The organism is Candidatus Villigracilis saccharophilus (genome assembly GCF_016711665.1).
Genome location: NZ_JADJSO010000014.1, coordinates 1 through 56324 on the forward strand (window position 1 = coordinate 1; position 56324 = coordinate 56324).

Genomic DNA, 56324 nt, shown 5'->3' on the forward strand with positions numbered 1-56324 from the left:
GAACCCGCCCAAGCTGAACTGCCGAACGCGGATGGTCAGACTCCTCGCATCCGAAACCGATTCACCATCCTTCAAGTTGACCAGCGTTTGGTACGTATCCTTCCAAACCTGGTTCTGATCGTTCTTCGAATACTGGATCACGACATTATAGGAATTCTTGAGATCGTAGACCCGTTCCAAAGGGTCTGTCCCATAGGGATAAACCTTGTCCGAGCCCACTTCAACGCGCAGGGTTTGGTCGGAAATATATTCCTCGGGGCCGAACCAACTGGATGGGAATTGAAAACCGAATCCGAACGCGCTGTTGGTGTAGGATTTCTCTGCGGGCACTTCGGTCATGGGGATCTGTGTCGCTTCGGTCGCAACTGGAAGCGGGGTCACCGTCAATTGGGGAGCGCAGGCGCTGACAGCAAAAATGAACATAACCAGGAATAGGGATAAAGTATTTTTCATTTTCTAGTCTCCATTACAGGCAATGACGCAGACGGGCAGATAAAAGTTCCAGATTCCATAAAAAAGCTGGCAGGCTAATAAAAAGAGGCGGTGTGAATTGCCTTCTGTTTTTGATACAATCAAATCACATCACTCTCGTATCCTACGCAGAGTGAAAAGGAGTAGATCGAATGCCCGAAAATCTGAGCGAAGAAATTGTCAAAGAAGGGGCGCAAAATGTCACGCAAAAAGATATCCAAAAAGTAATTACCAAGTCTGAAGAGATACAAAGGAAATTCAGCGCCAAAGGTCCGCTGGCGCGCTTTATCGAAGACGGCAAATTGCTGATCGCCATCGTTAAGGATTACTGGGCTGGGGCGTATCGTCAGATCCCTTATGGTGTGATCGCCTCAAGTGTCTTCACACTGATCTATGTGCTTAATCCATTCGATATGGTTCCTGACGTGCTGCCGCTGATCGGTCAACTGGATGATGTGGCGGTGATGGGCGCGTGTTTGATCCTGATCGAACAGGATCTGCACAAATATAAGGATTGGAAGGTAGGGCAGGGATAGAAACAAAACACGGAGGCTGATATCTGACTGTGTCAGTGTCCATAGGGGTATTCCAGGACCGCCTGATGAGTCTTGTTTTTTTAACTACTTGGAACGCGAATTTTGAGGGAGTACTTCGCGCCTTTTGTTTTTCACCTAATTTGAGTCGATTTTTCCTGGTCTTGGAAAAGCCATGAAGTCTGGAATCCACTTTCTATCGTGGATTAATTTTGCTGTATAATCTTGACTTGTCGGGAGGCAGAGGAGAGCTACCTGTTAATTCCCCTTACCTCCATCATTACACATTTTCTCTAAGGAGGAGAAACGTGAAAAAAAATATATCTGTTCTACTTTCGCTGGTAGTGCTGGCAGGCATTTTGCTTGCGGCCTGCGGCGGCGGTGCGGCCACCGAAGCGCCCGCAGCCACTGAAGCCCCTGCTGCTACCGAAGCACCCGCAGCCACCGAAGCGCCTGCGGCTACTGAAGCGCCTGTTGCGAATCAGGCTGTTGTCACCGACACCAGCTATTCCGCAACCGATTGTGAATACGGCGGCGAATTCAAGTCCATCGAAGCGGTGGACGAATTGACCGTCAAGATCACACTCTGTGTGCCTGACCCCGCTTTCCCATCCAAGATCGCCTTCACATCCTTTGCCATTCAACCTTCTGAATATCTCGAAGCCTCTGGCGGCAATGGCGACTTGCTTGAGAAGCCCGTCGGCACCGGCCCCTACATCGTTGATTCCTGGGTCCGCGGCGACCAATTGGTGCTCAAGAAGAACCCCAACTATTGGGGCGAGAATGTCGGCGCTGAAACCCTGGTCTTCAAGTGGAGCACCGAGTCAGCCCAACGCTTGCTCGAACTGCAGTCCGGTACTGTTGACGGTATCGACAATGTTGGTCCCGATGATTTCGCCACTGTTGAAGGTGATTCCAACCTGGCTCTTTTCAACCGCCCGGCCCTCAACATCATGTACATCGGCTTTAACAACAACCCCAAGGTTGACGGCTTCGATAATGCCGCCAATCCTTTGGCCAACGAAAAAGTCCGCCAGGCCATTGCCATGGGCATCGACCGCCAGCGCATCGTGGATAATTTCTACCCCGCTGGTTCCGAAGTTGCCTCTCACTTCACCCCCTGCTCCATCCCGAACGGCTGCGTAGGCGATGAATGGTACGCTTTTGATGCCACCGCTGCCAAGGCGCTTTTGGCCGAAGCCGGTTACCCGGATGGTTTCGAAACCGTCTTGAACTACCGCGACGTTGTCCGCGGGTACCTGCCCGATCCCAACGTTGTGGCTCAGGATCTTCAGGCTCAGTTGAAAGAGAACCTGAACATCACCCTCAACATCGAAGTCATGGAATCCGGCGCTTTCCTCGCTGCGGCGGATGCCGGCCAGTTACAAGGCCTGCACATGCTGGGCTGGGGCGCTGACTATCCTGACCAGACCAACTTCCTTGGTTACCACTTCGGCGCCGGCGCTTCTCAGCAATTCGGCGATAAGTTCGATGACATCACCGAAGCTTTGACCCAGGGCGCTCAGCTCGCTTCCGATTCTGAACGCGAACCTTTCTACACCGCCGCCAACAATGCCATCCGCACTCACGTGCCGATGATCCCTGTGGCTCATGGTGGTTCCGCTCTTGCCTTCAAGGCTTCCGTTGAAGGCGCCTTTGCCAGCCCGCTTGGCAACGAAGAGTTCTCGGTCATGTCCAACGGCACCGATACCTTCGTCTGGATGCAGAATGCTGAACCGATCTCCCTGTATTGTGCAGATGAGACCGACGGCGAATCACTGCGCGCTTGCGAACAGGTGACCCAGTCCCTCCTCGCTTACGAAACCGGCGGAACAGCTGTTGAGCCTTCCCTCGCCGAGTCCTATGAAGTCAGCGCTGACCTGACCGAGTGGACCTTCAAACTGCGCCCTGGCGTCAAGTTCTCTGACGGTACCGATCTGGATGCGAAAGATGTGATTTCATCACTTTCCATTCAATGGGATGCTGCCAACCCGCTCCACACCGGCAACACCGGCGCGTTCTCCTATTGGAGCGGCCTCTTCGGCTCCTTCCTGAACGCTCCTCCGGCTCAGTAATTTCAATCCCGCACAACCTATTAGACCCCCGTCAAGAGTCATCTTGGCGGGGGTTCTCCCTAAACCGATATGACCACTTATATCATCCGACGACTCTTTCTCAGCATTCCGGTTTTATTTGGTATTTTATTCGCCACTTTCGCGCTGGCGCGCTTGATCCCCGGGGATCCCTGCCGCGCCATGTTGGGGGAGAAAGCCACCAAAGTGGTCTGTGATGAATTTAACCATCGTCATGGGCTGGACAAACCCATCATCGTTCAATTCGGGGTGTATGTTGGAGAGATCGCTCAGGGTGATTTCGGAACTTCATTCCGATACTCCAAACCCATCACTGAATTGTTGAAGGAACGCCTGCCCATCACGGTTGAGTTAAGTTTTGCGGCTCTGATGGTCAGTATTTTTATCGGTATTCCTTTGGGCGTGATCTCCGCGGTCCGCCATAACTCATGGGTGGATGTGGTCACCATGATGTGGGCCAACGTGGGTGTGTCCATGCCCGTGTTTTGGCTTGGATTAATGCTGGCGTATGTTTTTGCGCTCGCCTTAAAAGATACGCCTTTTCAATTGCCGCCTTCCGGCCGCCTGAGCGCCGGGATCACAACAGTTCCATTTTTTGAAACCTGGGGGATGCAGGTCAAGGAAGATACCTTCTCTTTTACGATCGTTGACTTCCTTGCTCGAATGAACATCCTGAACTCCGTGCTGACAGCCGACTGGGCATTATTTAAAGACGCACTTATTCATCTTATCCTTCCCGCTTTTGCCCTGAGCACCATTCCGATGGCGTTGATCGCCCGTATGACGCGCTCTGCCATGCTCGAAGTGCTTGGTCAGGATTACATCCGCACTGCGCGCGCCAAAGGCATGGGACGGCGTTCCGTGATTTTGAAGCACGCATTTCGAAATGCCTTGCTGCCTCTTGCTACTGTGATCGGTCTGTCCTTGGGCGGTTTGCTGGGCGGCGCGGTTCTGACCGAAACTGTTTTCAATTTATCCGGCGTCGGCCGCATCCTTTATGACGGCATCACGGCCCGCGATTATGGCATTGTGCAAGGGTTCACGGTTGTCATCGCGATGTTCTTTGTTTTATTAAACCTCATCGTGGATGTTTCCTATGCCTACCTCGATCCCCGTATCCGCTTGAACTAGGAATTGATCATGACAATCGCTGCAACCCCTGTAAAACTGGATTCCGAAGCCCTCACGCTGAAATCGACAAGCCTGTGGCAGATCACATGGCATCGGCTGTTTCGGCGCAAGTCATCCATTGTCGGCATGATCATCCTGGCTATTCTTGTGACCATTGCCCTGACCGCGCAGTGGATCGCCCCCTATAGCCCCACACTTTCCATGTTGGATACAAAACCGCCGCAGGATATCCAGAAGCGGTCTTCCCCCTGCATTTATCTTTTGGGATGTCCGCAAGAACAGCCGCAGCACATCATGGGCACCGACGGAAATATGCGCGATGAATTCAGCCGCATGTTATATGGCGCGCGCCTGAGTTTGATGATCGGTCTCTCCACTGTAAGTTTTGCCATCATTATTGGCACCATCCTTGGCGCGCTGGCCGGTTATTTTGGCGGCTGGATCGATAACCTCATCATGCGTGTGATGGACGTCCTGTTGGCATTTCCTTCGCTGTTGCTTGCGATTGCCATTGTGACGGTTCTTGGCCCCGGCCTGATCAATGCTCTGCTCGCGATCGGCATTGTCTCCATCCCGGCCTATGCGCGTGTAATGCGTGCCTCAGTGTTGTCTGTCCGTGAAATGGACTTTGTTTCAGCCACCCGCTCGCTTGGCGGCAATACGTATGAGATCCTTTTCAAGTGTATTCTGCCGAACGCGCTGACTCCGCTGATCGTGCAGGGAACGCTGGGCATAGCCTCCGCTATTTTGGATGCGGCCGCGCTGTCTTTCCTTGGATTGGGCGCGCAGCCCCCCACGCCTGAATGGGGCTCCATGCTTGGCGCCGAACGGAACCAGGTCTTCACGGCCCCGCATCTTGTGTTCTATCCCGGGCTGGCTATCATGCTCACCGTGCTTTCGTTCAATTTGATCGGCGACGGCTTGCGCGATGCGCTTGACCCGCGCTTGGTGCATGTAAGTTCATAACCTATTTTCTTGTTAAATCAAAAACGCGACCGCAGCATAGGTCGCGTTTTTGATTTTTGTGATTTCGTCATAAAACCTTAAAGAATATTCCCCAGACCGCCAGCGCCCCGAAGACAAGAATGACCAGCCCGGCTCCTAATGCGATCTCGGGGAATTCCCGCGTATCCTGCAAACGGAAATCTGGAGAGATGCCGGTAACCTCCCAGCGCGGACTGGCGAACCATGCGAACATGGCGCCGCCCAACAGGCCGCCCACATGCCCCCAATTATCAATGCCGGGTGAAAGCCCGATGAACAGGTTGATGGCGATGATCACCCCGGCGTTGCTGATCGCCTGCCGGGCCTGACCGCCGAATAACTTACGGTTGTGATAAAAGAATGCGACTTCGGCCGCAATCAGTCCGAACACCGCCGTGGATGCGCCCACTGAATATCCGTTTTCACCGGTCAAAAGGAAAGAGAATACATTGCCGCTGAATCCCGCCAGAAAATATAACAGCGCGAATCTGGCGTGTCCGAAATGCCGTTCCAATAATGTGCCGATCGAAAAAAGCGCATACATGTTAAAGAAAATATGCGGTATCGACCCGTGCAGGAATACCGGTGTGATAAAGCGCCAGATTTCCCCCGCGCGAATGACCGAGTTGAATCTCGCGCCATACACTTCGAGCCAGTCAATTTGATTGGCGGCATATCCCAGCACCGCCACGCTTAATAATTGCAAAACATAAACAAACACCGTGACCGCGATGAGCGTGTACGTAACAGTTGGCGCGATGGTTGGCAGGGCCACGCGCACTGATTGGGCAGCAGGAGCAGGCTCAGTGTGATAGGGTGAAGCGGGGAGTTCGTTCATCCAAGATCAACCTTGCGATGCTTAACGCGCAAATGTTCCGATTCAATGATGCCGCGCACTTTGTTGACGGTGTCGTCCAAATGGAAATCCTGGTTGACGATCACATAATCAAATGCTTCGATGCGCTGTAATTCCTTGCGCGCGGTCGCGATCCGCAGGGACAGCGAATCGGCGGTTTCAGTTTTGCGTTCGCGCAGACGGCGTTCCAATTCATCCTCGCCCTCGCAGGTGATGAAGATCAGCAAAGCCTCTGGCGCAACCTTGCGCACCGACTCTGCGCCCTGCACATCCACGCGCATAATAACATCCATCCCGCTGGCGAAAGCCTCGCGCACGCCCTGTTTGGGGATGCCTTTGTAATCGCCGTAGACGATCGCGTACTCAAGCAGTTCGTTATGCTCGATCATGTGGGCGAATTCATCATCTGAAACGAACAGGTAATCCCTGCCGTGCACCTCGCTCTCGCGTTTTTCACGCGTTGTGGCGGTTACCACGAAATGGAATGGCAGGCCGCGCTCCATCATGCGTTGGACGACTGAATCCTTACCGACGCCGGAGGGGCCGGAGATCACGATCAGGAGCGGCTCAGGTTTGCGAAGTTCGAATGTATTGGTCATGGGGGTATTGTACCAAAGAGACACGCTCTTCATTGCGCCTTTCAGAAGTCATATCCATCCGCAGATTCAAAGATTGCGTCCCCCTGCTGTTTGCGAATAGGTTTTCGTACAAATTTTTTCATGAAGCGGTAAAATTAGCTCATGCCGACCTATGACTTTATCTGTAATCATTGTGAAAAACGCTTTGAAGTCTTCATGACCTTCAGCGAATATGGAAAGAAACCTGTGCATTGTGTGCATTGTGAAAGCGGGAATGTTCGCCGCCGCATGACAAAAGTGCGCATTGCGCGCTCTGAGGAAAGCCGCATGGAATCTGTCGCCAGTGATTTCTCTGGTTTTGAGGGCATCGAGGATGATCCCAAAGCGCTTGGGCAGATGATGCGCAAGATGGGCAGTGAAATGGGAGAGGATTTGCCCCCGGAATTCGATGATGTGGTCGATCGATTGGAAGCCGGGCAAAGCCCGGATGAGATCGAATCAGCCCTGCCTGATCTTGGCGCTGACAGTACAGGTGATGAATAATTCCTCTTGATAAAAAATCACCCTGAAGCTAATTCTTCAGGGTGATTTTTTATTTATGACTTTTCATTACTGCTGTGTGGAGATTACTTCTCTTTTGCTCCGTCGTCTATCCATTGCGTGACCAGGTCAAGGTCATTTGCAGAAAGGTTGAAGAAGTGCTTTTCACTTTGGATCTTGATCAACAGGCTTGCGGCGGAATCATTCGGGACGATCACAGCGCCGCTCTTGCTGCCTTTCATCAGATCGGCGTAGGTGGTGACATTCAACCCACCGGAAGCTGCGTCACCGTGACAGGCTCCGCATTTTGCTTTGAAGAGTTCACCAATGGCGCCGTCATAGCCTGAGCCTCCCGCGGTAGGAGATGCTGCCGGAGCCGGGGTGGGAATTTGAGTTTTCAATATCTCGCGCAGCGCGGGAGCGTCAAAGCCTGCGTAGGTGTACACATTTCCATGGCAGGCGCTGTTCGAGCAGAAAGAGATATTGCTCACGCCGCCCATGCCTTCAATGGTGTGGCAGCCGACGCAGGATTCGTTTATAGATTGATTATGCAGGCTGATCCAATTGGGGTTGAGATGTGACTCCGGTTCCACGCCGCCGCTGTTGATCTCGATGTTCGTCACCAGATCTTTTGGTTCGGTCACGATCGGGATCGAGTGGCACAAGTTACATTCAAGCCGCACCGCTTCATTCTCCGCGTTCAAATGCTTCCCGTCATGACAGCGGAAACAGCCGGGCGAATTGATATGCCCCAGGTTGTTGGGGTGGGTGGTGAAGTCAACTTCCTGATCGTGGAATACGGTGCGGTCATAGATGGCCTGGATCTCTTTCACAGATGCCTGAATGATCCCGGTATTCTGACCGTAAAAATCAGCATAGTTGGTCTTGTAATCTTCTTCAACCGCGGCAATGGCTTTGACGGCTTCATCGCGGGTTTCATATTTGACGCTCAACACCTCGACCGCCTTGGCGCGGATGGAGGGAATGGCAGGGTGGATCAATTTTCCAGCCATGGCCTGGTCCACAGATTCGGTCGGGACTTCAAAGTTGTGCGTCACACGGTTATGACAAGTGGTGCAGTCTATATCCTTGAGCTGGCTTTCATCCATGGAAGCTGCGTCAAAACCGGATTCCACATCGGTATATTCGGTGAATGTGCCGTCATCGTTGGCGACGCGTACATACGGGATTTCCTGATTCAGCGGATCCGTGGCGTAATACTGGACCTTGTTCGAGATATGCCAGTGGATGCCTTTTCCAAGGCCTTCACGTTCGTCTCCGCCGCCAGTCTTCAGGATCAGGTAGGTGGTTGATTCGGTGTTAGCTTCGTCGCTGGCAAAATGCTTGATGGTGCGCAGGCTGTCGTGGGCAAAGGTTTCCGGCAGATGGCATTTTTCGCAGGTATCGCGTGCCGGGCGCAGAGCCGTGGCGCGGATCGGATATTCATAAAGCTTAAATATCTCGTAATATGTTTCTTTCAATCCCTGTGTCTTGCGCATCAACTGATTGGAGAAGGAAGCGCGCCCGATATGGCATTCTTCGCAGGTGACATTGGCATGTGGAGAATCTGCATGCACAACACTCTGGGGCGGCATGGTATGGCAGGCAGTTCCGCAGAAACTTGTGGAGTTTGAATATTCCCATCCATACATCCCGCCTGCCAGCAGGATCACAAACACAATGATCAGCGTCAGGTATGGCAGAATATATGTCCAGCGTGAAGAGCCTGGCTCCGGTACGAAAAACTTTCCCAACCGTTCCAATAACTTTTTCATAGACACCTCCGAAAAAAATAGCAGATGCATGGCGAATGCATCTGCCTTTATTATAAACCCGTGCGCTGTTTAAGTTGCTATTTTTCCAGTGCGCCTGCATCCAGCCAGGCTTTGATCTGGGCGAGCTCCTCAGCGCTAAGTTCAGCATAAGCATGTTTTCCGCTTTCAAACTTCACGATCATAATGCTGTTGGCAGAATCACCGGCGGTGAAGACAACACCGGATACTCCGCCCTTGATCGCATCTGCATACGTGGATAAATTCAATCCGCCGGATGCGCCGTGACAGCCCGCGCATTTTTGCGTGAATAAGGGACCCACGGCTCCATCCCAGCTGACAACTTGCTGCGGCTGTTGTGGGCGTACCTTCTGCTGAAAGAGTTCCTTCGGGTGTTGCTGAGGCATCTGTCGTAGCCGTCGGAAGCGGGGTATTGGTCGGCACAAGTGTCGGAGTCGAGGTCGGGCGCGGAGTGGCTGTTTGCGGGACATAGACTTCGACCAGCTGCCCTTCCTGCGGCGGGATGGTGGTCAGCGCCGTTTCTTCAGTGTTGATAAAGCCATAGATGCCGCCTAACATGCCCAGGACGAGTACGGAAGCGATCGGGAAGTAGATCTTCTGGCGTTTGCGAATGGTCATCTCGTCAGGCCTGCGGTCTGCGGTCCCGGCTTTGATCGCGGCCAGTTCAAGCGGATGTTCGTGCTGCATTTGCTCTTCGGTCATCTTGCCGGTCCACATGGCTTTGTTGAAGAATTTAATATGCACGCCATAAAAATGCCAGAGGATGATGGCCAGCACTGCCAGTACCGCTTCACCGCCGTGCGCGGCTTTGGCGGCCGGGATGATTTCGCCCGGCAGGAATTTGGCGGATGTGATCGGGTTCCACATCAAAAAGCCGGTCACGCCCATCACCGCCGTGCCCCAGACGAACGCCCAGTACTCGGCTTTTTCTTCAAAGGTATAGCGTCCCATTTGCGGACGGGTCTTTCCAAAGCCGACAAGTTTCCCCAAACCGACATTGTATAAAAAGGCCTGCAGCGCGTCGAGCGCGTCTTTCGGGCCGGGCAGCATGCTTAAGCTTGTACGCAGAACGAAAAAGTTGTAACCAAATACAACGATGTGCCACATGGTGCCGAGCATAAGAACGATGGCGGCGAAGTGATGGATACTGCGTGTGTTTTCAACGCCGCCCATGATGCTGACCAAAAACTGTGAAGTTGGGCTGGTTGCGAATTTTTGTACCAACCCCGTCAGCCCGAGGGTGGTAAAGGATGAGAGCATGATCAAATGTTCAATGCGCCGGGCAAGGGGAAAGCGCTCGTAGCTGCGTTCTGTTTCTGAAGAAGCGGATGTCTTGGCCATTAATGAGCGGCTCCTTTACGGCGTTCGATCAGCCGTCGAACAATATCTGAAATTACAAACACGCCCATGCCGCCCAACACGCCCGGGATGAGGAATTTGTAGAATAGGTTGACGTTATATACCAGCGGGTATTTATCCGGGCTGGCGACATAATGACTCATCCAGGCATCCGGGAAGTTGGAGGTCGCGTCTGGGTGACAGCGCTGGCATTTAATGAGCAGGTTATTCTTTAGCGCGATGCCTGTTTGCGGGTTGTCCACTTTTGAAATATCGTGGATGCCGTGACAATCGGTGCAGACCGGTTTATTGGTGGGCTGATCCGGGGAATTTTTTTCAAAGAGTGTGACAGTGGTTCCGTGAAAATCTGATACATAGGTGTTCAAGATATTCGTGGAGAGTCCGTAGGCGCGCATGAGCGTGTCATTGGCGTGGCACTTCGCGCACAACTGAGGTGTTTCATTTCGGAACTGGGCGGTGGTGGGGTCTTGAATGTTATGCACGCCGTGACAGTCGATGCAGGTCGGCACATCCAGATTCCCAAGTTCGGTCAGCGCAGCGCCATGGACGCTGTATTTGTAGGTGTCGTAAATTCCGCTGTGACATTTCGCGCAGGTCTGCGGGATATGCAATTTGGCGGTGATCAGGAGCTCGCCAGTATCCTTGTTCGTCAGGCGGGTTTGCTCATGCGGATTGTGGCAGTCGGTACAGACTGCGGCGTTCAAGTTGCCGCCAGCCAATGCCGTCTGATGGACGCTGTCCAATACTTTTGAGTATTGTTCACTGTGGCATTGCTGGCAGGTGGTGTAATACGTGGTGGCGATCTCGCGCGGGCTGGATGCTTTCAGTTCCGGGTGTGGGAATCCGGTGAAGTCAGTATGGCAGCTTGTGCAGGCAACCTCGTTCTCACCGTGGACAGACTTGCTGAACTTTTCTTCATCAATGGTCAATAAAAGAGTTTCCCCGCCGGACATCGTCAAGGTAAAGTCTGCTTTGCTGTGACAAGCCAGGCAGACGCTGTTATCAACTTCTTGCGCAGCGGGCGCGCCAGGTATGTTGGCGTGAGGCGCGGCGCGTACCGGTTCAGACCTGAAACCTGCCAAGGCGAGCGCGACCAGCACAAGTCCTGCGAGAAAGGGCAACGCGTGCGCTATTCTTAGTCGTCTCATTGAATTCTCCTGGAGCCATTTAATAAAAAAAATTTGTCTATGACAAGTTCATTCAATGTCATGGGGCAACGATCCCAATTTTACAATCCACGTCATGTAAACCGTAGTGATTAATATCCTTCATTTTACATGATTTATCGAAAGTAGTCATCCTGTTAAAAAGAAATGGCGGGCGCATCGCGCCCGCCATCGTGTTTACTTATCCTTGCGGATTATGTGATTACTTCAGTGCTTCGAGGGAAGCGTCAACCAAAGCGTTGAAGTAGTTCGGGTTGTGAGCGCTATTGCTGCCGTCTTCTTCGATCAGGTGATAGACGAAGAGTGCGGCGGCCTGCGGGGGATCCAACTGAACTGGGGCATCGCCGTTCTTGAGAACGTTGGTGCCGTCTTCGTTCATCAGGCCCTTAGCAACCAAAGCGGTCTTCAAGGCAACGACTTTCTCTTCAAAAGCGGTGATCGCGCCGTTGATGTCGATGCTTTCGGCATCAGCATGGCAAGCGACACAAGCGCCAACTTCTGGTAAGAAGCGATGGTTACCAGCTTCGCCCATGTGACAGCCTACGCAGGTGTCTTCGACCATGGAATAATGCGCGCCGGGTTTGCCGTCTACACCGAGAGCAGCATTAACATCGACGGTGGCCATGAGGGTGTCGACCTGAACGCTGTAGTGGGTGTTGAAGCGGGCGGTGGGGGTGAATTTGTCGGGGATGACAACGCCAGCGCTATCCTTGGAGGCGAAGTTGGCCATGTAGCGGCGGGCCTGATGGCAGTTGGCGCACAGGTTGCCCTTGCCGCCGTCGAAGGTCGCGCCACTGGTGACGGTGGTCACAGGAGCTTCGGTCTCGAGAGCCCAGTCGGCACCGGTATAGGTGACGTGGATCTGATGGCAGGTGCGGCAATCCTGATGGGTCGGGTTGGCATCGCCGGATTCAAGCTGGCTGAAGTTCTGGCCGGCTGCAACAGCAGCGCTGAAGGCAGCGCCGGAGTGGCAGAATGCGCAGGACTTGTTTCCACCTTCTTCAATGAAGGCAACGCCCTGACCGTGCAGGGATTCCTGCCAGTTGGCTTTCTTGCTGGTAATGATGGCTGTATCGTTGTGGCATTCGGTGCAGGTCAGGTCAGCGGCTGAAGCGGAAGTGCCATCAGCGCCGGCAGGGCCGGCAGGGCCGGCAGGGCCAGCGGGACCAGCAGGGCCTTCAGGTCCGGCGGTTCCGCAGGCGGTCAACACCAGAGATGCAACAAGAAGGACAGCAACGAGCAAAAGTACTTTTTTGAGTGACATTTCTTTACATTCTCCTTTTTGCTTTGAACATAAAATTGTAGTTTTTTCACTACAGGGCAGTGGACATGTAATCCACTAGTTTGTATAGTTTAAGTCAAAATCAGATTAAAATCCAGTTAATTTTGCGTGTTTCCATGTGACAAATGTCACAAAAATGAGAAATAGATTAATGGTTTTGCGTTTGATGATGTTTTTTTGAGTGTTCTCCCCTTTCTTGTCGTTTAAAGAGATGGCGGGCGCATTGCGCCCGCCATCGAATTTACCCCTTTGTTATTTATTAATTATGGGCGGGTGTACTTGCTGATATCGCCGCCGAGATCTTCAATTGTATCGATCTGGATCTGGAGGGCGTATTTCGGATTGTGAACGAATGAGCCCGGGATCTTGCGCAGGAAATTGAAGTTATAGGCCGCTTTGAGCAAACGGGGAGTCCAGGTGGTGTAGGAGACTTTCTTGCCGTCTACAACATCAGCTTTGTCGTCACCGTCAGCATCAACGAACCAGTATGGATAGGTATTGGAGTCGTATGCAATGCCGGTACCAACGGTCTTTGTGGCATAGGCTTTGATCTGCAGCATACATCGCATCGCGCAGCGGGCGGACTTCCATGCGGATCGGTTCTTTTGCGTCGCCGTCGCCGTCCCAGTCAGTGGTGTCTGAAACCCAGCGGATTTCGTCAACATCTGTGATGCCGGCGTGGCAGGTCGCGCATGTTCCAGCGACATCCCATTCACCGTTATGGGGAGAATGGCAGCCAACACAACCGGGCTGACCGTTCACTTCAGGATGCGGGTTGACGCCCACATAGGTCTTGCCTTCGTATTCATAGAAGCCCTGGGCATCGGTACCGAACCAGAATGCTCCAATCCCGAGGTAATGGGCATTGATGAAGCCGAACTTGAGATCCTTGCCATTGGCATCCTTGATCGCCTCAACGACGACATCTTGTGCTTCAGCAGCGCCGGGGAAGGTGGCAATGCGATCATCCACTGACTTCTTGGAGGCGCGGCCCTGGTGACATTCGAGGCACAAATTGGAGTCGGCGCCTTCACCATAGGTTACAACCTTGCCGGAGGGGAAGGTTACTTCATTGACTACATAGCGGGCCGGGAAGTTGGCGCCGTCATGGCAGGTCACACACATCAGACCGTTGCCGGCGGGAACGCCTTCTTCAGGAATTGTCTCGCCCGCGAGGAGCGTGGGGAGACCAGAACCGCTGTGGCACTTGGCACAGGCAGCTTCAACTGTATAGGACGGGGTGCCGTCATCGTTGAGGTCCCAATGGCGGAAGGCAGCAGCCGCGCCATTGAAGTGACCGGGATCTTCGCGGGTCAGGGTGGCGGCATCAAAAATAGTGGTCAGTTTTTCACTGGAATTCACATCTTCGATCGAGTCAAAAAGCAATTCGATCATGTACTTTCCGCCATGGGCGAACGCACCGGGATCCTTGACGGAAACCTGGTAGTTGTAGGTGGCCTTGAGCAAGCGGGCGGTGAAGAATGTGTAGCTTACATTCTTGCCGTCAACCTGGTCAATGGCGCCATCGCCATCAGCATCAACGAACCAGTACGGGTTGGTGGCCGCATCGTAAACGATGCCAGTGCCGACAACTTCAGTTGCATAGGTCTTGATCGAGGTGTACAGGGTTTCCTGCAAACCTTCGATTTCAAAGGCTACGCCTTCTTCTTTATCGCCATCGCCGTCATAATCTTTGCTTGAGGATGGCTCGCGGACGTTCTTTAGATCGTCAACCGAGGCAACGCCTTCGTGGCATTCGGCGCAAGCTTCAACTTTAACTTCGAGGCTGTGCTGATCGTGGCAGCCGAGGCAGGTATTGAAGCCGTCAACATGGGCATGTTTGGCATCATAGCTCTTGCCTTCATACTCATAACCCATCTTGACCTGTGATCCATACAGTGTGCCGCCAGCGGCAAAATAATGGACATTCGGGAAGCTGAATTTAACGGTTGTGGCTTTGCCATCTTTGTCCAGAACAGGAGCGCCGCTGGCGTCTACTGCGGGGATGGGTTCAACAACGACATCCATGTCGGTCACTGCAAAGTCGGTGATCTTCTTATCAACGCTGACTTTGGATTGGCGTCCCTGATGGCAGGTCATACAACGAGCCTCTGGGCCAAGGTTTTCGACAACTGCGCCGGACGGGAATGTGACCGAGGTCAAAGCATCGGCGGCATCGTTATGGCACATGGTGCAGGTGAACGGCGCATTGGGAACTGCGGCAGCCGCATCTACGGAACCATCAGCGATGAAGTCAACAAAGCCGGCTTCGCTGTGGCATTTTGCACAGGAGGTGGGGACTTCAGTTTCTGCGTCCCAATGGATAAAAGCTTCAGCCGCGGCATCTGCATGACCGGATTCGGCGAAGATCGCTGTAATTTCAATAGCCGGGTCCACTGTGGGCACAGCGGTCGGGGCTTCAGTGGCGGTGGGTTCAACAACGACTACCGGTGCTTCAGTGGGGGCCGGTGTGGCGGCGGCGCCGCAGGCTGCCAGTACGACAGCAACTACGAGTACTAAACCAACTAGAACGAGCATTTTCTTAAGTGACATTTCTTTACATTCTCCTTATTAAGTTTCAAACATAACTTTCTTATTTACTTACATTTTATTTTTTCGATTGTGCCTCCAGGAATTTTTTGTGTTAATTTTCACGAAAAATCGGACATTGTTGTCCGATATTCTAGGATTTTATTGCAGTTCTTCATTAAAATCCAGTTAATAAGGCTTCAATTCCAAGTGACATATGTCATAAGAATGAGAATTTGATTAAAACTTGGGTGACATTCATTATCTTGGTTTGTGACAGTCTGCACTTACTTAGCCGGGTATTAACAATTAACATCAAATCGGATAAATCCTTCTGTATTTCGGGAGAATGTGTAATATGAAAAAAACTCAAAAATTGATCGTTCCGCTAGTGGCGCTTGCGCTGATCGCCGTGTTTTCGGTTCTGGTGTTTTCCCCTTCTCAAAAAGTCTCTGCGACAGCAGACTTTCAGGATCCCAATATTGAGACCTGCATGGGTTGTCACGCCAAGGTTGCCACCCTGTGGGAAGGAAGTCATCACAACACTGGTAATGTAAGCTGTCTGGTTTGCCATAAACTGGCAGGCGGCGCTGGCAGTCATCCCAGCTGAAACAAAATATACCGTTGAAAGTGAAGCGACCACCTGTCTGGTCTGCCATACCGATGTGGCCGGTGAGAATATAGCCGGGCAATTGGCGCTCAGTCAGCATGGAAAGGTCGGCCTGACGTGTGTGAGCTGCCATGAACAGCATTCCCAGGGTTTGAAAATTTCCGATGGCTCGCGCACAGTGTGCGAGAACTGCCATAAGAAAGAAATGGAATCCATCCTTGGCTCCACTCATTTCAAAGCCGGACTAAGTTGTGTCAACTGCCACATGGGCGAAGACAGGAATCACACCCTGATCGTTGCTGTGCAGACCTGTGATGAATGCCATACTGATCTGCATGAGGCCAGCCGAATGCTCGACGCCGGTCTTGATGTGGAGGTTGTCACCACACCCGCCGCGATGGCCGCTGTCACGGTCGAGCCGACTGAAGAACCCGCCGCCCCTGTTACCGGCGGAGTAAAAATGCCCTCCTGGACGCTGGTGTTTGCAGGCATGCTTATCGGCGGCATACTTTCCTGGGCGCTTGTAGGCAAAGACCCCGGCAAACCCTCTGATAAAAAATAGCCTTGTCGTTCCAAACGAACACAATGGAGACTTATGATGAGCGAAATTAAAAACGAACAACCTGAACCGGAAAATGCCGCGACCTCGCGCCGTGATTTTCTGAAACTCGCCGGCGGACTTGCTGTCGCGGCGGGTGTTGCCCAGGTTGCCATGAGCAATATGACCGTCAAGGCTTCATCCGGCGGCGAAGAAGGCAAGGGTCCGCAATGGGGCATGTTGATCGATATTAACCTGTGCATTGGCTGCCAGTACTGCACCTTCGCTTGCGAAGCGGTCAATAATCTGGCCGACGATATGCGTTATTGCGTAGTCACAAATGAGACCACACAAAGCGGGGAGGAGTTCTTCCTTTCACGTCCATGTATGCACTGCCAGGAAGCGCCGTGCGTGCATGTCTGCCCGGTCAAGGCGACCTATCATCGTGAAGATGGGATCATTGCGATGGATTACGACCGCTGTATCGGCTGTCGTTATTGTCAGGTGGCCTGCCCCTACGATGCGCGTGTCTTTAACTGGAAGGAACCGATCGAACGCAGTCCGCAGTCACCGAACTTTGGTTTGCAGGAAGTTGAGAACCGCCCGCGCGGCGTGGTGGAAAAATGCACCTTCTGCACGCATCGTATTGACCCGGGCTTGGAACGCGGCCTGGTACCCGGCGTTGACCCGCAAGCGACTCCCGCCTGTGTCGTGGCTTGTCCCACCGTGGCGAGGATCTTCGGCGATATGAACAACCCTGAAAGCCCCATTTCGATCGCACTGGGCGAAGCCAAAACCACCATGCGCTTGCGTGAAGAACTCAGCACCGAACCGCGTGTGTACTATATTCCCCCAACAACCGATAACCGCTTCCAAGGGAGTTAATCATGCAAACCACAATTAATTACCCTAAATTGCGTTTCGGAAAAAAACTAATTGATGTCTTCCCATATTGGATCGGCTTCTTGCTCCTGGGCGTCGTGTTCGGGCTGATCGGCGCTTTCGTCGTTCTTCGTGACGGATTGCAAGTGACCCGGTCTTTCGAATCGCGTTCCCTGGGGACTATGGATCTCGGTTGACCTTTCGTCCATTTCACTGGGCGGTTCTGCTTTTGCCTTTGGCGTGATCGTTTATCTGTTGAAGATCAAGCGCTTTGAGATCGTTGGCAAACTGGCGGTATTGCTTGGTTTCCTCGGGTACTCCACTGCGGGCATGGTCCTTTTATTCGACCTTGGGCAGCCGCTGCGTTTTTGGCATCCGATTGTCTTCTGGCAGGTTCACTCCCTCTTGTGGGAGATCACCATGTGCGTGGTGCTCTACCTGACCGTGTTGATGGCAGAGCTTATCCCCATTATTGTTGAACACCCATTTTTTGACGGCCATCCACTGCACGAAAAATTCCCCATCTTAAAGAAGGTGGTGGAGTTTGCAAAGTGGTTATCACATTGGCTGCACAAGGCTGGTCCTGTTCTGGCGATCGTTGGGCTGACACTTTCCCTCCTGCACCAGGCTTCACTTGGCGCGACCTACTCCGTGTTATACGGGCGCGGTGTTTGGTTCAATCAAAGCGCGCCGACTCAGTTTGTTTTCTCTGCCATGAGCGGCGGTACCGCGCTGTTGTTCTTTATGAGCGTGGTGGTCTTCCGCATTATGCGCCCGGGACTGGTCAAAGACGATGTGCTCTATGATGTGGCGCGCATCGCCGGCGGCATCACCTTATTACTCACTTATCTGCGCCTGTGGGATTGGGCGGTCACAAACTACTATTCCTTTGACCGCAATATTACCCTCCAGACAGAAGCGCTTAATGCCGTGGCGCCGTATTCCATGGCGTTCTGGCTTGGACAGGCGCTCCTGCCTGCCATTGCCGGGTCCTTGTTGCTTGCGGCAAAATCCGTCAAAAACTTCCGCTATCTTATGACTGCCTCGGTTATTCCGATCTTCGCTGCCATTCTGACCCGCTGGAATTACAACTTTGCGGGTCTGATCGCGTCTTCCACCTATGATCCGTACACACCCATTATCCGCATCAATTCTTATGCGCCGACCTGGGTTGAGTTCGCGGTTGCCACCCTTGTCATTTCTTACTGGCTGCTGGCGTTCAGTTTTGCGGCTCGTTACCTGCCTTTCAAAGGCAAACACGAAGACCATCATTGAGAAAATGGAATGAAACACTTTATCCCAGACATAAAATTGATGTCTGGGATATTTTTTCTTAAAGGCAGGTCCCTGTAATTCTTAAATTTATGACAAATGTCAAGTATCGGAATTTGAGGGTTTCGTATTATACTTATCTTTAATTAATCTACGCCTGTTATTGGAGATTCAATGTCTACAATCCATGTACCAAGCAGCTCGATACTTCAATCACGGAGGGGATGACAATGAACGAAAACTTTACCAGTTCCTTATTCATGGCTGTCATGTTCGTCCTGCGTTGTCTGATTCCGCTCGGCATTCTGTTTGGCATCTCTTATCTATTACGGCGCTTTCAGCTTGTAAATGATAATCCCGGTGAGCCGCTTGCGGAACCCATTGAAGATGCTGAAGCTGAAGAAACAGGCGAAGAGGAGTCCACCGAAGACGCCGGGGAAGACCCCGCGCCTTTAAAAAAGAAAGATATGGGCGTGAAAAAGAAAACCGCCACTTCCAAGAAGAAGGAGTCATAACCAATGACAACGCGCACTTTTTACCGACAAGCGCCGTGGTTGATCCTTGCAGGTTTGATCGTCCTGCTGGCGAGTTTGTTCGCGACATTTCCCGCGAACGCGAAACCTTCCATGCAGGAGACAGAAAAATACTGCCTGTCCTGTCATGGCGATTCCACATTAAGTATGACCCTCCCGAGTGGGGAAAAACTTTCCCTGTATGTTTCGCAGGATCAACTCGACCATTCCGTGCACAGCAGCAAGGGCATTGAATGTGAAGCCTGCCATAATAATATTTCCACATATCCACATCCTGAACAGAAATACGCGACCAAACGGGAACTCTCGCTCAATTACTATCAGACCTGTGAGAAATGCCACTCCGCCAATTACGCAAAGGCACAGGATAGCATGCACGCGCAGTCCGCTCTGGCTGGGAATGAGAATGCCCCGGTCTGCACCGACTGTCATGGGCATCACGATACGCAAAAGCCCGACGAGCCGCGCTCTTTGGTTTCTGAAACTTGCAGCAAATGTCACGGCGAAATTGTTGATATTTACAAACAAAGCGTTCATGGCGAAGCGCTGTTATCGGAAGACAATCCCGATGTGCCGGTTTGTACCGACTGTCACGGCGTGCACAATATTCAAGACGCCCGCACCGATCAATTCCGCGTGGAAAGCCCGGAACTCTGCGCGCGCTGTCACGCGGACAAGGCACTGATGGATAAGTATGGCCTCTCATCAGATGTGTACAGCATTTATAAACGCTCCTGGCACGGAGTTGATATTTCCGTATACAAAGCGCGCTGGGGCACGGTCTGGCACGATAGCGCAGTTTGTACCGACTGTCACGGTGTTCATGATATGCGCAAGACAAGCGACCCGGCTTCCAAGGTCAATCCTGCCAACCTGCTCACTGCCTGCCAAAAATGTCACCCGACTGCCGGTCCCAACTGGGTGGATGCGTGGACTGGACATAACGAAGTCAGTCTTGAGCGCACTCCCATCCTGTTCTATGTGGATAAATTCTACACATCCTTTACCCCGTTCATTTTGTGGGCGTGTATCATTTACGTCCTGCTTCAGATCATTCACTCCATTGTGGACCGCGTAAGGAGTACCCTTTCATGAGTGCGAAGAAAACCATTAAACGTACACCTGTTGCACAGCAGGAAAGATTTTTTGCCCGTTTCAACCTCGGTCAACGCTGGGAGCATGCGCTCCTCTTCTTGAGCGTGACTGTATTGCTGCTGACCGGGCTTCCGCAAAAATACCGCGATATGTCGTGGAGTCAGGATCTGTTATCCACGCCGGAGCGATTGGACCTGATCCGCCAGATCCATCACATTGCCGCGATCGTGCTTACCCTCGAAGCGATCTATCATATCGGCCGCGCGATCTATTTGATGGCGCGCCGTAAGATGTCCGCCGATATGTTCCCTAACATGCAGGATATCCATGATGCCTGGCATATGCTGCAATACCTGCTCTTCCTGCGCAAAGATAAGCCCGCCTTTGGAAGATACAACTTTGAACAAAAGGTGACTTACTGGTTCCTGTTCTTTGGTCTGGCGCTCATGGGGATCAGTGGATTTATCATCTGGTTCCCGGTGCAGTTCACGCAATTCCTGCCGGGCGGAGTTGTCCCAGCTTCCAAGATGGCACACAGCACCGAAGCCGTCGTCGCCGGGATCTTTATCCTGATCTGGCATTTCTATCATGTTCATATTGAACGCTTGAATCTGAGCATCTTTACCGGGCGCTTGACTGAAGATGAAATGCGCAAGTTCCATGCGAAAGAGTACGAACGAGTCACCGGGCAGCCCGCTTCCAAACCCGACGACAAATAGTGTCAGACAGAAGCAAATAAAAAAAAGAGAGCCGCTAAAGCGTAAAACTTTAGCGGCTCTCTTTTATCAATTGTGAATTCCAGGTTTTATCCTTCCGCGCGCCTTATCCTGCCGCCGCATACACGGCAGAAACGATCATTGGGCTTTGCGCGCGTTCCGCACTGGGGACAATATAATTCTTCATCCGCTTCCTCGCTCTCTGTGTTTGTTGAGTGCGCTCTGCGTCGGGACTTTTTGGATGTGCTGCGGCCTGATCGTAAATAATATACAAATCCGCCCGCGATCAACAGAACACCTACACCGCCGATAACGTAGGGCAGATAATTATTTAAGGAAACGCGTCCGGGCGTATTCTCATCCACGGGCGCGGACGGCTGGACTCCCTGCGAGGACGCGATCAACGTATCGGTCGTTTTGTTGTATTGCAGGTTGAGCGTGAACTGTTCACCCGCCGCCAGCTTGACAGACTCGCCCTTGAAATATTTCAGTCCATTCTCTTGTGAGATCGAATTGAGTTTTGGAACAGTGGTCAGCGAGCTCGTGTCTGCTGGTTCGAGCACGCGCATATCGAATGCGTCCACCGCGTAATCGCCGTCCCAGAGGTAGGAGAACACCCGCTGGTTTCCGCTGAATGTGATCGGCTGGTAATATTCAAAGTGCGCTCTCGCTCCTTCCAATGTAACAGTAAAGACCTGCCACTCGCCGCTCGCGGTTGGTCCCTCGAAAACAGCATTTATCAGATTTCCGTCCTCGGCATAGGCCGCCACGGCGATCAGGTTGGCGTCCAGCGGAATGCGGAAATTAACATCAACCGGGAACTTTGTATTTGCCGCCGCCGTAAAATCTGTGATCACCAGCATGCTGGGCTGATCGTACTCGGGCCACAACTGCACGTTCATGCTTGCCAAAGTTATTTTTGTCTGTGCGAATGCTGATGAGGGGAAAGCCAAAAATATTGCCAATACCAATATTGAAAACCACTTGCGCATGGAAGTACCTCCGAACATGAAAATTTTGATTTATCTTACCATGCGCGGAAATTTGCGGATATACCCAACCGCATAATTATGGCTGAAGAATGTCACGCTTTATACATGGCTGACACTGGCTCGCACCAATTGCCAGCACGCGCGGTTGTAGGGAGCCTGGATGCCGTGCTTCTCGGCGCGTCTTGTGACCGCTCCGCAGATGGCGTCAATCTCGGTTGGAGCACCGCGCCGCACATCCTGAAACATGGATGAATGATTTGTGGCGGTTTGCCGCGCCACATCCTCCGCCGCGCTGACAGGGTTGCTGAAAGGCAGGTTCACGTTTTCAGCCTGCGCCACTTGCGCGGTTTCGCGCGCCAATGACGCCATCACTTTACGGGCATTTGGATGGGATAACAATTCGCCATTCGAGATTTGCAGTAAGGCGGTCAATGGGTTGATGGCGGCGTTGATGACGAGTTTGCCCCACATCAGCGACTTCGCGTCGTTAACGATGTGCAGATTAAAGTTGGATGACCGCAGAGCCGCTTCAAGCGGACCGAGTGCCTGATTCTGTTCAATGGAGATGATTCCATCCCCGCCTGCCCGCACCAAACCCGGCCCGAGCAGAGTCGCGCCGGTGGTGGTAATGCCCAATGCAACCCGCTCAGCCCCGAGGTCACGCGCGAGCGTTTCGTGGTTGCCGAGTCCGTTTTGCAGGGTCAGCGCAAGCCCATCGCCTGCCAGTGATTCTTTAAGTTGACCGGCCGCGCGTTCCGTCTGCCAGGACTTGACCAGCACCAGCGCGAATTTCGCGCCGCTCACTTCACACGGATCATCCGTCGCGTGGACTTTGAACGCGCGTTCGTTTCCATTTGCATCTACAAGGCGCGCGCCATTTTTTTGCAGGGCATCCAATCCGCGTTTCCACGTCCCCAGCATGGACACGGAATGCCCCGCTTCGCTCAACCGCGCCGCGAACAACGTTGCCAATGCGCCTGTGCCAACAAGAAGAATATCGTTTTTCATTTTTTACCTTTATATGTCGTTGCGAGGGCGATACCCCGAAGCAACCTCCAACTTTACAGGATATTGCTTCGCCACAAAAAAAGAGCGTGGCTCACAACGACATGATTTATTTTATTTCTTTCTGAAACTCATCCCACTCTTCATCGCTCATCTCAACCGTGTGCTCAACGGCGGGAAAGCGTTTTGTTTCCACATCATCGAGATATTCCGTGAAAGCCCTGTTCATCTCGGCGTGGAAGTTTGCATACTGCTTGACGAACTTCGGTGTGAAGCGTTCAAAGAGACCGAGCAGGTCATGCGTGACAAGCACCTGACCGTCACAACCCGCGCCCGCGCCAATGCCAATGGTGGGAATTGAAATTTGTTTGGAGATGGTTTCAGCCAACCGCGCAGGGACAGCTTCCAGCACGAGGCTGAATACGCCTGCATCTTCAAGAATGTGCGCATCTTCGAGCAGACGTTTCGCCGCGGTTGCAGTTTTTCCCTGCGCGCGGAATCCGCCAAGTTGATGGACGGACTGCGGCGTGAGTCCGAGATGACCCATCACGGGGATCCCCGCCCCCACGATCGCGCGAACCGCGTCTGCGCGTTCCCGTCCGCCTTCGAGTTTGACCGCATCCATGCCGGCCTGCTGTAAAAATCTCCCCGCATTGCGGACAGCTTCTTCAATGGAAACTTGATAGGACATGAAGGGCATATCGCCCACCAGCAGCGCGGACTTCGCTCCGCGTGAGACCGCGCGTGCGTGGTGCAGCATATCTTCCATGGTGACAGGCAGTGTGTTGTCATAGCCGAGCACGACCATCCCGAGCGAATCGCCGACGAGGATGGAATCAATACCAGCCTTGTCCATCGCCATTGCAGTGGGATAGTCATAGGCTGTCAGCATGGTGATCGGTTCGCCGCGTTCCTTCTTCTGGCGGAACGTGAGCGTGGTCACCTTTTTACGCGAAGCGTGTTGTGATGTGGCGGGGGAAATTGTTGTGGTTGACATGGTACCCTCCAATATAGGTAGAGTCCGAATTACGTTTTGATTTGTTTTAACTTCGTCACGTTCCCAAGGATACGTGCGGTGTGGACATTATTCCACAAAATGATGGTTTTGGCTATTGTGGTGCATGTATTTGACAGTGAGGGGATGGCGTTTCTTACGATTTACACAGGACTTTCGAAGTCTGGTTAATAAGCAGTATAATATTTTTATTCAACATCACATGTCATCTCAATGACATATAGAAACGGAGAAATTCACATGCGAAGAATGTTTGGTTTTCTAATTGGGATATTTGTCGGCGCGCTGGTGGGGTCCACGGTAGCGTTGCTTTTAGCGCCTGAATCAGGCGAGAGGCTGCGCGGCGAACTGCGTGAGCGCGGACAGGGCTTTATGCACGATGTTCAGCACGCTGCTGATTCGCGCAAGATCGAATTGCGTGGACGGCTCGAAACTTTACGCGCGCCGAGGGAGTTCTAACAATTAATTGGTAATTTACCATTTACCAATTACTAATCACCAATTACGGTTTTATAAAACTCCCCTATCTTCTTCATATTCATTCCATATTCCGCGCGCGCGGAGATCATATTTGCATTCAGGCCTGCGGCTTCCAGTCGCAGGTCTTCTCTTTGGATGGCCAGCAGGATGCCGTCCGCGATGGACTGCGGATCATTGGGGTTCACCAGCAGGCCGTTCTGCCCATGCGTGATCCACTCACGGATGGATTCGAGATCGCCCGCGATCGGGAAACATCCGCAGGCGATTCCCTCCAGCAACGAGTTGGGTGTGCCATCGTGAATGGCCGGCGAAACAACAATTTGCGCGCCGCGAAACGTCTCTGCCATTTGAAGGTGTGAAAGCTGGGGGTTCAATTGCACCGCATGTTCGATCTTTAATTCCTGCATCCATTGCAAAGCCTGCGACTTTCCCTCCATCGAAGAAAAAATAAATTTCGCGTCGCTGCGCCTTTCAAGCACCAGCGGAATGGCTTTGAAATAGGCCTCATTATTGACATAGGCCCGGAATCCGCGCGGATTAATGATGATCGGGTCCTTCACTGGATTTTGCGGCGGATAAAAAACATCGCTTCTGATCCCGCCGTTGCCGGGGGTGACCAAAGTGGGTTTTTCTGCGCTGAGACCCCATTCATGTGCAAGGCGGATATCCCGTTCACAATCGGCGTGGAGCGCAGTTGTTATCGACATTGTCCGTCGGGTGTAATATTTCATCAGCGGTGTGGACGGCGCGTGCAGGGTAAAGTCGTTGCCCCAGATGGATACGATCAACGGCACGCCTGTGCACGCTTCCGCGGCGAGCATGCCTTCATAAGGCACTCTCAGCGCGTGGACCAGGTCTGGTTTAACTTCTTGAATAAAGGCACGGAGTTTTCGCGCGGAGCGGGGAATGGTCAACGGGCCAAGCCACTGTCTGATGGCGGTGACCAGGCCTGAGGTTCGCCCTGAAGCGCTGCCAGGTTTGGTGCTCTGTTTTTTGACAGAGCTAAAAGCCACAGGGGTAAATTCCAGCCGATTAATTGGGAAGTCCACATCACAGGCAAATGTGGATGCAAGATAAACCTCGTCGCCGCGTTCTACAAAATAACGGATCCAGTTTTGCGCGATCGGGGAACGGCCATCAGCCACAAAGAGAAGTTTCATAGAGTGATTATATACATATTGTCCGTATTCGTGAGGCGTAGTATAGTTGCGTAATGAGCAAAAAACGTGTCCTTGTCGTTGAAGATAATATGGATTCTTATGAATTAATGCGTTTCGTTCTCGAGAGAAACGGCTATGAAACGTTTTTGGCTGTGAACGGGCTGGACGGGGTCAGCGCCGCTCAAAAGCAAGTTCCGGACCTTATTATTATGGATCTCTCCATGCCGATCATGGATGGGTGGACAGCGACCAGCCTGATCAAAAAAGACGAACACATCTCCTATATTCCTGTGATTGCGGTAACTGCGTACGCCATGCCAGGTGACCGCATCCGCGCGCTGAATGTGGGCTGCGATGAGTACGTCACCAAACCCATGGACTTGCTTGACCTGGTGGAGACGGTAAATCTGTGGGTGAATAAAGGGAAAGTAATGTGATATATTTCACAATTCTGGACTTAAAAACAAGTCAATAAAAAATAATAAACAAAGAGGAAAATTTATGAAACAAATTTGCGTCGTCGGCGTGGGATACGTCGGTCTTGTAACAGCGGCATGTTTTGCCGATCTTGGCAACCGCGTCACAGCATTGGATGTTAATGAACAGCGCGTTGAAAACCTTAAAAAAGGCATTATGCCCATTTACGAACCCGGTCTCGACGAACTTGTAAAACGCAATGTCAACAGCGGGCGCATCACGTTCACAACTTCCTATAAAGAAGCGTTGAAGGATGCTGAATATGCCTTCATCGCCGTCGGGACTCCCTCGGATGCGAAAGGCGCGGCGGACTTGCAGTATGTGGCCGCCGCCGCCAAGTCGATTGCCGAGAATATGAATGCTCCGCTGATCATCATCAACAAATCCACGGTTCCGATCGGGACCGGTGACTGGGTGGCCGACATTGTGAAGGGCGCCCAGCCCAAGCCGATCGGCTTCTCGGTCGTATCCTGTCCTGAATTCCTGCGTGAAGGTTCTGCCATCGGCGACTTCACCAACCCGCACCGCACCGTGATCGGTTCGTTGGATAAGGATGCCGCCAATAAGGTGGCGCATTTGCACCTGCCGCTGCGGGCTCCGATCGTCATCACAGACCTGCGTACCGCCGAGATGATCAAGTATGCCAGCAACGCGTTCCTCGCCACAAAAATTTCCTTTATGAACGAACTGGCTGACCTGTGCGAACTGGTCGGCGCGGATGTGAAGGAAGTTGCCGCCGGCATGGGCTACGACGCGCGCATCGGCCGTCACTTTTTGGATGCCGGTCTCGGCTGGGGCGGGTCGTGCTTCCCGAAGGATGTGGAAGCGCTGGCTTTTATGGCAAAGGAAAATGGACTCAACCCGCGCATTTTGAATGATGTCATGGAAGTTAACTATGACCGTCGCAAGGTTGCGGTCGAGCACGTTGAAAAAATGGTGGGCGGAGATTTGAAAGGCAAGACCATCGGTCTGCTGGGGTTGGCATTCAAGCCGAACACGGACGATATGCGCGACGCGCCGGCCATTGATATCGCTGAAGCGTTGATCAAAGCGGGCGCGAAAGTCCGCGCTTACGACCCGGTGTCAATGGAAGTTGCCCGTCCGATCCTGCCCGCTGTGGAAATGTTCGACGAGCCTTACAAGATGGCGAAGGATTGCGATGCGTTAATGGTCGTGACAGAATGGAACGAGTTCAAGCAGCTCGACCTTGAAAAAGTGAAGGAACTGCTCAAATCCCCGGTCATTTATGATGGACGCAATATTTACGATCCCAGGTTGATGCGCGAGATGGGTTTTAACTATCGCGCCATTGGCCGATCCTAGCCTTTTGACCAATTAATGATCAGGTCGGATAGTCGGGTACAATTTCCGTCTATCCGACTTTCCTTTTGACAAGAAGACAAGAAGACAAGAAGACTATATGACCACTCCTCCAGTTTGTAATTACGAAGGCTCCGATTATCAGCGATCTTTTTGGGAGCAGGGCGGGCGTGAATATGAAGACCGTGCCGAAGCGATCGCGCTCAAAAGAATGCTCCCCGCAAGCGGAAAACTCATGCTTGAGCTTGGTGCCGGCGCCGGCCGCAATACGCCGCGCTACTCTGGTTTTGAGCGCATTGTCCTGCTTGATTATTCCACCACGCAATTGATCCAGGCTCAGGAAAAACTTGGCAGCTCCGACCAATATATCTATGTTGCCGCGGATATTTACCGCCTCCCTTTCCGGGACGGTCAATTTGACGCCGCCACCATGATCCGCGCCCTGCATCATATGGCGGATGCGCCCAAAGCCCTCAGGCAGATACAGAAAGTTCTTCGTCCGAACGCGATCTTCATTCTTGAATTTGCCAATAAACTCAACCTCAAATCCATTTTGCGTTATCTGCTTGGCAGGCAGAAATGGAATCCATTTACGCTTGAGCCGGTCGAGTTTGTAAAATTGAATTTTGATTTTCATCCGAGAGCGATCCGCAATTGGCTGGGAGAGTTGGGGTTTTCGATTGAGAAGACGCTCACCGTTTCGCATTTTCGGCTGGGTTTGTTAAAACGCATCGTTCCCGCCAGGTTGCTCGCCGCCTTGGATGGATTTTTTCAGCCCTCAGGGAAGTATTGGCAATTCACGCCCAGCGTGTTTGTGAAGGCAAAAAACAAAAGTGACAGCCGCGCTGAGTCGGCCTCGTTGAGTGTGGTCGATCTTTTCAAATGTCCTGATTGCGAAGGCGAAAAACTTGAGCAAAATAGCGGTCATTTGCATTGCCCGATCTGCGAGTCGAATTGGTCTGTGGAAAATGGCATTTATGATTTTCGTGAGCGGATGAAGTAGAATACACGAAGTTCAGTGTGTATGGGTTGGAAGATATTTACATGACGAAACCACAAGAACCATTCCCTAAAGTTCCCCCGTTTTATATACCGCCCGCCAAACCACCGCGTAAAAAGAACATTGATATTCGCGGGATGCTTAGCATTATTACCATGCTTGTTAGCCTGGCCGCGCTGACTTTGTCCATGCTTGGCGCAACGAGATTTATCCTAGACATATTTGATGACGGGCTCGCCGGCAGCCTTGATGGATTATTGGTCAAGTTGATCGTGCTTGGATTTGCATTTTTCTTTGGCTGGGTCTTCGGCCTGGTCAGTATTCGCGTTTTTGGCAATCTGGTTTACCCCATTGTGATTCAGATGTACGCCTGGGGATGCCTTGTCGCCGTCAGCCTCCTTTACATAAAAGTTATTCAAAAGCTATTCCTTCAAAATTATGACGCCTTGCACTTCTGGGCTTATTTATTCATGTTGTTGGGCGGGCTGTTCGTTTTGATCTGCCTGCACCTGATGGTGGAAGACCATGAACTTCGCCCCTTCGCCATCCCTTTGCTTGTGATCAGTGTACTGCAACTATTTGTGATCATCGCTCGATATGTCTTTGTCGCCAACCCAAATGGGTGGATGCTGTTTGGGGACTTTGCGATCCTGGGCGTCATGGTCTCGATCTCGGCATTGATGCTGGCTCACATTGGGATCCTGTCACCGTTGCGTAACTTGATCGATGACCTCTTCACGGCGAGTACGAATTCAAATCATAGAGAAGAGTAACGCGCGCTCGAAAGCGCTGAATCAAAAAACACATCGCGATCCGTAATCTGAAAAAAATATAAGACGGCAATAATTTTTTAATGGAGAAAAATTTTCACAATGGAAAAAAATAAATCACCCCTTTTCTATTTTTCCCTTACCATTATTCTGCTTGCAATGCTGGCCTTCTTTGGCCCGGAAGAAAAATCGCTGGGAGCGAATGTTAAGATCGTTTATCTGCATGGCGCCTGGGTATTGGCGGCCGAAGCCGCATTTATCGCCGCCGCGCTCGCGGGTTTTTTTGCCCTGATTCTGCGAAAGGAAGTTCTGCACGCATGGTCTGCCGCGCTCGGCCGCACAGGCATTATTTTTTGGCTGACTTATCTTCCCCTTTCGCTTTGGGCGATGCAATCCAACTGGAACGGTCTCTTTCTTGCCGAGCCGCGTTATCGCCTTGCCATCATGTTTGCAGTGACGGGAGTCTTACTCCAGCTCGGTCTATGGCTTTTCAATATCTCATGGCTCACATCTTTTGGGAATATTCTATACATCATCACATTGCGCGTGGTCTTTGCAACTGCTCAAAATGTGATGCACCCGCCGCCATCCCCCATTTTTAATTCAGGCCTGTGGAATATCATACTTTTTTTCGTAGGCTTGAACATCCTCGCATGGATCGCCGGGTATTTCCTGACGCGCTTTTTCCTTGGCTTGCGGCCCGCTAAAGAATAATCAGATTGCGAATACGCTTTCAACTGATCGTCTTCATGCTCCTGCGCACCATCCTGAATACAGCACACAGGATGGTGTATCCTTTTCTGCCTATCTTTGCGCGCGGGCTTGGCGTCGATATTTCCACCATGTCGCTTTTAATGACTGTTCGCTCGCTCATCGGAGTGACCAGCCCGTTGTTCGCTCCCATCGCAGACCGGCGCGGGCGTAAATTTGGCATGCTGCTGGGCGCGCTTGTTTTCACTTTGGGCGTTGGTTTGGTTGCCATCCATCCATCAATCTGGACCCTGGCCGCAGCGCTCATTCTGGCCGTATTGGGAAAATACATGTTCGACCCATCCATGCAGGCATACTTCGGTGACCGCATTCCTTATACACAGCGCGGCACCGCCCTGGCCGTGACAGAAGTGGCCTGGTCGATGTCATTTATTCTCGGCGTGCCGTTGATGGGGTTTCTTATCGCAAAGTTTGGCTGGTCTGCGCCATTTCCAGTACTGGCGGTGCTGGGACTTCTCGTCTTCATAACGATCTGGCGGATTGTCCCGCAGGCAGACCCGCATCACGAACTGACGGCGGATTCGCGGGGAGGGTATCTTGCCGTGTTTTCATCCAAACCCGCACTCGCAGGGGTTTCAATTGCCTTATGGGCCAGCGCCGGGAATGAACTGGTTAATGTGATCTTTGGGGTCTGGCTCGAAAATTCTTTTGGATTGAAGATCGCTGCTTTGGCTGGGGCATCCGCTGTGATCGGGATTTCAGAATTAAGCGGAGAGGGATTGGTCGCCTTCACCACAGACAGACTCGGCAAACCGCTCGCTCTGACCCTTGGTCTGGCCGGTAACGCCCTGGCATCCATTCTGCTCCCGATCATCGGTCAAACTCAAACCGGTGCGCTGATCGGGTTATTTCTGTTCTACATTACTTTTGAGTATGTTATGGTCAGTCATATTCCCCTAATGACTGAGCTGATCCCATCAGCGCGCGCTACGATGCTCTCCTTAAATGTGACCGGGCATTCAATCGGACGTGCCTTGGGTGCGTTTCTGGCTGCGATCATTTATCAGCGCCTTGGCTTTGTATTCGTGTCTCTGGCGGCTGTAGTCTTTAACCTGGTCGCGATTCTGGCGCTGCGCCGAATGCAAAAAGGATGATAAATTCTTGTTAAGTACACGAAAAAAGCCCTGTCGTCGGACAGGGCTTTTTTCGTGAAATCAGAGTAGATTAGACAGCGCTAAGGCTGGTGTTGATTTTGCTGAACACGTTGCCGATAATCGGGCCTAAGATCATCAAAGCCGCAATAACGACAATAGCTACCAAAACAAGAATCAGCGCATATTCAACAAGACCCTGACCTTTTTCTTTGGGTGAAAATAACATGGGAAAATATTCTCCTTTCTTTTGGATTTCTCAGAAAGGTCTCCTGAGATGTTTCTATTGTACAATACCCCCCAAAAAAAACAAGTGTCCTATGACACATTTCTTAACAATTATGTTAACCTTTCGAAAACGAAAGAAAATCATGCGTATCAAGAAATTGGTCTTAAAAATAAAATGCCGCAATACAGGGAAGTCCCTCAACGGCTATTCCTGTGATATACGGCATTTGTTACAAAACAAAAATATCATGAGGTGGAGAGGCTGGAGTTGATCTTGCTGAAAACATTGCCGATCATCGGTCCCAGGATCAGCAACGCCGCAATGACAACAATGGCTACTAAAACAAGAATTAAAGCATACTCAACAAGACCCTGCCCTTTTTCTTTGGATGAGAACAACATGTCTTTTTTCCTCCTTTCCAGAGGATTCCCGAAATTATATTACGTGGTTATTTCAATTCTACATCCATTATCTCAAATGGCAGGTAAATCCAGTGTAAATTTTTTGTGTACGGCGGCGCTCAAAATTTGGGAATATCTTATCAAGAGAGGTGTAACTGAAAAGCGGTTGTGAAAACTCAATTGTTTTATATCCGCTAAAAGAAGCCAATCTTCCTGTCATGTTGTTTTGGGGTTGTTTGGCGGTTGTAAGCCCGCCAGGCGAACATTTAACCACTTCTTTTTCTCGGGCAGTTTTGATATATGGTAAAATCGCTTTCGCCTGGAGGGGTGGCCGAGCGGCTGAAGGCGCATGTCTTGAAAACATGTTTGGGTCACACCAACGTGGGTTCGAATCCCACCCCCTCCGCCAGGCTGATCTTATCCGTAGTGACAGCTTTAGCAACTGTCCCTGTGCGACTGGCCGAATGTAAGAAGTCGCTACTACAAAAAAATGGGGAGGTGCCAGAGTGGCTGAATGGGCTCGCCTGCTAAGTGAGTGCCGGCTTTAAAACCGGTCGCGGGTTCGAATCCCGCCCTCCCCGCCATTGGATAAACTTTTACACTGCACACGTGAAGTTTGTCCATTTTGAGAGTTCGCCCGGGACGGCGAACTCTCATCCTTTTAAAAGACAAACCACTTAAATTATTTGTTTATCAACAAGTGCCAAGTCCTTGACACCTGTGTTCACTTACAGACAAATTTAACTTGATGGCAGTATAGCAAAGCCATTTCAACGGGTCAATAATTTTATGCCAAATAAAATATATTCCCCGTTGATTCAGTCCATCCTGACAATGGAGCAGCCAAACGGAAGAGATGTATGAATTCAGCTTTTGGTTTGAATCGAACTATTTTCTTCTGGGAAAAATCAAAATAAACATATTCCAAGAGAAGATGCAAAATTTGGTATTTTTCTTCATCGGTTGCTTCACCCAAAAAATCTCCCAGACTTTCAAGACGCAGTCCAACTTCAATAACCCGAGCGCCATCAGGCACAACCAAGCTTTCTTTTTCCGCAAGTAATTTTGAGCTTCGGCTTTCATACTCGCTCTCACTAAAAGCGCCATCGGCAAAAGTGCGTCCCAGCCGGCGTAGTTCATCAGCGATCTGAACTCGGCGATTTTCGATTTGCCTCACGGTATCCATATCATCCATCAACCGTTCAATTTCTTTATGCCAGTTTTCTGGCAAGCTAATATTGGAAATGAATGCAAATACCTGACTTTCTGCATTTTTCATTCGAACGATCTTAGGGGAATATATACAATCCAAACCCCTCGGTCCTTGTAGGTCCTCTATGCGCGGCGAGTAGCGATTTCTTTCACAAAACAATAGATTTAGAAGCCAGAAAAGTAGGAATGTCTAGAAATTTTCATTGTAATAACTTGCCATGTATGGCATAATAATCGCATGAAATTTGAAAGGCTGCTATCCCTTGTTGGAGAACAACCCTTCTTTGAAACAGGGCTGCTTCTTGCCGGGGATGTGGATCCTGCCCATGTGCAGCGCCAACTGTCCCGTTGGGTGCGAAGTGGTCGTATTCGTCAACTACGGCGCGGGCTGTACACACTCGCTCCGCCTTATCAAAACATCATTCCTCATCCATTCCTGATCGCAAACGCCTTGATGCCAGGTTCCTATGTCAGCGCACAATCTGCTTTGGCGTTTTATGGATTGATCCCCGAATACACGCCTCGCACGTTGAGCATGACCTTACTTCGCCCATCACAGTGGGAGGGCGGATATCATTTCCAACATTTAGCTTCTCATTTCTTTTTTGGATATCAACTCGTGGAGCTTTCTCAGGGGCAACAAGCGTTCGTTGCCTTGCCTGAAAAGGCTCTGCTCGATCTGGCACATCTTACGCCCAAGGCAGATTCTCCCAACTACCTCAGCCAGCTCCGTTTGCAAAACATGGATCGCCTGGATCTTGTCCGCTTGAATGAATTTGCAGAGCGCGCCGCGAAACCAAAATGGCGGCGGATTGCCGCACAAATTGGATTACTTGCCTTGCAGGAAAAAGATGAATACAAGGACTTGCCATGAAAGAATATCTAAAGACGCTGATCCAATCTTTGTCATCCCCTGTTGAAGCACATAATCTGGCGCGCGAATATTTACAGGCATTGATCCTGCAAAGTTTGCAGCGTGCAGGTGCAATGACCACGATCGCGTTTCATGGCGGCACAGCGTTGAGGTTTTTGTATTCACTACCGCGTTATTCCGAAGACCTTGATTTCGCGCTTGAAAGAAATCCCGTGTCCTATGATTTTCGTTCCTATCTCCAAACGATTCGAAAAGACCTGGAAGCGCAGGGCTATACAATTACGCTCAAAGTAAATGATCAGAAAACAGTCCATAGTGCTTTCATTCGTTTTTCAGGGCTGCTTTATGAATTGAAATTATCCCCACACCAGGATGAAATACTGGCGGTCAAACTTGAAGTGGACACCAATCCGCCTGCAGGGGCAGTGCTGGACACCTCTATGGTTCGCCGTCATGTCCTATTAAATTTGCAACATCATGACCGCGCATCTTTATTGGCAGGAAAACTCCATGCGATCCTACAACGCCCTTATCTAAAAGGTCGCGACCTTTATGACCTGATCTGGTATTTAAGTGACAAGAGCTGGCCAGATCCAAATTTGGTTTTGCTCAATAACGCGCTAAGCCAAACTGAATGGATAGGAGCAATGTTTACCGTTGAAAATTGGCGTGAGATCGTCCGCTCGAAAGTTGAATCTATTTCATTTGAACAAGCCCTGGATGATGTGCTTCCGTTCCTTGGTGCAGGTGAAGATATTGACTTACTTAAAAAAGATAACCTTTTAGGCTTGCTCAAATAAGGGCGCACAACCTCTCTTGTGCGAGCATATTCCGCTTTTTAATGAGATGGGTTACCTCTGGCTATCGGGAATATCTCAGAAAAATATGCTCGTATAATTTTTTTCCCTACAAGATTTATTTGCCTTTAAATCGAATTTCATTGTTTCTCGTTGAACTTGAATGCGGGTGAAATGCGGGCTGAAAATCAATGGAATGTTCAAAGCATACTTGAGCCAATCCAGACCCAATCGAAAGAGACTTTTATCGCGACGATCTGTGCGGTCAATCAAGGACAACTTGCCTTTCGCGATGACAAAAAAACCTTGGGTGATCATCCAAATGTAAGCTAAACATGCAGCGATCAACAAACGGCTCAAGCGAGTAGGATCAGCCAAGTGACTCTTGTGAAAGAAAGCCTCTGCTCTTTTGGTCGGAGAAGAATGTTTCAGCGAAATCGTCGCGATAATATCGACAGGCTTCAGGCATTCTCCATGTTGGTGATGAGAAAATAGGTTCTTCATAACCAGAACCCCACCAACCAATACCATTCAATGTCACCGTTGAAGTCTACGTGAAACCAACATTTATATGAATTCCAGATTGGCGGGAAAGGTCCCAACGACCCGAAAGCCAGGCGATATGGATTCCCTGCTTATCAGGACGAAGCAGACGATGATTTTAAGTTGGCAGGGGATGTGAAGCAAACTGCTATTGACGCCCTGAATCTAAAACAGGATCAATCCTTTGGGTATTGGTTTGATTTTGGAGACGACTGGTGGCAACAGATCAACGTGGTTGTAATCGAGAAAAAAACGTCAAAAGGCAGGTATCCTAAAATTATTAAAAAGGTTGGAAAAGTCCCCCGCAATATACGGATCCTGATGAGTAAAAAACTTTCAACCTGCGCATGGCAGATGATCAGGATAGAATTGAGAAAAAAAGAGAACTCGCAATATCTAAAATTTGTGCAGCATGATAATCCCGCTTCTCTTGTGGGCAAATACCAAATCATCAAAAAAATCGGCGTGTCGTCCAAAGCTGCTTTGGATGGGTAAATCGATATTTACTTTGAGGAGCTGTGAAGCATGTCAACTATAATGTTCCGTGCGAGACGATCATCCAAACAGGAGAACCTGCTATGACCCGCCACCGTCGCCGTCACGCGCAGCGCCTCGCATTGCCTCTTGCGATTCCCAAACCCCATGACCAAGCCTCCTCCTATCCATCCCCAAGCGAACGACTTCGCATCTTCGCCCGTCGTGAGCAGCTGATCAAAGCGCTGATCAATTTACGTGTTCAGGGAAACCTGGACGAGGCGCAGGTCAACGATCTTATAGCCGAATACGGACCAGATGAAGTTATCCGCGTTTCCCTTGTTCTCCAGACCAAGTTTCAACATAGCGGTTTTCTCGTTGACGAACCTCAGATTTACCGTCATTACCGTCTTGGCTTCGCCCGTTTTGGCGGAAAGCGTCGCTTACTTTCGCAACCCGAGCAGGAAGAATTGAATTTTGAACGCGCCATGATGTATGCTCAACGCGAATTCAAATCCCTGTTGCCGTTGAAACCGTCGCCGCGTGAGAATGAACTCCAAGAACTGCTGATCATGGACTGGCATTTCTGGGAGGATATCACCCCGCTAGATATTCCTCTGCGTCGCAGAGTACCCCCGCCCGCCTCCTACCTCCCCGCTGATCCCGACCTGGGGCTGGGATCTCGACCGGCAGAACTCCTTCGCAACCAGCCGATCTGGAGCATATCGTCTTCGACAAACCGCAAAGGGATGGGGGCGAGTTGCGGCGCCCTGACCTGCTTGGCGTGTTGCACGCGTTCAATTCCGCCCGTCATCTGGCAGATTTATATACTCTTCCCAACGATTGGCTTTCCGACTGCCTGCCCAAAGTTTGGGCGCAAATGGGAGCGCCTGTCGAAAACGTTCTCTGGGAAACTGAAGAACTTGAAGAGCTGAAGTCAAGATCGCCATCAGCACTGCGTTCAAGAAAAAACTAGTTGACACAAAAATAATGAACAAGAATGATATTTCCTTCCTAAACGATTAAACATGAAGCACGTGAAGAATATGAATTGTCCATGTATGCTAATGGTCAATTCACCGGCAAATCGGAACACGCTTTTCTTATATCAGAAAATATATATTTAAATGAATGAGGTGAAACACAATGCCAAGAAACGGTCCCCGCCTGCCCAAAGAATTTGCAAATTCCAATCTCTCGCGCCAATCAAAATTGGGTCCACGCAATCTCCAACGGCGAATATCCAATATTGGGTTGTTGGGTCATTCAGGGTTGGCGGGAAGAAGGAATCACAAACGTTGTCGTTGCCCGCCAGCAGGACGCTGATAAAGTCATTTTTACTTCATGCCTTGTGGATCTTTATTGCCTCGGCATTAAAAACGCATATGCTAATGCGGATTATCCATTGAAGAAATTTAAAAATGGATTACCCGACATGTGCAACGGCGAGCCTGAATCTTGTTCCATCGAACTTGCCCACGAGATCATTTACGGCGGAATGGAGTACGCTGCACGATATGGTTTCAACCCGCATACTGATTTCACCGCACAATTTTGTGACCAGGTGCTCGACCCGCCAGAGACTCATCCGCGCATAAATAATGTGATTTTTGGCAAAGACGGTCAGCCGTTCTATATCTCTGGCCCCCATGATGATGACCGCAAGATCCATTCTGTTATCAACACCTTGATGCGCACTGCAGGCGAAGGGAATTTCCATTATCTTGCCGGGATCAGCCCAACAGCACTCTTCGGTAAACATCCTCACGACTAAAGGCGGAGGCTTTTATCCCTAGCCCGGTAGGGCTGAGATCAACGGCAGGTTTACAACTGCCCTGTCCCGAAGAATTCGAGACGCGTTCATGTCCGCTGGCGCAGAAAATCCACATTGGACACAAAGGAAAATACTTTGAGATTTTCGATTGGCTTTATCAACACACATTCGGGGCAGGTGCGCGAAGTGTTCCTTGGAGCAACAAAGATCACAGGAACCACAAGATCGCCAATAAAACCAGAAGCCCGATCTGCATTGCCCAGCCGAACCCATCACCGATCAAAATATAAAGCGTATCCACTGAGCCGATCGGAGTTTTCACATTTTGAATCCCTGTAAATCCAATTGCATTCTCTGTGAACATATCCACGCGGTTGATCTGGCGCCCATAGGCATCCACCACTGACGACACACCCTCACCCGTCTGGCGGAAGATGCTCATGCCGTTCTCGACGGCGCGGAAGGCTGCCATGCCCGCGTGAATATCCTTCACTTCGAGCCAGTCATTTGAAGGGATGAAGAGCAGATCCACGTCTTGTTCGCCAGCTTGTTTGATCACTGCAGGAAAGTCGGCATCCCAACAGATCACTGCGCTGAGTTTTCCATGGGGAGTATCCACAGTTTGTATAGTCCCATTGCCTGCCAGTGAGCCTTCAAATTGATTGCCGCCATACTTGACATGCTCCAACACGATGCCGCCGTTCGGGGCGATAATGTGAACAATATTCTCAGCCGGCTTTTTTTCAAAATCGAAAGTAGGCAAAACGATGTAGATGTTTTCTTCCTTCGCCATTACCGAGGCCTCAGCCAATAACTTTTCGATCTGATCGGTATAACCCAGGCCTGCGCCTTCCTGCAAGACAACGATATCCGCTCCGCTTTGCGCGAATGAACGGATTTGATCCAATTCCTGCGCGTGTAATTCTTGCGCTGTTTGACGAAAGCCCGCTTCATCCTTCGCCTGAAGTTGATTCAGCGCCTCTTGCAGTTTTCCGTTTGGAAGTGAGAAACCTGCGATCTGGGCGGTTTGTTTTGGTTGGGATGGGAGCAGAATCCGCCCAAATCCAAGACCAAGGATCAGGGCGAGTATCCCAGCAAAAGTCAGCGAGAGGTGCGTGAATTTGAATCCGCATTCCCAGAGATGATTTGTCAAACTCGCAAACCAGCTGGCGACGAATGTGATTCCCCACAATCCAGTGATGGAAGCGATTTGCATAACCGTGAGAAAATCCCGCTGGGAATACGCGCCTGCGCCAAATGTCCCGAATGGACTCCCGCTGGCCGAGAAGAAATCCATGGCGGTGGCGGCGATTGGATACACAAGCGTCAGCCACGCGGAGGAGCCGAAGCGGCGATGGTACATGCGGTCGATGACGTAGGGAAGCAGACCGATGGGAGCCATGAGCAGAAAGAAGCCTGCTTCAGCCAGAGGATGGATTTTGGATATGAAAGTTGCGCCTTGCCATGAGATGATGGTGGAGACGGCAGAGACGAGCCAAAGCAAAAGGAAGTTGCGCCCCGCCTTGTCGCTGTCGCGGAAGAAGCGGATGCCGAAGACGGGCACGATCCATGCCGCGAGCGGGATATTCCACTTGCCGCCGATGAATAAGCCGAGGATGAAGATGATTGCGAGATAGAAGTATTTTTTGTTCATGAGATGTCTCCTGTGTGGTAATTACTAATTGGTGATTGGCGCTATTGTATGGATTTGTCCCTCTCTCCACATCGGCCATTCCGTGCAAAAGTGGACACTGTCCATTCGGACAATATGAACGTGCGCCCGCCTCAGGTAGAATATGTGCATGGAACAAACCAATTCGCAAAAAGGCCAGTTTGTTGGATTTCCCTTTTATATTTTTATTACCGTTCTGCTCGGGTTTATTGCGGTAATCAGTATTCGGGATGTGTGGAACACAGGTTCCTTGTTTTATGCCATCCTGTGCGGATTGCTTTTCACCCTTCATATCGGTTTATATTGGCTGAACCTGAGGCAATTCCAAAGCAAGTATTGGTGGGAGTTTTATTATTTTACTCAAACCATTCTCATTATCGCGTTGGTGGCTATTCCTTATGGAACGCAAATTCATTTCACCATTCTCGGGTCAGCGATGATCTCCCTCATCGGCGAGGTTCTTGGGTTATGGGGGAATACGTGGCGGGCTTTGAAATTGGGTTTGTTCTATTTTGCTATTACGTTGGTGATTCTTCTTCGTCTCGTTGCCCCAGGCGATCTGGGAGCTGCCCTTTCGACCCTGCTTATCAACGGCGGTTTTATCATCCTGTTTATGGTGGTACTAAATCAGCAATTGGCCGAGCGCCAAAAAGCCGTGGATCTGGCCGAGTCGCTTGAAAGCGCCAATGCTAAACTCGCTGCCTCCGCCGCGAAAATAGAAGCACTCACGCTGCAGAATGAACGTCAGCGCATGGCGCGCGAATTGCACGATACGCTTGCGCAAGGAGTGGCGGGACTGGTCTTGCAGCTTGAAGCGGTCAAAGCACATCTCGGCGCGAATCGAATCGAACGCGCATCAGCCATCGTTGAGCAGTCCATCACCCGCGCACGCAGCACCCTCGCTGAATCCCGCGCCGCCATCGATGATCTGCGCGCCGCACCTGCAAACTTAACCGAAGCAGTGCGCGAGAAAATAGATCGCTTCACACAGGCGACAGGAATTCCTTGTGAATTGGAAATTTCTGTAAACAAAAATCAGCTATCCCCTGGAACGACCAGCCATGCGCTCAACATCCTGAGCGAATCATTGACAAACATCGCCCGCCACGCACAGGCAACACAAGTCCATGTGAAGTGGATGCTTCAAGATCAAAATCTCGAACTTGAAGTCCGCGACAACGGCAAGGGGTTCGATGTGAATCAAAAGTCAAACGGAAGCTATGGCCTGGTTGGGATGCACGAGCGCGCACGCCTGACAGGCGGCATGCTTTCCATTGAGTCAAATAATGGCGGCACATGCATTCAGTTCAGCGTGGGGAGGTCATAATGATCCGCGTGATGATCACCGATGACCATCTCATTGTCCGTGAGGGCTTGCGGCTGATTCTCGAAACCGCCGACGATATCGAAGTTGTCGGTGAAGCCACAGATGGTGCAGAGTGCTTGCGTCTCGTCCCCGAACTCAAGCCTAATGTCATTCTCATGGATCTGCAAATGCCGCGCATGGACGGCATCACCGCCATCGAACATCTTCGCAAAGATCATCCGCAGATCGCCATCGTCATCCTCACCACCTACAACGAAGATGACTTGATGATTCGCGGCTTGCAATCTGGCGCGCGTGGATATTTACTCAAGGACTCCAGCCGTGAAAATTTGCTGGATGCGATCCACGCCGCCGCAAGGGGTGAAACATTGTTAAAGCCGGATATCCTTGCCCGCGTACTCGCGCCTCAGCCAAAGCCTGTATCCGCACCCCAAACTGACTCTATGCTGACAGAGCGTGAGCTTGAAGTGTTACAGTCCGCCGCGCGGGGCGAGCGTAATAAGGAGATCGCATTTAAATTGGGAATCACCGAACGCACGGTCAAAGCGCACCTTGCAAGTATTTATCAAAAATACGGGGTGGATTCGCGCGCCGCCGCTGTCGCCGTCGCGGCGCAGAAAGGATTATTGGGATAGAGAGCGGTGGAAATAGTTCGCTATAATTGAGCTATGTCAAATGACAATAAAACTGTATGGTCGTCCGAAGATGGAGATCTGCGTAAGAAACAAAGCGGATCCTCCCGTGATAATTCCCTGCCATCTCAGCAGCAGACTGTGTATCTGCATCGAGAATCCAACGGGCGCGGCGGGAAGGCTGTGACACTGGTGAAGAAGCTTGTTCTTTCTGAAAATGACTTGAAAACATTGGCGAAGAAATTAAAACAGGATTGCGGCACAGGCGGGACCATCAAGGATGGCGTGATCGAAATTCAGGGCGAGCACCGTGAGAAGATCGCCGAAGTGTTGAGGAAGATGGGGTATAAAGTAAAAATTGCGGGCGGGTGAATTTACTACCCTTGTTTTGAATAATACAACTCATGCACGAGGTCATATACTGAAGTGAGAAGTTGATCCTCGTCGCTGCGGCACATCAACCTCTTTTTTCATCCCCGTTCCATTCAACATCGAAGGTTCTGGCTTCAAACGGGCTGATCCTGTTCTTCCATGCGATGGATAACAGGGTGAAAAATCTGCGGAATTGAAGCAGGGCGGGGAGCGGGTCTTTATAATCCAGGATCACATCATCACTGCTGAGGAATGTTTCCAACCAGGTCTTGAATTGTTTTTTCTGAAGCGCTGCCGGTAACCCGTGGATCAGCATTCCGATTGCAAGCATAAGGGGACGGTGATTGATCGGTGTGGCGCATTGCTGATGAGGATTATAGAATGCTTCTATAAACTTGGGGTTGGATGCAAGCAGGTGCGCGCCGCTTGTCGTGCGCGGATTACATTCCAGAGCGACAAGCTGTCCATCCGCTTTCTCAATGAAATCAAAACCGATCTGGCCCGTGAATTTATTTTTCTCGACAAATGTTTTTACCCATTTGAACATTGCCGGATGTTCAATATGTTGAAAAGCGACGACCGTTCCCAATCCAGCTTTAAATGTGGCGGGATAGGCGGTATGGGCGGTAATATGTCCATGATGGCAGATGCTGTAGGTGCTGTAATGCTTCCCAGAGGTGTAGCCCTGCGCCACCCAGGGAATGGCAGGATCAAACTTCAGGGTGGATAATGCCAGTTTTAACGGAGGCAGGATCATGGTCTGCGAGGCGAAGCGGGAATAAACCGGCTTAAGAACAAGTTCCCGCCATTGTGCGTACGCGTGAAATAGATCGTCTTTTGATCTGATGAGCATCGTCTCAGGCGCGGGAAGATCATTCGCCATTGCGCTGATGACAAAACTCCATTTGCTGTGCAGTTGATTTAATTTCGTGATGGACTCGGAAAAAACGGCACAGGGTAATTCATTGCGTTCCATGGCAGCATAGAATATCTCTTCGCCTGTGGGAATGAACAGGTTTATTTTATTGTCAACGATGATATTTCTCAGCGCCTGGATAAATGCCTTTGTTTGGTAGCGCGGCGATGGCACAAAGAAATTTTTTGTAATGGCGTTGCTTGGCTGGGATATATGCGCGCGAAAAGATTCAGCCATAAAGACTATATGGCCAGCTCTATGAAATGCGCGGGCGAGGTCAAGTGTGGCGGGTGCGCGCCCGCCACTAAGCAGGATATTCATCAATAAAAGAATGGTGTGTCAGCATGAATTGATTAAGTAAGCCAGCTCATTCGTTTGGATGACGCTGGCGATATTTGTCCACAAACCAGCACAGTGAGTGCACTTTGAGGTTATTTTCTTTGGCATATTTTAACCCTGCGCGTACCAGCAGGCTTCCGATCCCGCGCCCTTCGAGTGCGGCAGGGACGCCTGTGTGTGTAAAGGTGATGGTGTCTGCGCTCAAGTGATAATTTAATTCAGCCGTAAATGTATCGAGGCGTACTTCAAAACTTTTCTGTTCGGGGAGATGAATAACTGTAAGGTCGGAGTTCAGCATAAATTTATCCTTTGTCCCAATTGTACTCTCGAAAAATAATGACATTGACCCGCATTCCGTTTGAATTTACAATGTTTAAGATGTTGCTGAAATTTGCAGGATTTTTTCGACCGGATCATGACCCTCCACTTGCGCGCTGATCCCGCGTTGTCAAACTTTAACCCTAAAATTTTTCGGAGGAAAAATGCCCACACCCATTATTTCAAAACGCGCGCCAATTTACGCTGATGTTCCGGATGAAAAATGGAACGATTGGCGCTGGCAGTTAAGTCACCGTCTGAACACTGTGGAAGATATCGAAAAGGTCTTGAATCTCACCGAGAGTGAACGCAAGGCTCTGCAAACTCAAGGTCTGTTCCGCGTGGATGTGACGCCTTATTTTATTTCTTTGATCGACCCTGAAGACCCGAATGATCCCGTTCGCAAGCAGATCATCCCTGTTTCAGAGGAAATGAACGCCTTTACCTCCATGATGGAGGATTCGCTGGCGGAAGACCGCCACTCTCCCGTGCCTGGACTTGTTCACCGTTACCCTGATAGAGTTCTCATGCTGGTAACGACCCAGTGCGCGTCGTATTGTCGTTACTGCACACGCTCACGCATTGTAGGCGACCCCGGCCAAACCTTCAACCGCCAGGATTTCGAGATGCAGATCGAATATCTCAAACGCACTCCGCAGGTGCGTGATGTGCTGCTCTCCGGTGGTGATCCGCTTGTTTTGGCTCCAAAAATTCTGGAAGAATTGCTCACCCGCTTACGCGAGATCCCGCATATTGAAATTGTCCGTATTGGGTCGCGTGTGCCGGTCTTTATGCCAATGCGCATTACGCAGGAATTATGCGATATGCTCGCGAAGTTCCACCCGCTCTGGTTGAACATCCATGTCAATCATCCGAATGAAATTTCCAAGGAACTTGCCGAAGCCTGCGACCGCATGAGTCGCGCCGGTATTCCCTTGGGCAATCAGTCCGTCCTGCTTGCGGGCGTCAATGATTGCGTTCATATGCAGCGTGAACTGGTGCAGAAATTAACCCGTATCCGCGTGCGCCCGTATTATCTGTATCAATGTGATCTGGTCGAAGGATCGGGACATTTCCGCACACCGGTTGCAAAAGGCATTGAGATCATCGAAGGCCTGCGCGGACATACCTCCGGCTATGCCGTCCCGCAGTTCATTGTGGATGCCCCTGGCGGGGGTGGTAAGATTCCCGTCATGCCCAATTACCTGTTGAGCATGTCTGACCATAAGGTGATCGTGCGTAACTACGAAGGATATGTGACAACCTACGAAGAGCCGACCGAGTACAAGTCACACGACCCGAAGACGTGTAAATTCTGTCAAAGCAAACGTCCGGAACCCGGCCAGACCGGCCTGACCGGCCTGCTGGATGGCGACCAGCTATTCATCAAACCCGAAGGTTTTGATGAATTACATAATCGTGATGGTATCCAACACCGATTAAAGGACGAGAACAAGTGGAAACCGCTTGGGATCGGGTCCGGTGAGACAGATTAGGCGATGACTGAGGACGAAAATTAGAAACCAGTCAAAGCTCGAAAAGGAGATAAAAATGAAAAGAAGTTTGATCGTGTTAATGATAATTGCTGCATTTTTGGCAGGCTGTGCCCCGGGACAAAGCCCGGAACAGATCCAGTCACAGATCAATACTGCTGTGGCGCAGACCTTGGAAGCCGAAAGGCAGGTCGCAGAATCTGTGGAGTTGACCGTGGCGGCGCAGATCCCGTTGGCGACCGCGACGGTTGAGGTCGTGCCAACGAACACGCCGATCACGATCCCAACATTTACGCCCGTTGTGCCAACCGTCACGGCCATACCTGTGATTCCGCAGTCTGTCAGCAGCGGTGGCAGCGTGGCTGTGTCAAAACCCGACTATGCCTGTGACGTGATCAACCGCCGCCCTCATGACATGACTGAAATTCATCATGGAGACAGTTTCGATATAAAATGGACCATCGTAAATACTGGAACAAAGACCTGGGAGTCAGGCTATGATGTCAAGTATTTTAGCGGTCCAAAAATGGCAACGGTCAATGTCGTTGAAATTCCCAAACAAATGAAACCCGGTGATACCTACCAGATCGTCATGGACGCGAATGCCCCCGCTGAAACTGGCCGCCAGGTGATGACTTGGACCGTGCAGGGACAAGCCTGCTTTCCATATGTAGCGATCGATGTGAAGTAGGGTTTGTAGGAGAAACAAAGATGCAACGGAACCTTAGGATATTCTCTTTTTTGCTGATCGCAGCGCTTGTGCTTGCTTGCGCGCCTACGCTTGTTCCTGCGTCCGTACCTGCTCCGACCTTTGACCCGAACTCGATCAATACCGCCATTGTGTTGACCGCCGGAGCGGCCGCTACTCAAACCGCATTAATGATGCCGCCCTCCTTGACGCCAACAGTTACAATGCTGCCTTCGAAAACGCCGCCGCCCACAGAATCGCCCACGCCGACTTTTATCTTCATCCTTTCCACCCCAACCGTGCCATCCTCCACACCGACACTGGATACATCGGATTCCGGGGCGCAATTTGCATGCCGCGTGGATTCCAAGACTCCGCCGGACGATACTGTCTTTGCGCGCGGCGCCGATTTTGATGCTCACTGGCTGGTGACGAACATTGGCAAGAATGCGTGGGATTCAAACAATGCGGACTATCGCTATAACAGCGGGGATAAACTCCACAAGGCTCCGATCTACGATCTGAATAAGAGCGTTTCTCCCGGACGGCAGACCGATATTGTTGTAGACATGAAAGCGCCCGACAGTACGGGCACCTACACTACTACATGGAAGATCACGAGCGGAAAGAACACCTTCTGCTCAATGAAGTTGACGATCATCGTAAAATAAAAAAATCCTCCAAGTTTCTACTTGGAGGATTTTTTTATTAAGAAGCCGGGGGAATAGGCTCGTTATTCGAGACCACTACCGCTGGTTTTTTGCGGAAGGAGAAGAAACCAACTGCGATCGGGATGGCAATAAAGATCAGGGATAGACACAAAAATACTATTCCCATGGTGGTTGCGGCGGCTGGGTCACTGCTGCCCATCACATCGATGTCCGCTCCAGGAATGCTGCTTGCAAAAACAGATGTCGCCCCGAAGAAGCACATGAACAAACCCGGGCAGCCGCATAATACAACTGAGGCAATGGTCGCAATAATTCCTTTTGTTTTGGGATCCATTTCTTTTCTCCTGTGATAAATTAGATTTAAACCGAGTATACATTCAAAAAAAACGGGATGCAAGTTTTCCCGCATCCCGTTTGTACTATGACCTTAATTTTGCTCCGACGGTATGCTCCAGCCGTTTGACGATCTTGTTTCGGATCGCCGCGGCATCGGCATCGGTCAGCGTTTTCTCAGCCTGATAGGTGAGACTGTACGCCAGTGACTTTTTGCCAGCCCCGATCTTTTCATCGCGATAGACATCGAACAGGCGGACGTCGGTCACGGTCTTGCCGCCCGTTTGCCTGATCAATGCTTCGACGGCAGATGCGGCGACTGATTCATCAAGGATGACGGCAATATCTTCATACATCGGCGGGAATTCTGAGACCGGCTTAATGCCAAAGGATGGGCTCAGCGTGCGCAGTTTTTCTAGATCGAATTCTGCCACAATCACGGGGGCATCACCAAATTCATATTTTTCCTTTGCCAGCGGATGCAGTTCGCCGAATACTCCCACGACCTGTCCATTCACTTTCACCTCGGCAGATTTGCCCGGGTGCATGTTGTAAGCAGACTCACTCTCAGCATAGACAATGTCTGTGAAACGGAGGCCGGCCAAAAGGAGTTCGATGCGCCCCTTCATATCATAGAAGTCGAAAGCAGGTGAGTCTTTCACATCCCACGCGGGTGCAATGCGGGCGCCCGTCATCACGATGCCGAGTCTGCGCGGCTCGTTGGGCAGATCGTTCTTGACTGGCTCGAAGATCGAGCCCACTTCAAACATTGCAATTGATTCTGCTTTGGCATTTTTCTCGGCAACTTCAAGCACCGAAGCGAGCAGGCTTTGACGCAAAACGCTGCGTTCAGGCGCGATCGGATTTGCGATGCGGACATATTCATTGTGCGTCACTACACGGCCTTCACGCTCGGGCGAGGTCATGCGGTAGGTCACTACTTCCTGCAGGCCGATCGCGACGAGCAGGTCACGCAGACGCTCCTCCCACTCGTGGACTGGATTTCCAACTTGCGGAGGCAAAGCGTCAGCCATGGTGGTGGTTGGGATCCTATCGAAGCCGTATGATCGCGCAACTTCTTCAAGTACGTCTGCAAGACCGACGACGCCTTCCTCAATGTCCATGCGATGGGCGGGTGCGGTGACTTTCACGCCGCTGCCTGTGATCACACAATTGAATTCAAGATGAGCGAGGAGCGCGGCAATTTCTTCATTTGTGAGTTCAATGCCAAGCAGTCTCTTTACGTCTTTTGGTGTCACCTCAACCACTGAATCCTTGGGTTTAAGTGGATACGCGTCCACAAGGCCGGGCGCGATGGCTCCATTTGCCCAGGCGGCCATGTATTGCAAGCCGCGCCTCACGCCAGTTTCAGCCAGCGCGGGATGCACGCCGCGTGAAAAACGGAACGACGCTTCGGAAGGAAGATTGTGCTGCTTGGCGGTGCGGCGGATGTTGATGAAGTTCCACGCCGCGCCTTCGAGCAGGACATTGACAGTGCTCTTTCCACGCGAAGTGGTTTTTCCCTGCGGCATTTCGCCAGGCTTGATTTCAACGCCTATCGCATCCAAAACTTCTTTGGATGCATCGTATACTTCAGATTCGGAACCGCCCATTACACCTGCAAGAGAGAGCGAGCCTTTTTCGTCGCACACCAGCACATTCATGGAGGTGAGTTTGCGTTTCACACCATCGAGAGTGATGAGCTCCTCGCCTTCCTGTGCGGCGCGGGTGATGATCTTGATCTTCTTTTCACCGGCGCGTTCCTTGAGGATGTCATAATCAAAGGCGTGCAGAGGCTCGCCGAGTTCGATCATGGCGTAGTTGGTCGCGTCCACAATGTTGTTGATGGAGCGCACGCCTGCGAGTTTAAGTCTGCGCTGGATCTGGTATGGACTTGGCTTGATCTCCACGTTACGAATTAATCCCGCTACGAAGCGCGGATTAAGCTCGGAGTTGGTGATTTCAATGGCGACCGAATCTTCAACTGGATCGCCGGATGTTTGGAATTCAATTTTGGGCTGTTTGAGTTCGCGGCCCGTCAGCGCGGCGAGTTCACGCGCGATGCCGATCACATTTGCGTTACGCGCCATGTTCGGCAGAATGGAAATGTCCAAGACTGCGTCACCGATGTAGTCCACAAGAGGCATCCCCACAGGCGCATCGTCATCGAGCAGGATAATGCCTTCATGCTCTTCGGTGATCCCCAATTCCTTTTCAGAGCAAACCATCGAATAGGAATCCACGCCGCGGATTTTTGCGCGTTTGAGCGTGGTCAGTACCAATCCGTCCGCGTGACCATCATAGATGGTTGCGCCTTCCTTTGCGTAGGCCACTTTGATCGGCTTGGGAAGTTTGCCCGCGCCTTTCAAATGGAAAATGTTTGGCGCGCCTGTCAACACAACCTGCTCCTGTTGACCATCGAACAAGTCGAGCAGAGTGAGTTTATCCGCATTGGGATGCGCTTTCACTTCGCGGATCTCAGCAACGACCAGTTTTTCGCGGTCCCAGCCAATGCCGTTGGTCTTGAATTCGTGTTTCTCGCCAGCGCCATAGGTTGGCATGGGCAAGCCCGCATATAGGATCTCGTCAACTTCGAGACCGGCGAGCGTTAATTTACGAGCAATGTCTTCGACGGTCAACCCGTCAATGTCAATGAAATCTTTTAGCCATGATATTGGTAGTTTCATAATTTTGCCTTTCAGTTACCATAAAGTGTCACAAGGGTACACAAAGGATTTCCTCTGTGGTTAAGAACTTTAGAATTGCTCCAAAAACCGCACATCGTTGCCCCAGAAATAACGAATATCGTTGATCTTGTTTCGCAACATCAACTGTCGCTCGGGACCCATGCCGAAGGCGAAGCCTGTATAACGTTTGGGGTCATAGCCGCCGTTCTGAAGCACGTTCGGGTGTACCATGCCGCAGCCGAGAATTTCAAGCCAGCCCGAATTCTTGCAGACCTGGCAGCCCTTTCCGCCACAGACAAAACATTCCACATCCACTTCGGCGGATGGTTCTGTGAACGGGAAGTATGAAGCGCGGAACCTCACGCGCGCATCCTGTCCGAACATGCGCCGCGCAAAATCGGTGAGTGTACCTTTCAAATCAGCGAACGTGATCCCTTCGCCAACAGCCAGCCCTTCCACTTGGTTGAACTGAATTTCAGAACGCGCTGTGATCTGCTCATAGCGATAGCACATCCCCGGCAGAGCGATGCGGATCGGAGGCGGGTTCTGCGGGTTGATCGCGGAGGCTTCACGCATTGCGCGGATCTGTCCCGGCGAGGTATGTGTGCGCATCAAGATCGGGTTGTCTTCGCGGCCTTCCGCTTCCACGTAAAAAGAATCCTGCATTTCGCGCGCGGGGTGATGCGGCGGGAAGTTGAGCATTTGGAAATTCATCTCATCCGTTTCAACCTCGCGCGAGGTATACACCTGAAAGCCCATCTCTGCCAGGATGGCTAATACGCGCCGCAACTGTTGATTGGATGGATGCAAGCGTCCAATGTTGACTTCGCGTCCGGGCAAAGTCACGTCCAGTTTTTCCTCCTCAAGGGACTTTGCCAGCGCGGCATTTTTCACCGCCTGGGTTCTTTCTTCCAAAGCGGATTCCAAGGCTGCTTTTACACGGTTCGCAGCCGCGCCGACAACTGGCCGCTCTTCCTTTGAGAGTTTCCCAAACCCGGCAAAAACCTGCATCAACGGCGAACTGCGTCCCACGTTCGCAATACGCCACGCGTCAAGAGCGGCTTGATCCGTAATGGATGCAAGACTCTCCAGCGCGGCTTTTTCGATCTCGTTCAATCTATCCAACATGGTGCCTCCAAAAAATGAACTAGAGTCCAACGTCCCCAATCGTTGGATACTCCGAAGTCACGGACTTCGGACTCCTTGAAATAAAAAACAAAAACCTCCCGTCCACAAATAATGGGACGAGAGGGAGAATTCTCGCGGTACCACCCAAATTAGCCTTTTCAGGCTCACTTTGTGCCGACATTCATCGGCTTCTCGAATAACGTTGAGAATACGGTTCAGACTACTGATAAATGGTTCACCTGAACGGCTCAAGAGGGAACTTCAACTGATTTTGGTCGAGTGCAATCTCAACGGCTACTTTGCACATCTCTGGCGGCTTCTGCCAGTCTACTTTCCTCTGTCACGGCCTTTAGTTTAATTGCCGTAATTATCTGCGGAATCTAGGGGATGTCAAGGCTTGGATGTCTTTGGTCCAGGTTTCGCGCTTTAAAATATCAAAAGTTATGGACAATCGCAGTAGAATCGATCAATCTGTTTGATACCAACTTCTCAGGAGTAATGTAAACGAACCCCAAACAAAAACAAAAGGGGGGGGGGGGGGGGGGGGGGGGGGGGGGAAAAAAAAAAAACCAAGCCCCCCCCCCCGGCCGGGGTGCCGGGCCCCGCCCCCGGGGGGGGGGGAAAAGAACCCCCCCCCCCCCCCCCCCCCCCCGGGGGCCCCGGGGGGGGGGCCCCCCCCCCACCGCCCAGGGCCCCGGGGGGCGGGGGGGGAGAGGGAATGGGGAAAGAAATTTGTATGTGGTGGTTGGTGGTTGGGGGGGGGGGGGGTGGGGTTGGAAAACCCTTTTGGTTTTTGGGGGGGGGGGGGGGGGGTTTGGGTTGGTTTTTTGGTTTTTGGTGTTTTAGTTGTTCGGGCGTTCCTCGGGCCGCGGGCCGCGCGGGGCCCCGGGCCGCCCCCCCCGGGGGCGCGGGCCGGGGGGGGGCCCCCGCCCCCCCCCCCCCCCCCCCCCCCCCCCCCCCCCCCCGGTTGCCCCCGGGGGCCCCCCCCCCCCGGAAACAACCCCCCCCCCCCCCCCCCCCCGGCCCCCCCCCGCCCCCCCCCGCGGGGCCCCTCGCGCGTTCCCGGCCCGGGGGGCCTGCCCGGGGGGCCCCCTCCCCCCTCCCCCCCCCCCCCCCCCCCCCCCCCCCCCCCCCCCCGCCGGGGGCGCGGGGGGGGGGGGGGGGGCCCCCGGCCGGGGGCCCGCGGGCTTTTTTTTTCCCTTTTTTTGTTTTTTCCCCCCCGCGGGACACGGCCACCCCCCCCCGCCGGGCCCCCCCCCCCAATCCCCCCGCCCCCAAAACCTTAATCTTGGGTGGTTTCGGGTTTGGGGGGGGGGTGGTTGGTGGGTTTTCCCGGGGCCCCCCGCCCCGCCGCCGGCCCCCCGGGGGGGGGGTGGGGGGGGGCCCCTTTTGTTGGGGGGGGGGGGGGGGTTTTTTTGGGGGGGGGGTGGGGGTTTTTTGGGGGGTCCCTTTTCTCGGGGGGCGGTGGCTCCCCTCCCCCTTTTCGAAGGGGCCCCGGCGGTGGGTCTCCGGCCCCCCCCCGCCTTTCCCCCCCCTAACCCGGGGAGTTTTTTTCTCCCCCCCCCTCTATGATGGCTTCCCCGCTTATTGAATTTGCCTTGCTTTGTTTTGTCTCCTTGTTCACGATGGTCAACCCCATTGGTGTCATTCCTGTCTACACAGCCATGACCGCGAAATTGTCTCCTCAGGAGTCGCATCGTGTGGCGCGCAAAGCCAGTCTGACCGCGTTGTTCATTTTGCTTGCCTTTGCGATGACGGGACAGTGGATCTTTCGTTTCTTTTCCATATCCACGAATAGTTTGCGTGTTGTTGGCGGCGTGATATTTTTCCTGATGGGTTATGAAATGCTGCAAGCCCGCCTCACACGGACTCAGTTTGATGATGAAACAACGCATGAATATATCAATGATATTTCCATTACCCCGCTTGGTATTCCCATCATCTGTGGCCCTGGCGCGATCACGACTTCGATTCTTCTGATGAATGAATCGAAGTCGCCCATCGAATCAGGAATTGTGCTGGGCGCCATTATTCTGCTCATCGTTTTTACTTATTTCCTTTTGCTGGGCGCGAAACAGGTCACACACCTGATCGGGGAGAACGGCAACAAAGTGATGTTGCGCCTGATGGGTCTGATCGTCATGGTCATTGCGGTGGAATTCTTCTTTAGCGGGTTGACGCCCATTGTTCAGGATATGTTAAAGATACAATAAGGCGAATATGAATCGAAAACTGGATTGGCCTGCACTTTTTCTGTTTGCCGCAATGCTGTTTGGCGCAGTAGTCCGCTTTTGGCCGGTCATCGTGAATGGATTTCCGCTTAATGATGGCGGTATGTTCTATACGATGATCCGTGATCTGAAAGCGAATCATTACATCCTGCCTCAATTCACATCCTATAACTTTGCGGATATTCCCTTTGCCTATCCTCCGCTTGGATTTTATATCGCCGCTTCATTATCTGACTTGCTGCCTGTATCTGAAATTCAGATATTGCTCTGGCTGCCAGCCCTGGTGAACACCCTCTCCATCCTTGTCTTTTACAAATTAACTGAAGAGATCCTTCTTTCACGAACATCCGCTGCGATGTCTGTCCTGGTTTATGCTTTGTCGCCGCGTGCTTTTGTCTGGCAGGTGATGGGAGGCGGCATTACGCGGGCTTTCGGTATGTTTTTCCTGCTTCTCATGTTGTGGCAGGCTATCCGATTATTCAAAGAATATACGCATAAAAGAATTTTGCTAACCATTTTGTTTGGTGCAGGCGCAGTATTGAGTCATCCACAAACAGCGCTCCACGCCGTGTTGGGAGGAGTGTTGATCTTTGTTTTTTATGGCCGCAATCCGCGCGGAATTATTTCATCCTTATCTATAGCTGTTGGAGTGGCTTTGCTAACGGCTCCGTGGTGGGTGACAGTATTAATCCGTTATGGCATACAGCCGATTATTTCTGCAGGTTCTACCAGCCAGCGGACCCTTGAGTCGTATCTGGGAATATTCAGGTTTGAGGGTCTTGGGGATGTTCTTTTTCTTCCGATCCTGCTCTTGGCACTGATTGGCCTTTGGATCTCCATTAGACAACGTGAATTCTTTTTGATCACATGGACCGTGCTTGCCTATCTTGTTGATCCGCGCGGAGGGGACGGTATTGCCTTACTCTCATTATCTGTGCTGGCAGGCACGGGGCTCCTCAAGCTCTCCGCGCTGATTAGCCGTTCGGATGACGGGCCTGAGACCGTAATGCTGAAGCGTTCGAGCCAGTTCCTTGTGTTTTTCCTCATGTTCTTTTTCATTCTGACAGCAAGCATCTTTGATTTTCAATTGGTGAATACAAGCTTGAAATCCGATGATCTGAAAATGATCGAATGGGTGGATTCAAATATTGATAAGGGAAAGACATTTTTGCTTGCAACCGGACGCGAGTTTTCAATGTCTGATCCTTTGCAAGAATGGTTCCCCGCTTTAACGGAACAATATAGCGCGACGACGATGCAAGGGCTGGAGTGGACTCTTGGAGATCGATTTTTTCCGTGGTATGACCAGTTGACCGCTTTTCAACATTGCGCTGATGTGAGCTGTGTCAATGATTGGAGTGCGCGCAATTCGGTCAATTACGATTACCTGGTCGTTATGATCCCGTCTGAAAATGAAACTGGCGCAATAATGAATTCATTGCGCAGCCTGGCGGATTCGACTCGCGCTTCAGATCCCCATCTGCTTATGTATGAATCAGAAAGTGCGCTGATATTTAACCTGAAAAAATAGCTTTTGTTCTTGCAAGGGCGTCCTTTGTCTACTACGATCTTTGGATCCCGCGGAGCCGCTTGCCGTCCTGCAACGAGATTTATTTAATATCCTTCCCTTCCCACTCATTCATAAATTGACTTAGAAAACTCAGCATCACCTCATGGCGCTGTTCCGCAATCCTTTTTGCTGTGCCGGTATTCATCATATCTTTTAATAAAAGTAACTTTTCATAAAAATGATTAATGGTCGCGCTTTTACTGTTCTTATATTCTTCAAAACTTGCATGCATGTTATTTGATCTTTCGGGGTCGTACATTGGCCTGTTCTTATAGCCCCCATACGCAAAGGCGCGGCCGATTCCGATCGCGCCGATGGCATCCAGCCGGTCTGCATCCTGCACGATCAAGCCCTCGAGCGATTTCATCTTGTTTTCCACCTGCGCCCCTTTATAGGAAATGTGCATGATGATCTCGCAGACTTTTTCAATCATTTCAGAATTCACATTGCAAGACTCCATCCAGGCTTTGGCGCGGCTCGGTGTTTCATCTTCGTTTTCATTGAATTTCCAATCGTCAAGATCGTGCAGCAGGGCCGCGAGTTCCACAGTAAATCTGTCCGCTCTTTCCTGCTCGCAAATGGCGATGGCGTTTTTCCACACGCGATAAATATGCCACCAATCATGACCGGAGGAATCGTCACTGAATTCCTGTTTTATATATGCGCTTGTTTTTTGTATGATGTCGTTTTGGGTCATACCCCCTATTTTGCCACATAAACAGCAAGTCGGGCTTTTAACCCGACTTGCTGTTCCATTTCATTTTCATATAGATGTCGCCGCATTTCAGTTCATCCAGCATTTGATTCAGGCGTTTCTGCTTTGTCGTTTCCAGCTTTGCGCGGTTGATCCAGCCAATATAATCATTTTGTTGATAAGGCGGCCGCGCAAGATAGGCATTCGTTAATCCATGCGCATTGAGCGCCTCCTGAATAAAATTGGGCATGGGGTAGCGCGGACGCGGGACCATGTTTACACTTTCAATACACACAGAGCCTGACGGATCTCACCAAGATGATAGGCTGTATGAACTACGATGGAAAGAGCTCCACCGATGGTGTCTTCATTCCACATTTTGTTCTCGCGGAACAACTTATTGATGCGTTCGTAAGTTTGCTTGAGGTTGTTTTTCAGCGCGTCCCATTCTTCAGGCGTGACTTTTTCCACTGTACGCCAGATCGCACCCCAATCCACGGGGCTGGTATCCTGATAGATTGCAAAGCGTTCAAAGGATTCGATATAGAACGTCACGTGCGCTACCTGGGCGGCGAGAGAGGCGCATTTCCCTCCAACAGGAGTGGATGCTTCCTGGGCAGAAACGCTTTCGAGCGTTTGAAAGAGCGAGGTGTTCTTATCCAGAAAAATCCCATGAGGGCTTTCGAAAGTCTCCTGCATGAGCTTAAGTAAATTGATGGAAAAATCTTCTTGTTTGATATGGTCTGACATCGAATTATCCTGCTCCTTCGAATGCAGATCTGATCCATGTGATCAATTCAGCGTCTACTTCCTTCATGTCATTTACCTGGACGATGTAATTGCACATGCTTCCTTTGGGCTGTTCCAGCAGGCGGCTATTTTTTTTGAGATCCTTTGCGTTGATGCCGACTTCGAAGCGTGTGTTTGTTTTTGGCCCGATCATCGCGAATTGTTTTTTGCACCGTAAACTGACATAGCCTTTTTTGGGCACGATCTCGAACTCGCCAAATTTCATGATGTGCTCCATCAGAGCATCATGGATGGGACGCATGCCTGCTTTTGCGCCGGAATAAATTTCATCTAGCACGGCATTCTCGTTCTTGCCTTCCGCGGCGCGTGTGCCGTCAGATGCGCGGATGGCGTGAACCAGTGAATTCGCATCGCCGTGCCCCAATCCAAATTTTTCCTTGAACATATCGCGCAGTTCGCCGTGTTTGGTCAAACCGCTTTTTTGAGCGATGGTTGTCAGTTCTGCGAGTGACTTGCCTGTTTTCTTTTGAATATTGTTAAGCTGGGTTTGCACTGCCTGATCAAGACTACTCATAAGATTATCTCCTCTGACAAAATCGGATAAACAGTGCCTGTATTATAGAACAAAATTTCTATTTTTACAATGAGAAGTTTTATGCTTTTAATAGGTTGTCAAGAATTCATCACGTGGTAAAACAGCGTAGCGTTATAGATTCACCAACCGAGACACGACCACACAATTGCGCCCGTTTGATTTGGCTTGGTACAAAGCTTGGTCTGCCAATGCGATCAACTCCATGCTTTTTGTTCCGTTCTTGGGGAATGTGGCGATCCCGCTTGATAAAGTAGCCCGTATCTCGAAGCCCCCGTGCTCGGTCCGCAAGGCCTGAAAGGATTTTCTTGAACGTTCCGCGATCTGAAAAGCGTCGTCAGAGGAAACCCCGGGCAGGATAACAAGAAACTCTTCCCCCCCGTGGCGGCAAATGATATCTCCAACACGGGCGTGGCTTGTCAGTTCGGCTGCCAGGTTTTTCAGAACAATGTCGCCGACTGGATGGCCATAGGTGTCGTTGATGGTTTTAAAGTGGTCAATATCGCTCATGATAAAACTGACCGGGTAATTTTCGCGTGCGGCTCTGGCGATCTCTCGTTCAAGG

General features: G+C 51.2%; 60 protein-coding genes, 2 tRNA genes, 1 pseudogene and 1 other annotated feature (1 of these 64 running past the window's edge). Of the genes and pseudogenes, 35 read left to right on the top strand and 28 right to left on the bottom strand.

Annotation, left to right across the window (positions count from 1 at the left end):
* Window positions 1-453: hypothetical protein (locus tag IPL17_RS05395; protein ID WP_345306054.1), on the bottom strand; the 453-nt coding region annotated here is incomplete at its 3' end.
* 170 nt (window positions 454-623) lie between these two features.
* Between IPL17_RS05395 and IPL17_RS05400 the strand changes: the two genes are divergently transcribed.
* The 4 genes from IPL17_RS05400 (at window position 624) to IPL17_RS05415 (ending at window position 5194) form a co-directional block, all read left to right on the top strand.
* Entirely contained in the window at window positions 624-1007 is a 384-nt protein-coding gene (locus IPL17_RS05400; protein WP_345306055.1) for a DUF1232 domain-containing protein, read from the top strand.
* Window positions 1008-1312: 305 nt separating this feature from the next.
* Window positions 1313-3079, top strand: a complete 1767-nt coding sequence (locus IPL17_RS05405; protein ID WP_345306056.1) for an ABC transporter substrate-binding protein — start codon at window positions 1313-1315, stop codon at window positions 3077-3079.
* A 69-nt stretch (window positions 3080-3148) separates the two neighbouring features.
* Window positions 3149-4228, top strand: a complete 1080-nt coding sequence (locus IPL17_RS05410; RefSeq protein WP_345306057.1) for an ABC transporter permease — start codon at window positions 3149-3151, stop codon at window positions 4226-4228.
* Between the two features lie 9 nt (window positions 4229-4237).
* A complete protein-coding gene (locus tag IPL17_RS05415) occupies window positions 4238-5194 on the top strand; it encodes an ABC transporter permease (RefSeq protein ID WP_345306058.1) in 957 nt (318 codons plus the stop codon).
* Between the two features lie 67 nt (window positions 5195-5261).
* Here IPL17_RS05415 and IPL17_RS05420 read toward each other — a convergent pair whose 3' ends face one another.
* Both IPL17_RS05420 and IPL17_RS05425 read right to left on the bottom strand, forming a co-directional pair.
* On the bottom strand, window positions 5262-6050 hold the full coding sequence (locus tag IPL17_RS05420; protein ID WP_345306059.1) for a rhomboid family intramembrane serine protease: 789 nt from the start codon (window positions 6048-6050) through the stop codon (window positions 5262-5264).
* A complete protein-coding gene (locus IPL17_RS05425) occupies window positions 6047-6667 on the bottom strand; it encodes a guanylate kinase (protein ID WP_345306060.1) in 621 nt (206 codons plus the stop codon). The genes IPL17_RS05420 and IPL17_RS05425 overlap by 4 nt, the downstream gene beginning before the upstream one ends.
* Window positions 6668-6808: 141 nt before the next feature.
* Between IPL17_RS05425 and IPL17_RS05430 the strand changes: the two genes are divergently transcribed.
* Window positions 6809-7189, top strand: a complete 381-nt coding sequence (locus IPL17_RS05430) for a zinc ribbon domain-containing protein (RefSeq protein ID WP_345306061.1) — start codon at window positions 6809-6811, stop codon at window positions 7187-7189.
* Between the two features lie 83 nt (window positions 7190-7272).
* Here the strand turns inward: IPL17_RS05430 and IPL17_RS05435 are convergent, their stop codons facing one another.
* The 6 genes from IPL17_RS05435 to IPL17_RS05460 all read right to left on the bottom strand — a co-directional run bounded on the left by IPL17_RS05435 (window position 7273) and on the right by IPL17_RS05460 (window position 15339).
* Window positions 7273-8961: a NapC/NirT family cytochrome c gene (locus tag IPL17_RS05435; protein WP_345306062.1), complete on the bottom strand. Its 1689-nt coding sequence runs from the start codon at window positions 8959-8961 to the stop codon at window positions 7273-7275.
* A gap of 198 nt (window positions 8962-9159) precedes the next feature.
* Complete coding sequence (locus tag IPL17_RS05440) at window positions 9160-10320, bottom strand: hypothetical protein (RefSeq protein ID WP_345306063.1); 1161 nt, start codon at window positions 10318-10320, stop codon at window positions 9160-9162.
* The gene (locus IPL17_RS05445; RefSeq protein ID WP_345306064.1) at window positions 10320-11486 is read right to left on the bottom strand and encodes a cytochrome c3 family protein; all 1167 of its coding nucleotides are present in this window, start codon (window positions 11484-11486) and stop codon (window positions 10320-10322) included. Before IPL17_RS05445 ends, IPL17_RS05440 begins: the two co-directional genes overlap by 1 nt.
* 220 nt (window positions 11487-11706) lie before the next feature.
* The gene (locus tag IPL17_RS05450) at window positions 11707-12768 is read right to left on the bottom strand and encodes a hypothetical protein (RefSeq protein WP_345306065.1); all 1062 of its coding nucleotides are present in this window, start codon (window positions 12766-12768) and stop codon (window positions 11707-11709) included.
* A gap of 281 nt (window positions 12769-13049) precedes the next feature.
* Window positions 13050-13346, bottom strand: coding sequence for a hypothetical protein (locus tag IPL17_RS05455; RefSeq protein WP_345306066.1), 297 nt, complete (start codon window positions 13344-13346; stop codon window positions 13050-13052).
* Window positions 13261-15339: a hypothetical protein gene (locus IPL17_RS05460; RefSeq protein ID WP_345306067.1), complete on the bottom strand. Its 2079-nt coding sequence runs from the start codon at window positions 15337-15339 to the stop codon at window positions 13261-13263. Before IPL17_RS05460 ends, IPL17_RS05455 begins: the two co-directional genes overlap by 86 nt.
* A gap of 334 nt (window positions 15340-15673) precedes the next feature.
* On the opposite strand from IPL17_RS05460, the gene IPL17_RS05465 reads away from it, so the two are divergent.
* The 8 genes from IPL17_RS05465 to IPL17_RS05500 all read left to right on the top strand — a co-directional run bounded on the left by IPL17_RS05465 (window position 15674) and on the right by IPL17_RS05500 (window position 20964).
* Window positions 15674-15925, top strand: a complete 252-nt coding sequence (locus tag IPL17_RS05465; protein WP_345306068.1) for a hypothetical protein — start codon at window positions 15674-15676, stop codon at window positions 15923-15925.
* Window positions 15926-16130: 205 nt separating this feature from the next.
* Window positions 16131-16487 carry a cytochrome c3 family protein gene (locus IPL17_RS05470; protein WP_345306069.1) on the top strand — a complete coding sequence of 119 codons (357 nt, stop codon included), beginning with the start codon at window positions 16131-16133 and terminating at the stop codon, window positions 16485-16487.
* Window positions 16488-16523: 36 nt separating this feature from the next.
* A complete protein-coding gene (gene dsrO / locus IPL17_RS05475) occupies window positions 16524-17348 on the top strand; it encodes a sulfate reduction electron transfer complex DsrMKJOP subunit DsrO (protein ID WP_345306070.1) in 825 nt (274 codons plus the stop codon).
* A gap of 2 nt (window positions 17349-17350) precedes the next feature.
* Window positions 17351-17542 carry a hypothetical protein gene (locus tag IPL17_RS05480; RefSeq protein ID WP_345306071.1) on the top strand — a complete coding sequence of 64 codons (192 nt, stop codon included), beginning with the start codon at window positions 17351-17353 and terminating at the stop codon, window positions 17540-17542.
* A gap of 16 nt (window positions 17543-17558) precedes the next feature.
* Complete coding sequence (nrfD, locus tag IPL17_RS05485) at window positions 17559-18620, top strand: NrfD/PsrC family molybdoenzyme membrane anchor subunit (protein ID WP_345306169.1); 1062 nt, start codon at window positions 17559-17561, stop codon at window positions 18618-18620.
* A gap of 227 nt (window positions 18621-18847) precedes the next feature.
* A complete protein-coding gene (locus IPL17_RS05490) occupies window positions 18848-19132 on the top strand; it encodes a hypothetical protein (protein ID WP_345306072.1) in 285 nt (94 codons plus the stop codon).
* A gap of 3 nt (window positions 19133-19135) precedes the next feature.
* Window positions 19136-20245, top strand: coding sequence for a cytochrome c3 family protein (locus IPL17_RS05495; protein WP_345306073.1), 1110 nt, complete (start codon window positions 19136-19138; stop codon window positions 20243-20245).
* Window positions 20242-20964 carry a cytochrome b/b6 domain-containing protein gene (locus tag IPL17_RS05500; RefSeq protein ID WP_345306074.1) on the top strand — a complete coding sequence of 241 codons (723 nt, stop codon included), beginning with the start codon at window positions 20242-20244 and terminating at the stop codon, window positions 20962-20964. Before IPL17_RS05495 ends, IPL17_RS05500 begins: the two co-directional genes overlap by 4 nt.
* A gap of 86 nt (window positions 20965-21050) precedes the next feature.
* Here IPL17_RS05500 and IPL17_RS05505 read toward each other — a convergent pair whose 3' ends face one another.
* The 3 genes from IPL17_RS05505 to panB all read right to left on the bottom strand — a co-directional run bounded on the left by IPL17_RS05505 (window position 21051) and on the right by panB (window position 23955).
* Window positions 21051-21953 (bottom strand): zinc ribbon domain-containing protein, encoded by a 903-nt coding sequence (locus IPL17_RS05505; protein ID WP_345306075.1) that lies wholly within the window; start codon window positions 21951-21953, stop codon window positions 21051-21053.
* A gap of 99 nt (window positions 21954-22052) precedes the next feature.
* Window positions 22053-22961, bottom strand: a complete 909-nt coding sequence (locus IPL17_RS05510) for a 2-dehydropantoate 2-reductase (RefSeq protein ID WP_345306076.1) — start codon at window positions 22959-22961, stop codon at window positions 22053-22055.
* Between the two features lie 106 nt (window positions 22962-23067).
* On the bottom strand, window positions 23068-23955 hold the full coding sequence (gene panB, locus IPL17_RS05515) for a 3-methyl-2-oxobutanoate hydroxymethyltransferase (RefSeq protein WP_345306077.1): 888 nt from the start codon (window positions 23953-23955) through the stop codon (window positions 23068-23070).
* Between the two features lie 258 nt (window positions 23956-24213).
* Between panB and IPL17_RS05520 the strand changes: the two genes are divergently transcribed.
* Complete coding sequence (locus tag IPL17_RS05520; RefSeq protein ID WP_345306078.1) at window positions 24214-24432, top strand: YtxH domain-containing protein; 219 nt, start codon at window positions 24214-24216, stop codon at window positions 24430-24432.
* Between the two features lie 32 nt (window positions 24433-24464).
* Here IPL17_RS05520 and IPL17_RS05525 read toward each other — a convergent pair whose 3' ends face one another.
* Window positions 24465-25613 (bottom strand): glycosyltransferase family 4 protein, encoded by a 1149-nt coding sequence (locus IPL17_RS05525; protein ID WP_345306079.1) that lies wholly within the window; start codon window positions 25611-25613, stop codon window positions 24465-24467.
* Between the two features lie 53 nt (window positions 25614-25666).
* Between IPL17_RS05525 and IPL17_RS05530 the strand changes: the two genes are divergently transcribed.
* From IPL17_RS05530 to IPL17_RS05555, 6 genes are all read left to right on the top strand, one after another.
* Entirely contained in the window at window positions 25667-26050 is a 384-nt protein-coding gene (locus tag IPL17_RS05530) for a response regulator (protein ID WP_345306080.1), read from the top strand.
* Window positions 26051-26114: 64 nt separating this feature from the next.
* On the top strand, window positions 26115-27413 hold the full coding sequence (locus IPL17_RS05535) for a UDP-glucose/GDP-mannose dehydrogenase family protein (protein ID WP_345306081.1): 1299 nt from the start codon (window positions 26115-26117) through the stop codon (window positions 27411-27413).
* Between the two features lie 97 nt (window positions 27414-27510).
* Window positions 27511-28413, top strand: coding sequence for a class I SAM-dependent methyltransferase (locus IPL17_RS05540; RefSeq protein WP_345306082.1), 903 nt, complete (start codon window positions 27511-27513; stop codon window positions 28411-28413).
* A gap of 41 nt (window positions 28414-28454) precedes the next feature.
* Window positions 28455-29183: a hypothetical protein gene (locus IPL17_RS05545; protein ID WP_345306083.1), complete on the top strand. Its 729-nt coding sequence runs from the start codon at window positions 28455-28457 to the stop codon at window positions 29181-29183.
* A 99-nt stretch (window positions 29184-29282) separates the two neighbouring features.
* A complete protein-coding gene (locus tag IPL17_RS05550; RefSeq protein WP_345306084.1) occupies window positions 29283-29894 on the top strand; it encodes a hypothetical protein in 612 nt (203 codons plus the stop codon).
* Window positions 29895-29899: 5 nt separating this feature from the next.
* Window positions 29900-31045, top strand: a complete 1146-nt coding sequence (locus tag IPL17_RS05555) for an MFS transporter (protein WP_345306085.1) — start codon at window positions 29900-29902, stop codon at window positions 31043-31045.
* A gap of 70 nt (window positions 31046-31115) precedes the next feature.
* Here the strand turns inward: IPL17_RS05555 and IPL17_RS05560 are convergent, their stop codons facing one another.
* Window positions 31116-31271 (bottom strand): Flp family type IVb pilin, encoded by a 156-nt coding sequence (locus IPL17_RS05560; protein ID WP_345306086.1) that lies wholly within the window; start codon window positions 31269-31271, stop codon window positions 31116-31118.
* Window positions 31272-31516: 245 nt separating this feature from the next.
* On the bottom strand, window positions 31517-31672 hold the full coding sequence (locus IPL17_RS05565) for a Flp family type IVb pilin (protein ID WP_345306087.1): 156 nt from the start codon (window positions 31670-31672) through the stop codon (window positions 31517-31519).
* A 321-nt stretch (window positions 31673-31993) separates the two neighbouring features.
* On the opposite strand from IPL17_RS05565, the gene IPL17_RS05570 reads away from it, so the two are divergent.
* A tRNA-Ser gene (locus IPL17_RS05570) sits at window positions 31994-32081 on the top strand.
* An 83-nt stretch (window positions 32082-32164) separates the two neighbouring features.
* Window positions 32165-32256, top strand: a tRNA-Ser gene (locus IPL17_RS05575).
* 203 nt (window positions 32257-32459) lie between these two features.
* Here IPL17_RS05575 and IPL17_RS05580 read toward each other — a convergent pair.
* On the bottom strand, window positions 32460-32951 hold the full coding sequence (locus IPL17_RS05580; protein ID WP_345306088.1) for a hypothetical protein: 492 nt from the start codon (window positions 32949-32951) through the stop codon (window positions 32460-32462).
* A 171-nt stretch (window positions 32952-33122) separates the two neighbouring features.
* Here IPL17_RS05580 and IPL17_RS05585 point away from each other — a divergent pair, with 171 nt between their 5' ends.
* Window positions 33123-33758, top strand: coding sequence for a hypothetical protein (locus IPL17_RS05585; protein ID WP_345306089.1), 636 nt, complete (start codon window positions 33123-33125; stop codon window positions 33756-33758).
* A complete protein-coding gene (locus tag IPL17_RS05590; RefSeq protein WP_345306090.1) occupies window positions 33755-34558 on the top strand; it encodes a nucleotidyl transferase AbiEii/AbiGii toxin family protein in 804 nt (267 codons plus the stop codon). The genes IPL17_RS05585 and IPL17_RS05590 overlap by 4 nt, the downstream gene beginning before the upstream one ends.
* 75 nt (window positions 34559-34633) lie before the next feature.
* On the opposite strand, the gene IPL17_RS05595 is transcribed toward IPL17_RS05590, so the two are convergent.
* Window positions 34634-35086 (bottom strand): hypothetical protein, encoded by a 453-nt coding sequence (locus tag IPL17_RS05595; protein ID WP_345306091.1) that lies wholly within the window; start codon window positions 35084-35086, stop codon window positions 34634-34636.
* Between the two features lie 39 nt (window positions 35087-35125).
* On the opposite strand from IPL17_RS05595, the pseudogene IPL17_RS05600 reads away from it, so the two are divergent.
* The 3 genes and pseudogenes from IPL17_RS05600 to IPL17_RS05610 all read left to right on the top strand — a co-directional run.
* Window positions 35126-35593 (top strand): annotated as a pseudogene (locus IPL17_RS05600) (hypothetical protein); the annotation flags it as partial.
* Between the two features lie 83 nt (window positions 35594-35676).
* Window positions 35677-36507, top strand: a complete 831-nt coding sequence (locus IPL17_RS05605) for a hypothetical protein (protein WP_345306092.1) — start codon at window positions 35677-35679, stop codon at window positions 36505-36507.
* 470 nt (window positions 36508-36977) lie between these two features.
* The gene (locus IPL17_RS05610; RefSeq protein WP_345306093.1) at window positions 36978-37346 is read left to right on the top strand and encodes a hypothetical protein; all 369 of its coding nucleotides are present in this window, start codon (window positions 36978-36980) and stop codon (window positions 37344-37346) included.
* 208 nt (window positions 37347-37554) lie between these two features.
* On the opposite strand, the gene IPL17_RS05615 is transcribed toward IPL17_RS05610, so the two are convergent.
* Window positions 37555-39000 (bottom strand): nitrilase-related carbon-nitrogen hydrolase, encoded by a 1446-nt coding sequence (locus IPL17_RS05615; protein WP_345306094.1) that lies wholly within the window; start codon window positions 38998-39000, stop codon window positions 37555-37557.
* A gap of 148 nt (window positions 39001-39148) precedes the next feature.
* Here IPL17_RS05615 and IPL17_RS05620 point away from each other — a divergent pair, with 148 nt between their 5' ends.
* From IPL17_RS05620 to IPL17_RS05630, 3 genes are read left to right on the top strand one after another with little or no spacing between them, the layout of a single operon-like run.
* Window positions 39149-40345: a sensor histidine kinase gene (locus IPL17_RS05620; protein WP_345306095.1), complete on the top strand. Its 1197-nt coding sequence runs from the start codon at window positions 39149-39151 to the stop codon at window positions 40343-40345.
* On the top strand, window positions 40342-40980 hold the full coding sequence (locus IPL17_RS05625; RefSeq protein ID WP_345306170.1) for a response regulator transcription factor: 639 nt from the start codon (window positions 40342-40344) through the stop codon (window positions 40978-40980). The genes IPL17_RS05620 and IPL17_RS05625 overlap by 4 nt, the downstream gene beginning before the upstream one ends.
* A 33-nt stretch (window positions 40981-41013) precedes the next feature.
* Window positions 41014-41349 (top strand): stress response translation initiation inhibitor YciH, encoded by a 336-nt coding sequence (locus tag IPL17_RS05630; protein WP_345306096.1) that lies wholly within the window; start codon window positions 41014-41016, stop codon window positions 41347-41349.
* A gap of 85 nt (window positions 41350-41434) precedes the next feature.
* On the opposite strand, the gene IPL17_RS05635 is transcribed toward IPL17_RS05630, so the two are convergent.
* Entirely contained in the window at window positions 41435-42502 is a 1068-nt protein-coding gene (locus tag IPL17_RS05635) for an ATP-grasp domain-containing protein (RefSeq protein ID WP_345306097.1), read from the bottom strand.
* Window positions 42503-42632: 130 nt separating this feature from the next.
* Window positions 42633-42902 (bottom strand): GNAT family N-acetyltransferase, encoded by a 270-nt coding sequence (locus IPL17_RS05640; protein WP_345306098.1) that lies wholly within the window; start codon window positions 42900-42902, stop codon window positions 42633-42635.
* Window positions 42903-43086: 184 nt separating this feature from the next.
* Between IPL17_RS05640 and ablA the strand changes: the two genes are divergently transcribed.
* The 3 genes from ablA to IPL17_RS05655 are packed head-to-tail and all read left to right on the top strand — an operon-like array spanning window position 43087 to window position 45774.
* On the top strand, window positions 43087-44418 hold the full coding sequence (gene ablA / locus IPL17_RS05645; protein WP_345306099.1) for a lysine 2,3-aminomutase: 1332 nt from the start codon (window positions 43087-43089) through the stop codon (window positions 44416-44418).
* A gap of 55 nt (window positions 44419-44473) precedes the next feature.
* The gene (locus IPL17_RS05650) at window positions 44474-45106 is read left to right on the top strand and encodes an NBR1-Ig-like domain-containing protein (protein ID WP_345306100.1); all 633 of its coding nucleotides are present in this window, start codon (window positions 44474-44476) and stop codon (window positions 45104-45106) included.
* 20 nt (window positions 45107-45126) lie between these two features.
* A complete protein-coding gene (locus IPL17_RS05655; RefSeq protein ID WP_345306101.1) occupies window positions 45127-45774 on the top strand; it encodes an NBR1-Ig-like domain-containing protein in 648 nt (215 codons plus the stop codon).
* 37 nt (window positions 45775-45811) lie between these two features.
* Here IPL17_RS05655 and IPL17_RS05660 read toward each other — a convergent pair whose 3' ends face one another.
* The 3 genes from IPL17_RS05660 to pheS form a co-directional block, all read right to left on the bottom strand.
* Window positions 45812-46108 (bottom strand): hypothetical protein, encoded by a 297-nt coding sequence (locus IPL17_RS05660; RefSeq protein ID WP_345306102.1) that lies wholly within the window; start codon window positions 46106-46108, stop codon window positions 45812-45814.
* 85 nt (window positions 46109-46193) lie between these two features.
* Window positions 46194-48794, bottom strand: a complete 2601-nt coding sequence (locus IPL17_RS05665) for a phenylalanine--tRNA ligase subunit beta (RefSeq protein WP_345306103.1) — start codon at window positions 48792-48794, stop codon at window positions 46194-46196.
* A 69-nt stretch (window positions 48795-48863) separates the two neighbouring features.
* Window positions 48864-49922: a phenylalanine--tRNA ligase subunit alpha gene (gene pheS, locus IPL17_RS05670; RefSeq protein ID WP_345306104.1), complete on the bottom strand. Its 1059-nt coding sequence runs from the start codon at window positions 49920-49922 to the stop codon at window positions 48864-48866.
* 109 nt (window positions 49923-50031) lie between these two features.
* Window positions 50032-50275: a binding site (T-box leader), on the bottom strand.
* Window positions 50276-51493: 1218 nt separating this feature from the next.
* Here pheS and IPL17_RS05675 point away from each other — a divergent pair.
* Window positions 51494-52135 carry a MarC family protein gene (locus IPL17_RS05675; protein WP_345306105.1) on the top strand — a complete coding sequence of 214 codons (642 nt, stop codon included), beginning with the start codon at window positions 51494-51496 and terminating at the stop codon, window positions 52133-52135.
* Between the two features lie 7 nt (window positions 52136-52142).
* Window positions 52143-53684 (top strand): hypothetical protein, encoded by a 1542-nt coding sequence (locus IPL17_RS05680; RefSeq protein ID WP_345306106.1) that lies wholly within the window; start codon window positions 52143-52145, stop codon window positions 53682-53684.
* 79 nt (window positions 53685-53763) lie between these two features.
* Here IPL17_RS05680 and IPL17_RS05685 read toward each other — a convergent pair whose 3' ends face one another.
* From IPL17_RS05685 to IPL17_RS05705, 5 genes are all read right to left on the bottom strand, one after another.
* The gene (locus IPL17_RS05685; RefSeq protein WP_345306107.1) at window positions 53764-54420 is read right to left on the bottom strand and encodes an HD domain-containing protein; all 657 of its coding nucleotides are present in this window, start codon (window positions 54418-54420) and stop codon (window positions 53764-53766) included.
* A 37-nt stretch (window positions 54421-54457) separates the two neighbouring features.
* The gene (locus IPL17_RS05690) at window positions 54458-54667 is read right to left on the bottom strand and encodes a YdeI/OmpD-associated family protein (RefSeq protein ID WP_345306108.1); all 210 of its coding nucleotides are present in this window, start codon (window positions 54665-54667) and stop codon (window positions 54458-54460) included.
* Between the two features lie 26 nt (window positions 54668-54693).
* The gene (locus IPL17_RS05695; protein WP_345306109.1) at window positions 54694-55167 is read right to left on the bottom strand and encodes a hypothetical protein; all 474 of its coding nucleotides are present in this window, start codon (window positions 55165-55167) and stop codon (window positions 54694-54696) included.
* A gap of 4 nt (window positions 55168-55171) precedes the next feature.
* Window positions 55172-55741 (bottom strand): DUF5655 domain-containing protein, encoded by a 570-nt coding sequence (locus IPL17_RS05700; protein WP_345306110.1) that lies wholly within the window; start codon window positions 55739-55741, stop codon window positions 55172-55174.
* A gap of 132 nt (window positions 55742-55873) precedes the next feature.
* Window positions 55874-56324, bottom strand: the end of a protein-coding gene (locus IPL17_RS05705) for a diguanylate cyclase (RefSeq protein WP_345306111.1). Its footprint extends 1250 nt past the window's final position; only the last 451 of its 1701 coding nucleotides appear in the window; the start codon falls outside the window, past its right edge — the gene reads right to left on this strand; it ends in the stop codon at window positions 55874-55876.

Coding starts and splice junctions, on each gene's coding strand:
- IPL17_RS05425 (WP_345306060.1), bottom strand. CDS start 6,667: ATGACCAATACATTCGAACTTCGCAAACCTGAGCCGCTCCTGATCGTG.
- IPL17_RS05445 (WP_345306064.1), bottom strand. CDS start 11,486: ATGAGACGACTAAGAATAGCGCACGCGTTGCCCTTTCTCGCAGGACTT.
- IPL17_RS05510 (WP_345306076.1), bottom strand. CDS start 22,961: ATGAAAAACGATATTCTTCTTGTTGGCACAGGCGCATTGGCAACGTTG.
- IPL17_RS05695 (WP_345306109.1), bottom strand. CDS start 55,167: ATGTCAGACCATATCAAACAAGAAGATTTTTCCATCAATTTACTTAAG.
- IPL17_RS05465 (WP_345306068.1), top strand. CDS start 15,674: ATGAAAAAAACTCAAAAATTGATCGTTCCGCTAGTGGCGCTTGCGCTG.
- IPL17_RS05470 (WP_345306069.1), top strand. CDS start 16,131: ATGGAATCCATCCTTGGCTCCACTCATTTCAAAGCCGGACTAAGTTGT.
- IPL17_RS05550 (WP_345306084.1), top strand. CDS start 29,283: ATGGAAAAAAATAAATCACCCCTTTTCTATTTTTCCCTTACCATTATT.
- dsrO (WP_345306070.1), top strand. CDS start 16,524: ATGAGCGAAATTAAAAACGAACAACCTGAACCGGAAAATGCCGCGACC.
- IPL17_RS05415 (WP_345306058.1), top strand. CDS start 4,238: ATGACAATCGCTGCAACCCCTGTAAAACTGGATTCCGAAGCCCTCACG.
- IPL17_RS05635 (WP_345306097.1), bottom strand. CDS start 42,502: ATGGCTGAATCTTTTCGCGCGCATATATCCCAGCCAAGCAACGCCATT.
- IPL17_RS05490 (WP_345306072.1), top strand. CDS start 18,848: ATGAACGAAAACTTTACCAGTTCCTTATTCATGGCTGTCATGTTCGTC.
- IPL17_RS05655 (WP_345306101.1), top strand. CDS start 45,127: ATGCAACGGAACCTTAGGATATTCTCTTTTTTGCTGATCGCAGCGCTT.
- IPL17_RS05410 (WP_345306057.1), top strand. CDS start 3,149: ATGACCACTTATATCATCCGACGACTCTTTCTCAGCATTCCGGTTTTA.
- IPL17_RS05505 (WP_345306075.1), bottom strand. CDS start 21,953: ATGCGCAAGTGGTTTTCAATATTGGTATTGGCAATATTTTTGGCTTTC.
- pheS (WP_345306104.1), bottom strand. CDS start 49,922: ATGTTGGATAGATTGAACGAGATCGAAAAAGCCGCGCTGGAGAGTCTT.
- IPL17_RS05660 (WP_345306102.1), bottom strand. CDS start 46,108: ATGGATCCCAAAACAAAAGGAATTATTGCGACCATTGCCTCAGTTGTA.
- IPL17_RS05420 (WP_345306059.1), bottom strand. CDS start 6,050: ATGAACGAACTCCCCGCTTCACCCTATCACACTGAGCCTGCTCCTGCT.
- IPL17_RS05530 (WP_345306080.1), top strand. CDS start 25,667: ATGAGCAAAAAACGTGTCCTTGTCGTTGAAGATAATATGGATTCTTAT.
- IPL17_RS05690 (WP_345306108.1), bottom strand. CDS start 54,667: ATGCCCAATTTTATTCAGGAGGCGCTCAATGCGCATGGATTAACGAAT.
- IPL17_RS05605 (WP_345306092.1), top strand. CDS start 35,677: ATGACCCGCCACCGTCGCCGTCACGCGCAGCGCCTCGCATTGCCTCTT.
- IPL17_RS05435 (WP_345306062.1), bottom strand. CDS start 8,961: ATGAAAAAGTTATTGGAACGGTTGGGAAAGTTTTTCGTACCGGAGCCA.
- panB (WP_345306077.1), bottom strand. CDS start 23,955: ATGTCAACCACAACAATTTCCCCCGCCACATCACAACACGCTTCGCGT.
- IPL17_RS05685 (WP_345306107.1), bottom strand. CDS start 54,420: ATGACCCAAAACGACATCATACAAAAAACAAGCGCATATATAAAACAG.
- IPL17_RS05565 (WP_345306087.1), bottom strand. CDS start 31,672: ATGTTGTTCTCATCCAAAGAAAAAGGGCAGGGTCTTGTTGAGTATGCT.
- IPL17_RS05525 (WP_345306079.1), bottom strand. CDS start 25,613: ATGAAACTTCTCTTTGTGGCTGATGGCCGTTCCCCGATCGCGCAAAAC.
- IPL17_RS05620 (WP_345306095.1), top strand. CDS start 39,149: ATGGAACAAACCAATTCGCAAAAAGGCCAGTTTGTTGGATTTCCCTTT.
- IPL17_RS05440 (WP_345306063.1), bottom strand. CDS start 10,320: ATGGCCAAGACATCCGCTTCTTCAGAAACAGAACGCAGCTACGAGCGC.
- IPL17_RS05430 (WP_345306061.1), top strand. CDS start 6,809: ATGCCGACCTATGACTTTATCTGTAATCATTGTGAAAAACGCTTTGAA.
- IPL17_RS05650 (WP_345306100.1), top strand. CDS start 44,474: ATGAAAAGAAGTTTGATCGTGTTAATGATAATTGCTGCATTTTTGGCA.
- IPL17_RS05480 (WP_345306071.1), top strand. CDS start 17,351: ATGCAAACCACAATTAATTACCCTAAATTGCGTTTCGGAAAAAAACTA.
- IPL17_RS05520 (WP_345306078.1), top strand. CDS start 24,214: ATGCGAAGAATGTTTGGTTTTCTAATTGGGATATTTGTCGGCGCGCTG.
- IPL17_RS05640 (WP_345306098.1), bottom strand. CDS start 42,902: ATGCTGAACTCCGACCTTACAGTTATTCATCTCCCCGAACAGAAAAGT.
- IPL17_RS05495 (WP_345306073.1), top strand. CDS start 19,136: ATGACAACGCGCACTTTTTACCGACAAGCGCCGTGGTTGATCCTTGCA.
- IPL17_RS05545 (WP_345306083.1), top strand. CDS start 28,455: ATGACGAAACCACAAGAACCATTCCCTAAAGTTCCCCCGTTTTATATA.
- IPL17_RS05630 (WP_345306096.1), top strand. CDS start 41,014: ATGTCAAATGACAATAAAACTGTATGGTCGTCCGAAGATGGAGATCTG.
- IPL17_RS05595 (WP_345306091.1), bottom strand. CDS start 35,086: ATGGTATTGGTTGGTGGGGTTCTGGTTATGAAGAACCTATTTTCTCAT.
- IPL17_RS05675 (WP_345306105.1), top strand. CDS start 51,494: ATGGCTTCCCCGCTTATTGAATTTGCCTTGCTTTGTTTTGTCTCCTTG.
- IPL17_RS05560 (WP_345306086.1), bottom strand. CDS start 31,271: ATGTTATTTTCACCCAAAGAAAAAGGTCAGGGTCTTGTTGAATATGCG.
- IPL17_RS05665 (WP_345306103.1), bottom strand. CDS start 48,794: ATGAAACTACCAATATCATGGCTAAAAGATTTCATTGACATTGACGGG.
- IPL17_RS05585 (WP_345306089.1), top strand. CDS start 33,123: ATGAAATTTGAAAGGCTGCTATCCCTTGTTGGAGAACAACCCTTCTTT.
- IPL17_RS05400 (WP_345306055.1), top strand. CDS start 624: ATGCCCGAAAATCTGAGCGAAGAAATTGTCAAAGAAGGGGCGCAAAAT.
- IPL17_RS05500 (WP_345306074.1), top strand. CDS start 20,242: ATGAGTGCGAAGAAAACCATTAAACGTACACCTGTTGCACAGCAGGAA.
- IPL17_RS05450 (WP_345306065.1), bottom strand. CDS start 12,768: ATGTCACTCAAAAAAGTACTTTTGCTCGTTGCTGTCCTTCTTGTTGCA.
- IPL17_RS05680 (WP_345306106.1), top strand. CDS start 52,143: ATGAATCGAAAACTGGATTGGCCTGCACTTTTTCTGTTTGCCGCAATG.
- IPL17_RS05580 (WP_345306088.1), bottom strand. CDS start 32,951: ATGAAAAATGCAGAAAGTCAGGTATTTGCATTCATTTCCAATATTAGC.
- IPL17_RS05540 (WP_345306082.1), top strand. CDS start 27,511: ATGACCACTCCTCCAGTTTGTAATTACGAAGGCTCCGATTATCAGCGA.
- IPL17_RS05700 (WP_345306110.1), bottom strand. CDS start 55,741: ATGAGTAGTCTTGATCAGGCAGTGCAAACCCAGCTTAACAATATTCAA.
- IPL17_RS05535 (WP_345306081.1), top strand. CDS start 26,115: ATGAAACAAATTTGCGTCGTCGGCGTGGGATACGTCGGTCTTGTAACA.
- ablA (WP_345306099.1), top strand. CDS start 43,087: ATGCCCACACCCATTATTTCAAAACGCGCGCCAATTTACGCTGATGTT.
- IPL17_RS05460 (WP_345306067.1), bottom strand. CDS start 15,339: ATGTCACTTAAGAAAATGCTCGTTCTAGTTGGTTTAGTACTCGTAGTT.
- IPL17_RS05590 (WP_345306090.1), top strand. CDS start 33,755: ATGAAAGAATATCTAAAGACGCTGATCCAATCTTTGTCATCCCCTGTT.
- IPL17_RS05455 (WP_345306066.1), bottom strand. CDS start 13,346: ATGCTGCAGATCAAAGCCTATGCCACAAAGACCGTTGGTACCGGCATT.
- IPL17_RS05615 (WP_345306094.1), bottom strand. CDS start 39,000: ATGAACAAAAAATACTTCTATCTCGCAATCATCTTCATCCTCGGCTTA.